This is a genomic window from Altererythrobacter sp. TH136, assembly GCF_007065885.1.
In the GTDB taxonomy this organism is placed as follows: Bacteria; Pseudomonadota; Alphaproteobacteria; order Sphingomonadales; family Sphingomonadaceae; genus Tsuneonella.
In genome coordinates this window covers 2299762-2355160 of sequence record NZ_CP041409.1, presented here as the reverse complement: position 1 = coordinate 2355160, position 55399 = coordinate 2299762, and the positions used below count along the sequence as shown (strand labels likewise).

Genomic DNA, 55399 nt, shown 5'->3' with positions numbered 1-55399 from the left:
CGGGCATCGTCATCGCCTACCAGCTCGCGGGCCTGATCGGCATCGCTTACGCGGCGACCGCGATGCTGGCGCTGGCCGGCATGGTGGTGGCACTCGACGCGTACGGCCCTGTCACCGACAACGCCGGCGGCATCGCCGAAATGGCGGGCCTCGACGACAGCGTGCGCGAGAAGACCGACCTGCTCGACGCGGTGGGCAACACCACCAAGGCAGTGACCAAGGGTTACGCGATCGGATCGGCGGGCCTCGCTGCGCTGGTCCTATTCGCCGCCTACACCGCCGACCTCGCCGAGTACTTCCCCGGCGCGGACGTCGATTTCAGCCTTGAAAACCCGTATGTGATCGTCGGGCTGCTGCTCGGCGCACTGCTGCCCTACCTGTTCGGATCGATGGGCATGACCGCCGTCGGCCGCGCGGCAGGCGACGTGGTGAAGGATGTGCGCGAACAGTTCGCGGGCGATCCGGGCATCATGGCCGGCACCTCCAAGCCCAACTACGCCCGCACGGTCGACCTCGTGACCAAGGCGGCGATCAAGGAAATGATCATCCCGTCGCTGCTCCCGGTGCTCGCACCCCTCGTAGTGTACTTCGCGATCACCGCGATCGCTGGGCAGGAGAACGGCTTTGCCGCACTGGGCGCGCTGCTACTCGGCGTGATCGTCAGCGGGCTGTTCGTGGCGCTGTCCATGACCGCCGGCGGCGGGGCGTGGGACAATGCCAAGAAGTACATCGAGGACGGCCATCACGGCGGCAAGGGCTCCGAAGCCCACAAAGCCGCGGTGACCGGCGACACCGTCGGCGATCCCTACAAGGATACCGCCGGCCCGGCGGTGAACCCGATGATCAAGATCACCAACATCGTCGCGCTGCTGTTGCTCGCGGCGCTGGCCGCCCAGGCTGGTGTCTAAGCGGGCGGGAGCCTGATCGACCACCTACACCTTAACCGGTGGCCAGAACCCCGCCCCGTTTCGATACGGGGCGGGGTTTTTGCTGCATGTGTTAAAGCTTCCATCAGGGTGATCCGCTACCGGCGCACAGGTGGAACAACCGCTCGGCCTCACCCGATCGACCCGCGGGATCGACGCCTGCTGCGCCGTGGTGCCCTGGCGTGACTTCGCCGACCGCGCCGGATGGGACGCGCTGGCCAGCGGTGCCGCCGAGCCCAACCCGTTTGCCGAACGCTGGTGCCTAGAGGCGGGACTGGCGGCGTTCGATCGCCGGGACGGGGTCCGGCTTGCCGCCGTCACCGCGGATGGCACGCTCGTCGGCGTCCTGCCGCTGGCTCGCCGCTTGTCCTACGCCGGGCGCCCTCTCCCGCACCTCGGCAACTGGATGCACGCCAACGCCTTTTGCGGAGCGCCGCTGGCGGCCGCCGGCCTTGAACACGCGTTCTGGCGTGCACTGCTGCGGTGGGCGGATCGCCACGCCGGCCGCGCGCTGTTCCTGCACCTTCAGGGCCTGCCCGCCGATGGGCCGCTGTTCGCGGCGCTGCGCGATGTCTGCGCGGTGGAGCAGCGACCGGCAGCGGTGGTTCAGCGGCTCGACCGTGCACTGCTCGCCTCCGATCTTGCGCCGCAGGACTATTACGACGCGGCGCTGAGCGGCAAGAAGCGCAAGGAACTGCGGCGCCAGCACGCCCGGCTGGCCGAACAGGGGGACCTGTCGTTTGACCGGCAGACCGGCCCGGACGGGCTGGACGCGTGGACCGACGCATTCCTCGCGCTCGAACGCGCTGGCTGGAAAGGCCGCGAGAATTCGGCGCTCGCCTGCGATCCTGCGACGGCGGCGTTCTTCCGCCAGTCGCTCGCTGGCGCCGCCGGGCGTGGCCGGCTGGAGCGGCTGACCCTCGCCCTCGACGGCGCGCCGATCGCCAAGCTGGCGAACTTCATCAGCCCGCCCGGCGCCTACAGTTTCAAGACCACGTACGACGAACGCTACGCCCGGTTCTCCCCCGGCGTGCTGCTGCAGCGCGAGAACCTCGCCCTGCTCGCGCGCCAGGACATAGCCTGGGCCGACAGCTGCGCCGCCGCCGACCACCCGATGATCGAGAGGATCTGGCGCGAAAAGCGCCCAGTCGTTCGGGTCAGCATCGCGATCGGCGGCCCGCTCCGCCGCGCTGCCGCCGCCGCCATCTTCCGCGCCGAACTACGCAGACCTGCCGAAGGATTGTAAGCCATGCATGGGCTGACCGGCTTCACCATCACCGACCGCCCTGTGTTCGGGCCGCAGGCGCGCGTGCAGTTCGCCGCAGCCTATCCCGAAACGCCCGTCATCCTGCGGCACGACCTGGCCGAACACCCCTTGTTGACGCTGGACGCGCTCGCCGCGCTGGCGGGCAAGCTGCCGGACACCGCGATCGAGTACAATCGCGGCGACCTGCCGCTGGGCGTCGATGGCAAGCCTGCCCCCACGGGCATCGGGATCGAGGACACCATCCGCCACATCGCGATCAGCGACAGTTGGGCGGTGCTCAAGAACATCGAGCAGGATCCGGCTTACGAGGCGCTGCTGTTGGCGTTGCTCGGCGAGCTGCGGGGCGAAATAGAGGCGAAGACCGGCGCGATGCTGCGGCCGCAGGGCTTCGTGTTCATCTCCAGCCCCAATGCGGTGACGCCCTATCACTTCGATCCTGAGCACAACATCCTGCTGCAACTGGCGGGCCACAAGGTGATGACCCAGTTCCCGGCCGGAGATCCCCGCTTCGCGCCCGATACGACGCACGAAAGCTATCACTCCGGCGGCCCGCGTGAGCTGGTCTGGCGCGACGAGCTGGCCGCCAGCGGCACCGCCTTCGCCATCGGCCCGGGCGCAGCGGTGATGGTGCCGGTGATGGCGCCGCATCATGTGCGCAATGGCCCGGTCAGCTCCATTTCCCTGTCGATCACCTGGCGCAGCGACTGGTCGTTCGCCGAAGCCGACGCGCGCTGCTGGAACGGCGTGCTGCGCTCGGCCGGGCTGCGACCCCGCGCGCCTGGCCGCTGGCCCCAGACCAACCGCGGCAAGGCGCTGGCCTTCCGCACCTGGCGGCGCCTTCTCAGGGCAAGTTGACGCAAGCGTAAAGCTGCCGCAAGGCACGCGGATGACCGACATGCCGAACGATAAACAACTGATCGCCGATCTTCTCGCGCTGCTCGATCCCGCGCCGCTGGGGGATGACCGTTTCGAAGGACCGCGCAAGAAGGGCGGCGTCGGCCGGGTGTTCGGCGGCCAGGTGATCGGCCAGGCGCTGATCGCGGCGGAGCGCACGGTGGATGATGACCGCGCCGCCCATTCGCTCCACGCCTATTTCCTGCGTGGGGGCAGCGAGGATCATCCGATCCAGCTCACCGTCGACCGCCAGCTCGACGGCGGCAGTTTCTCCAACCGCCGCGTCGTCGCGAGCCAGCCCGGGCCTGACGGCACGATGCAGCCGATTCTGAACCTCGCGGCCAGCTTCCAGAAGCACCAGCCCGGCCTGGAGCACGAGCGCGCGGTGCAGCCCGACGTGCCTCCGCCCGACGACCTGGAAAGCGACGAGGTGCTGCGCCTGCGGGTGGCGGAAACCATGCCCGAGCGGGTCCGTCATATCTTCACGGAAGCGCGCCCGATCGAGATCAAGGCGACGACTGCGCGCCACTGGCTGAGCGAGGGCCCGCAGGAGCCGTTGCAAAACTCGTGGTTCCGCGCGCGCGCCCCGCTGCCCGACGATCCGCGCATTCACCGCGCGGTGCTCGCTTATCTCAGCGACATGCAGCTTCTGGGCACCAGCATCATGCCGCATGGCCTGTCGTGGATGCGGGGCGAGGTGAAAAGCGCCAGCCTGGACCACGCGATCTGGTTCCATGCGCCGTTCCGGGCCGACGATTGGCTGCTGTATCACTGCGAAAGCCCATGGTCCGGCGGCAGCCGCGGGTTCAACGTCGGGCAAATCTTCCAGGATGGCCGATTGGTCGCCAGCGTGGCGCAGGAGGGCATGATCCGCCGAGTGGAGCCCCGCGCGCGCCCGGCGGCGGGGTCAAGCTAACCCGGTCTTAACCCTCAGGCGCGATTCTCCGGTTTCAATAACAGGAGAGTCGCCGGTGAAGATCGCAGCCCGTTTCGAGGGCGATGCCGCCAATCGCCGCGGCGATGGCCGCCGCATGTTGCGGCTCGGCACCACCGGCAAGTTCGCCCGCGGTGACGGCGCGGTCACGGTGCACAACGTGTCGCAAAGCGGCCTGCTGATCGAAACCCGCGAGCCACTAAGGCAAGGCGACACCTTCGCCGTTGAACTGCCCCAGGCGGGGGAACAGAGCGCCGAAGTCGTCTGGGCCGATGCGCCGATGTTCGGGTGCCGTTTTGCCGAACCGCTCGGCGCGGCGGCGCTGAGTGCGGCGCAGTTGCGCGGCGAACCGCTTGCCGCCGCTGACGCGGGAGCGGGCGCGGAGGATTTCGGCGCCCGGTTCCACCGCCTGCGCATCGCTCGCGGCCTCTCGCTGGGGGAAATCGCCAACCGGCTCGGCGTCAGCAAGCCGACCGTATGGGCGTGGGAGCACGGCAAGTCGCGCCCGGTGGAACGGCGCCTTGCGGCACTGGCGGATGTCCTGGGCGTCAGCCTTTCTGGGCTGGAACCGGCAGCCCCCGGCCCCGATCGGGAACTGGAATTGAGCCGCCGCAGGATCGCCGATGCATACGGAGTGGAACCGTCCCGCGTGCGGATCATGATCGAGCTATAGGCACTCAGCCGGGCAAAAAACCTTGCGATCAGTTGTAATTCCGGCGCATGACGAAGTTGGTTAACGAATCGCTTTTAGCTTTTATATCAGATAGTTAGTTTAGGCTAACCGGAGCGGCTAACGGTTGTTCGAAACCCCGCGGAGCAGTTTCGGCTGCTCTGAGGTCGTAGTGCGTCAGGCTCGCCTGACGTTGCAGGGGGCACGCGTGCTTCTCGCGCCGGGTGGACGCGGGGGGCGGCGGCAAGGCAGGGGCTGTGCGGTTCTATGTGGGGCACGATTTCGCCGGGCGAATGCTCGGCGCTGTACCGGCTGGTCGCGACCAGCCCGACCGACCTGGTGGTCAAGACCGATCGACGCGGGCGGATCGTTCACGCCACGGCCGGCAGTTCGCGGCTGGGCATGGCGTTCGCCGGCGATCCGGTGGGCCGGCACATCCTGGAACTGATCGACCCGTCGTTCGCCGACATCGTCATCGCCGAACACAGCGCGGCGATGGCCGGCAGCATGGGCGGCGGCTGGATCGAAGTGCTGGTGGTCGCGCAGGATGGCGCCGAGCGGTGGATGGAAATGAAGCTAGGCGCCCTGCCCGAACGCAATGGCGCCCTGTGCATGATGCGCTCGATCGAGGATCGCCGCAGTCTCGAGAACCGGCTGTTCGTGGCCGCCATGACCGATCCGCTGACCGGCCTGACGAACCGCGCCGCCTTCACCCGAATGCTGGGGCATCTGGTGGAAAGCGGCGCGCCGGGACACCTGGCGCTGTTCGATCTCGATCATTTCCGCACGATCAACCTGCGGCACGGGCACAGCGGCGGGGACCGGGTGCTGATCGCCTTCGCCCGCCTGCTGCGCACGCTATTGCGGGCCGACGACATCCTCAGCCGGATCGACGGCGGGACGTTTGGCGTGCTCCTGCCCGACGCCGACCAGCCGCGCGCGATAGCAGCCTGTCAGCGGGTCGTCGAGGCCTTGGGCGAGATGGACGGGGCCGGCCGGACGGAGCATCGCTTCACCGCCAGTGGCGGCATCGCGCCGTTCCATATTTGCGCTGACACCACTCTGCGCGAAGCCGAACTGGCGCTCCTCAGCGCCAAATCGCGCGGCCGGGCGCGGATCGAACAAGCTCGCTGCGCGTAAGGGGTTTCGGCGAGTCGGAGGGCCAAAGTTGATAAGAGTCAGCCCTCAAAATCAATCCTTTACGGAGTAGCCAGGGAACCCAAGGCGCGCTCGCACGCTTTCTTGTCGAACAAGGAGCAGCATCCACTCATGGCTACGCGCGCCACAGACTACCGGGTCCGACGAGACTCGCAATTCCTCACGGACTCGTTCCAGCGCGGTCTCGCGCACTGGAATCGCCAGCGGCTTGAGCCCGGTCTCCCACAGGATGACTGGCGCGAAACCGCCGAGCGCGATCATCGTATGCAGCGCTTGGAAGGCGCATTCATCGAAGAGCTGCGCGCGGAAGTGCGCGCCGAAGCCGCCAGCGCTCCCACCGACGCAGAAGATTTCATCGACTGGTTCGAGAACCTGAAGCAGGTAGGCCCGGGGCAAGGCGATCCGCTATTCCCCTGGCTCGCCGAGCATGCCGACAAGGATCAACTGCGCTGGTTCTTCGAGCAGGAAGCGGCCGGAGAGGCAGGGTTCGATGATCTGGTTGCTCTCACGCAGGTAAAGCTGCCGACCCGCCCCAAGCTGGAATTGGCCCGCAACTACTGGGACGAGATGGGCCACGGCACCGTCAAGGGCATGCACGGCCCGATGCTCGATGCCCTGGTCGAGACGTTGCAGGTCGACCCCACGATCGAGAACACCGTGTGGGAGAGCCTGGCGCTGGCCAACGCGATGACGGCGATGGCCGTCAACCGGCGTTACGCCTGGCTGTCGGTCGGTGCGCTGGGCGTGGTCGAACTGACCGCTCCCGGCCGTTCGGCGCTGGTGGCTAACGCGCTCAAGCGCGTGGGTCTGACGCCCAAGGAAGCGCGCTATTTCACGCTCCATGCCGTGCTCGACGTGAAGCATTCGGAAGAGTGGAACAAGGAAGCAATCCGCCCCGCAGTGGAGGAAGATCCGCGCCGTGCGACCGCTATGGCCGAAGGCGCGCTGATCCGCCTCAAGTGCGGCGAGCGGTGCTTCGATGCCTATCGCGAGCGGCTGTGGGGCTGAGCGCGGGCGCGCTCAGCCGGCGTCGAGTTTTGCCTTCAGCAGCTGATTGACCACGGCGGGGTTGCCCTTGCCCGCCATCGCTTTCATGGTCTGGCCGACGAAGAAGCCGAACAGCTTGTCCTTGCCGCCCCGGTATTCGGCGACCTTGTCGGCGTTGGCGGCGAGCACCTTGTCGATCTCCGCTTCGATGGCGCCAGTGTCGCTCTGCTGCTTGAGACCTTCGGTCTCGGCAATTTCGCCCGGATCGCGCCCGGTCTTGAGAACGATCTCGTAGATTTCCTTGGCCTGCCCGCCGCTGATTTCGCCGGCGGCCTGCATGCTAAGGATCGCTGCCTGCGCCTTGGGCGGCGCGTGCTCTTCGGCACCGGCGGCGCTGAGCACGCCCGGCGCGACCGATAAGGACCAGTTGGCCACCTGCGTCGCCACGTCGGCTCCGGTCTTTCCGATGGTGCCTGCGGTCACCGCCAGCAGCTCCTCGAACCGGCGAAACCCCTCGACCTCGGCGGTCAGTTCGCGCGCATTGTATGGGGTGAGGCCCAGTTCCTCGACATAGCGGCGCTTCTTGGCGTCGGGCAGCTCGGGCAGGCTCTCGCGGCACGCGCTGAGGAACGCATCGTCTAGTTCGATCGGCAGAAGGTCGGGATCGGGGAAGTAGCGGTAATCGTGTGCATCTTCCTTGCTGCGCATCGACCGGGTGGCGCCGGTGCCGGGATCGAACAGCCGGGTTTCCTGCACCACGGTGCCGCCATCCTCGATCAGGTCGACCTGGCGGCGCGCCTCGTGCTCGATCGTTTGCATGACGAAGCGCACCGAATTGACGTTCTTGGTCTCGGTGCGGGTGCCGAACTCGTCACCCGGCTTGCGCACCGAAACATTGACGTCGGCGCGCATCGAGCCTTCTTCCATGTTGCCGTCGCACGATCCGACATAACGCAGGATGGCGCGCAGCTTGCGCACATAAGCCCCGGCTTCGGCGGGCGAGCGCATGTCCGGACGACTGACGATCTCCATCAGCGCAACCCCGCTGCGGTTTAGATCGACGTAGGACATCGACGGGTGCTGATCGTGCATCAGCTTGCCCGCGTCCTGCTCGACGTGGATCCGCTCGATTCCGATGACCTTGTCTGCGGGAATGCCGGCCTTCTCGTCCGCCTCGATGGTGAGCGATCCTTCGCCCACGATCGGGTGGTAGAGCTGGCTGATCTGGTAGCCCTGCGGCAGATCGGCGTAGAAATAGTTCTTGCGGTCGAACCGGCTCCACCGGTTGATCTGCGCCTCGATCGCCATGCCGGTGCGGACCGCCTGGCGGATGCATTCGCGGTTGGGCACCGGAAGCATCCCCGGCATCGCCGCGTCGATCAGGCTGACCTGGCTGTTCGGCTCCGCCCCGAACGCGGTCGCCGCGCCGCTGAACAGCTTGGCGCTGGAAGTGACCTGCGCGTGGACCTCGAGCCCGATCACGACCTCCCACTCGCCCGTGGCGCCCTGGATGCGATAGCTACTCATCTTTGATCAGCTTTCCGTCTTTATCGAAGCGCGCTTCACCGTGCTGCACTCGCCGCGCGATGATCGCGGGGATGATGGACAGGACGATCACGACTGCAATGCCCGCGATGACCTCCATCGTGGCGATGCTCACCACCAGCGCTCCGGCTTGGCGTTGAACATCGCGCGCTTCTCGATCGCGAGGCCGGCGTTGAGCACGCCCTGTTCGTCGAACGCGCGGCCGATCACCTGCAGCCCCAGCGGCAGGCCGGCGGCGTTGAGCCCGCACGGCACGCTCATCGCGGGTAGGCCGGCGAGGCTGGCGGGCACGGCGAACACGTCGTTGAGGTACATCGCCAGCGGATCGTCCACCTTGTCGCCCAGCGAGAAGCTCGCGGTCGGCGTGGTCGGCGCCAGGATCACGTCGCACTGTTCGAACGCTTCGGCAAAATCGCGCGCTATTAGCGTCCGCACCCGCTGCGCCTGGTTGTAATAGGCGTCGTAGAACCCGGCGCTGAGCACATAAGTGCCGATCAGGATGCGGCGCTTGACCTCTTCCCCGAAGCCCGCGGCGCGGGTGGCGGCGTACATGTCCTGCAGCCCCGCGCCCTGCGGCAGGTCGCGCAGGCCGTATCGCACGCCGTCATAGCGCGCCAGATTGCTCGACGCTTCGGCGGGCGCGACGATGTAGTATGCCGGCAGCGCATACTTGGTGTGCGGCAGGCTGACCTCGATCACCTCGGCGCCCGCGTCTTTCAGCCACGCGACGCCCTGGTCCCAGCTGGCGAGGATTTCGGGGTCGGTCCCGTCCATCCGGTATTCGCGGGGAATGCCCACGCGCTTGCCGCGTAGGTCATCGGACAGGCCGGCTTCCCATTCGGGCACCGGCAGGTCGAGGCTAGTTGAATCTTTGGGATCGAAGCCAGCCATCGCTTCCAGCATGATCGCGCAGTCGGTCACGTCGTGCGCCATCGGGCCTGCCTGGTCGAGGCTGGAGGCGAACGCGACCACACCCCACCGGCTGCACCGGCCGTATGTCGGCTTGATGCCCGAGATGCCGACGAAAGCCGCCGGCTGGCGGATCGAGCCGCCGGTGTCGGTCCCGGTCGCCGCCGGACACAGCCGCGCCGCCACCGCCGCCGAACTGCCGCCCGAAGAGCCGCCGGGAGCAAGCGCGGCGTTGCCACCGTCGTTCGTCCGCCAGGGCGAGATGACGTTGCCGAAATAGCTGGTCTCGTTCGACGAACCCATCGCGAACTGGTCGAGGTTGAGCTTACCTAGCATCCCCGCGCCCGCCTGCCACAGGTTGGCGGAAACGGTGCTCTCGTATTCGGGCACGAAACCTTCAAGGATGTGGCTCGCAGCGGTGGTCTGCACCCCCTTGGTGGCGAACAGGTCCTTCATGCCAATCGGAACGCCGGCCAGCTTGCCGAGCGGCTCGCCCCGGCTGCGCGCCGCATCGACTGCGTCGGCTGCTTCCAGCGCCTTTTCCGGCGTGGCGACGATGAACGCGTTGAGCGCATCCTGCGCCGCGGCGACGTTGGCATTGAAGGCTTCCGCCACTTCGCGCGCGGAGAAGTCACCGCCGGCCACTCCGTCACGGATCGCCTTGACGCCCAGATCGGTCAGGTCGGTCATTATTCGATCACCTTGGGTACGCCGAAAAAGCCGTGCTCGGCGGCTGGCGCGTTCGCGAGCACCGCTTCGCGGATACCGCCACCGGTCAACGGGTCGGCATCGATCACGTCGTCGCGCAGCCGCTGGTGATTCTCGATCACCGCGGTCATCGGTTCCACCCCGCTGGTGTCGACCTCCCCCAGTTGCTCGACCCAGTCGAGGATGGCGTTGAGTTCGGGGACCATGCGATCGAGCGCCGGCTCATCCATGCGGATGCGCGCGAGGCTGGCGATCTTGGCCACGGTTTCGCGGGTGACTGACATGGCCCGCGCGTTAGCGAGGCGGGGCGGCACCTTCAAGCGGCTGTGCGGCATCGTCCAGCGGCGGGCCAACAGGCTTGCCGTTCACCATGATGTAACGGCGCTCGATCGTGCGGACCTCCACCGCGCTGTCCGGCGTCAGCGGGACGGCCGCCGGGGTCACCTCGGGCGCCTGCACCCCGCCGCCCGCCGACGGGAATTGCACCCGCTGGTAAGTGGATCCCGTCACCAGCGCGACCTCGCGTGCGCCGTTCGCCGCACGACCAAGATCGAGAGCGACACAGTAGGTGTCGCAAAGCCATTGGTTGGCGCGCAGGTACTGGATGACCTGCGCACGCAGCGCCGGGTCTTCCGGCTGCAGCCGCACGTTGATGTCGGCGGCATCGCGCACCGGCCGGCCAAAGCCGCGCCAGGTGCGCGCGGTCTGCGCGGCCGCCACTTGGGCCAGATCGGCGACCGTGGCGTTGTCGCTTTTGGCCAGCCGCGCCAGCGCGCGCCGGCCGGCATTGCCGAAGTCCCACCGCAGCGCGTCGTAGTCGAAGTTTTCCGCGCTGACTTTGCCGCTCTCCAGCCGGGCGAGTTGCTGGCGCGTGCTGATCGCGCCGAAATCGAGGATCGGCAGCGCCAGGAACAGCGCGATGGCGCTGATCACCACCGCCAGGTGAACGTTCGCGCGCCGCAGCCGCTCGCGCCAGGCGCCGCTCCGCCAACCGCGTGCCACTGCTACCAGCCAGGCAAGACCGTACGCAGTCGCGGCCGCGATCGCGATCAGGCCCCACAGGCGTTCGGGACTGAGGCCATGCTGCGCGATCCGGGTGCCGAGCGACACGGCGGCGAACGCGGTCAGCGGCAGCACCGCCAGCGCCAGCACCAGCGCGGCGCCGCGCAAGATCCGGCTGGAGCTGGTCTGGGTATCGCGGTCGCGCACGATCGCGTTCACCAGCAGCCAGGCGCCCGCCGCGCACAGCAGCAGCACCGGCGTGGCGCTGCGGGTTGCCTGCCACAGCACGTCCGGCCCGGACACGACCATCGCCACCAGGAACAGCGCAAGTCCAGCGGCCAGCGGCACTCCCAAGATGCTCATCACCACCATCACCACCCGCTGAAGGGTGCCGATGATCCGCGCTTCGTTGCGTAGCACGCCGAGCGCCGCGCCAAAGGCGGCCCCCGACCAGGTCCAGCCGAACCACCCTTCGTCCATCACGTCGCGCAGGATGTCGATCTTGAGCAGGTGGAACAGCTCGCTCAGCACCAGCAACAGGAGCCACGACGCGCCGGTGAACGCCAGTGCGCCCGCGGCAGAAATCGCATCGTCCCAAGCGTGTCCGTGCACCAGTGGATAGGACGTGGCGAAGCGGGTGCGGTGAAAACCGGATTGGAACAGCGGCAGCGCGATCGCGGTGGCGATCACTCCGGCGAGGAAGCCGTACTGCGGGCTGGCATAGCTTTCCGCGCCCGCCACGGCGCGCCACGCCAGACCGGCCATGACCGCCCCGGCCAGGGCGGCGAACGCCAGCGGCTCCTTCCACCGGCCCCGCTCAAGGGTAAAGGCGAACACGAGCGGGCCGAAGAAGCACAGCGCCACGACCGCTGCCCGCCACGGGACCCGCGTGTCAGGACCGTCCCCGCCACTGGCAAGGTAAACCAGCAGGCCTGCGCCGCCCAGCAAGGCCGCCAACAGCCATGGGCGAAGCGGCCATTCCGCCCGGTCTTCCCCGGTCAGGTCAGGTCCGGTCGGGTCAGCGCCGGTCAGGTCATCAGTTGTCGCTTCGCGCACAGGTGGCTCCTCGCATTTCGATGGAGCCACGCTAGCGCATCACATTTCGCGCGCCATGAGCGAAAGGTGAGCTTGTCGTGAAAAGCTTACTGCGGGGCGCCCGGATCGCGCGGCGCGCCCGGAGCCTGGCCGGGGGCACCCTGCTGCCCCTGTTGCTGTTCCATCATCTGCTGCAGCACCTGGAACCGGCGCTGGGCATCGGCCTCGCTCATGAAATCAACCAGCTCGACATCGAACACGAGGTCCGCATTGGGCGGGATCGGCGCGCCCGGGGGCGGCGTGGCGCCATACGCCTTGTCCGACGGGATGGTCAGGACGTACTTGCCGCCCTTCTGCATCTGCTGCAGCCCTTCGCTGAAGCCCGGGACGACGCCTGACACCTGCATCGGCATGCCTTCGGGCAGCAGTCCACCGGTCGGGAACGGCAGTTCCTTCGACTGGTCGAACACCGTGCCGTCGGTCAGCTTGCCGGTATAGCGGATGAACACCACATCGTCGGGTCCCGGACGCGGTCCGTTGCCCTCGGCCACGGTTTCCACCTGCACCCCTTGCGGCGCGGCCGCCCAGGCGAGCCCGCCGGCCAGCGCCACCGCCGCCGCGACCCCCAGCCACAGCTTGGTCAGCGATCCCCTGGTGATCGGCCGGAGCGGTACGCGGGTGATCTCGGTCATAAACTGTTCTCGCGGGTGATAAGCAAAGGGCGCGGATTTCTCCGCGCCCCGATGCCTTAGAGCTGTGTTCGGTGCAAGCGGGGCTTACTTGACCCCGTCGCGCTCCGCCCGCTTGCGCTCCATCTTGCGGGCGCGGCGGACGGCGGCAGCCTTTTCACGGGCGCGCACTTCGCTGGGCTTTTCATAGTGCCGGCGAAGCTTCATCTCGCGATACACGCCCTCGCGCTGCAGCTTCTTCTTGAGCGCGCGCAGAGCCTGGTCGACGTTGTTATCGCGAACGATGATTTGCATGTAGCCGTAAACCTCACAGCAAAAGCCCAGAGCCCGCTTCGCGGCGGGATTGCGCCATTGTTTTATAACGAAAAAGGCGAGGCATCCGAGCCGGATGTCCCGCGAACCGGAGCGCCCTTAGCGCGGCCTCCGCGATTCTGCAAGGCCGCGCATGCCTTTGCATCGCGCGAGGCACCCGCTAAGGCGCCCGGCGTGAACGCCCCTTCTCCCTTGACCGCAAGTGCCATGGTCTTCGCCGGTGGCGGAGCGGGCGCCCTGCTGCGCTATCAGGTGGGGCGTGGCCTCACCCAGGTGTTCGGCCCCTCCGCGATGATGGCATTTCCATGGGCGACGCTGGTGGTCAACGTCACCGGCAGCCTGGCGATGGGCCTGCTCGCGGGCTGGCTAGCGCGCCATGGCACGGGCGGCGAGCAGTGGCGCCTGCTGGTGGGCGTGGGCCTGCTCGGCGGGTTCACCACCTTCTCAAGCTTCAGCCTTGAACTGATGCTGCTCATCGAGCGGGGGCAGAGCGGTGCTGCGCTGGCGTACGCCGCGGTGTCGGTGCTGGCGGGACTGACCGGGCTGTATATCGGGCTTATCGTCATGCGGCTCGCGGCATGAGCGATCCCCTGCCATCGAGCGATGTGCGCCAGTTCACCGTCGCGCCGGACGATGACGACATTCGCCTCGACCGCTGGTTCAAGCGCCACCTGCCGCAAGTCGGATTCGCCACCGTCAGCCGGTGGGCGCGCACCGGGCAGATCCGGGTCGACGGCAAGCGCGCCAAGCCCGAAGATCGCCTCGCCGCTGGCCAGGTGCTGCGGGTCCCGCCCGGCGGCGACTTGCCCAATCGCAAAGCCGCTCCGGCGAAACGCGAACTGACCGACGCGCAAATCGCGGAAGCCGAAGCGATGGTGCTGGAAAAGACGCCAGCCGCCATCGTGCTCAACAAGCCGCCCGGTCTTGCGACGCAAGGCGGCACCAAGACGCACAGCCATGTCGATGGCCTGCTCGACGCCTTCGTCACCGGCGAGGAGCCGCGCCCCCGGCTGGTTCACCGGCTGGACAAGGACACCTCCGGCGTCCTGCTGATCGCCCGAACTCCCGGCAGCGCGGCGTTCTTTTCCAAGCGGTTCTCCGGCCGCTCGGCCAAGAAAGTCTACTGGGCGTTGGTCACCGGCGTGCCCGACGTGGCGCACGGCATGATCGAGGCGCCGCTCGCCAAGCAGCCCGGCACCGGCGGCGAAAAGATGCACGTCGACGAGGAGAACGGTCAGCCGGCCAAGACCCGCTATCGCGTCGTCGAACGCGCCGGCAACGCCGCGGCATGGGTGGAGCTGGAACCGCTCACCGGCCGCACGCACCAGCTGCGCGCGCACATGGCGGCGATTGGCCACCCGATCGTAGGCGACGGCAAGTATGGCGGGCAGGAGGCGTTCCTGACCGGCAGCGTCAGCCGCAAGATGCACCTTCACGCGCGCCGCCTGATCATCGATCACCCGGTCGGTAAGTCCGGGGGTGGCGGCAAGCTGGACGTCACCGCACCGCTGCCCGAGCACTTCGCCGCCAGCATGATCCAGCTGGGCTTTGATGAATCCTTGAGCGATGCGTCCCCCACCGAAGGCCCGCCGCCGCCGTCGCGCGAAGACAAGAAGCAGGCAGCGCGCCAGCATGCCAAGCAACTGCGCAAGTCCAAGCCGACCCGCCGCGGGCGCAAGGATATGCCCAAGGCGCCGCCGAAGAAGACGGGCCCGAACAAGAGTGGAGCGAAGCCCGGGCCGAAATCACCCGGCAGGGGCAAGCGCTGATGCACCCCAACCAGCTGTTCCGCAGCGACGATCGCGCGCTGCTTGAAACGCTGATCGAGGAGGTGGGCTTCGGGATGGTGTTCCAGACCACGCCCGACGGCCCCCGGGTGGCGCACACGCCCGTTCTCTCGACCGGAAACGGCGCGGTGCAGTTCCACCTCGCTCGCGGCAACGCCCTCACCCGCTGGCTGGACGGCGCCACCGCGCTGATCACGGTCAACGGCCCGGACGGCTACATCTCGCCGCGCTGGTATTCCGACCGGGCGACCGTGCCGACCTGGAACTATGTCGCGCTGGAGCTGGAAGGCCGCGTGCGGCGGATGGACAGCGACGGGCTAGAGGCTCTGCTGCACGGTCTGATCCAGCGGCATGAAGCACAGCTAGGCGGGGATCCGTGGCGCGCTGACGAAACTCCGCCCGCCATGTGGCGCCAGCTGCTGGGCGGCATCGTTGGGTTCGAGCTGGAGGTGCGCGCCTGGCGGCCGACGATCAAGCTGTCGCAGAACAAGCCGGCCGAAGACCGCGCCGCGATCGCTGCCGGACTGGATGCCGCCGGATCGCCTGCGCTGGCCGAGCTGGTCCGGCGGCTGGCGCCATGAAGCTGGCCGTGTTCGACTGCGACGGAACGCTGGTCGATGGCCAGGCGGCGGTGTGCGACGCGATGGACGCCGCGTTCGCGCAGGCCGGGCTGCCGGCACCCGACCGCGGCGATGTGCGGCGGATCGTCGGCCTCAGCCTGCCGCAAGCGGTGCGCGTGCTTGCCCCTGAAGCCGAGCCTGACCGGCAGGCCGCGGCGGTGGACGCTTACAAGGCCGCCTTCCGCGCCGCGCGTGACAGCGGATCGCTGGAGGAGCCGCTTTACCCGGATATGGCCGCCCTGCTGGCCCGCCTGCACGCATCGGGCTGGCAGCTCGCGGTCGCGACCGGCAAGTCCGACAGGGGTCTCGCCGCGTGCCTCGCCAGCCATGGGATCGACCACCTGTTCTGTTCGCTGCAGACTGCCGACCGCCATGCATCCAAGCCCGATCCCGCGATGCTCGAAGCCGCTCTCGCCGAGGCAGGCGCGGAACCGGCGCAGGCGGTGATGATTGGTGATACGAGCTTCGACATGGCGATGGCCTGCGCCGCTGGCGTGCGGGCGATCGGCGTTGCATGGGGCTATCACACAGTGAGCGAACTCGTCGCCGCAGGGGCGGACGCGGTGGCGCACACGATGGACGAACTCGAAGGATTGCTCGATCGCCAGCCGCCCGCCTGAGAACCACGGACCGGTAGACCGTTCCGCGGCAAGCGACACGCGAGCCCGCAACCGCTGGGCGGCGTTGCAGGCGGCGCGGCTTGCCGGCGTAGCGCTGGTGATCCTCGGCATCCTGATCACGCAGGGAATTTGGGGCTTTGAGCGGGACCAAGGCCGCGTGGTCGGATACGCGATCATTATTGCCGGCCTGATCGACCTCTTTGTCTTGCCCCAGGTTCTCGCTCGCAGGTGGCGCACGCCGAAATGAAGCGTTTCTGGAAAGGCGTGTCGGTCGAGCCGGAAAGCGGTGGCTGGCAAGTCACGCTCGACGGGCGCCGTGTGCGCACCCAGGGCGGCGCCGCTCAGGTGGTCCCCTCCCGCGCGCTGGCCGAACTGCTGGCCGATGAATGGCGCGCACAGGGCGAGGAGATCGATCCCGCAGCGTTCCGGGCGCGCGATCTGGCGGACTATGCCGTGGATGTGGTCACGCTCGATCCGGCCCAGGTGGTCGCCAAGATCCTGCGTTACGCTGAAACCGACACCCTCTGCTACCGCGCCGATCCTGACGAGCCGCTGCACCGGCGGCAGTGGGCGGAATGGGAGCCGGTGATCGCCGCGTTAGAAGCGCGCGAAGGGGTGACGCTGGAACGGGTCAGCGGCATCGTCCACCGCCGGCAACCGGCTGCGACCCTCGCCCGTCTGCAGCAGCGGCTGGAGTCGCTCGACCCATTCACCCTGGCCGCGCTGGAAGTGCTGGCCTCGCTTTCGGCATCGCTGACCGTCGCCCTTTCGGCGCTCGAACCCGATGCCGATCCCGCCGCCCTGTGGGCCGCGGCCGAACTGGAGGAGACCTGGCAAGTGGAACTGTGGGGCAGCGATGCGCTGGCGGAGGAACGCCGGCAGCGGCGCGCGGACGATTTCCACCACGCAGTGCAATTCGCGCGCGCGGCGGCGCACCCATGAGCACGCATGTGAAGCCAACCGTAGCGCGCACCGGAGCCAACTCAGTCCTCCGCTCTTTCCTCAAGAGCGAGGCGACCGGCGGCTTGTTGTTGATGGCCGCCGCCGCGCTGGCGATGGTGGTCGCCAACAGCCCGCTCGCCGATCCATATTTCGAGGTGCTCCATTCGTACCTCGGGCCGCTATCGGTGCATCACTGGATCAACGACGGGCTGATGGCCCTGTTCTTTCTGCTCGTGGGCCTGGAGATCAAGCGCGAGTTCGTCGACGGACGGCTGGCGACATGGGCGGATCGCATGTTGCCATTTATTGCCGCCGCGGCGGGCATGGCGATCCCGGCGCTAGTCTACCTGCTTGTGGTTGGCGGAACGCCAGGCCTGGCCCGTGGCTGGGCAATCCCCGCCGCGACCGACATCGCCTTTGCCATCGGCGTGCTCGCCCTCCTCGGCCGCCGCGCGCCGACATCGCTCAAGCTGTTCCTCACCACCGTGGCGATCGTCGATGACATGGGCGCCGTCGCGATCATCGCTCTTGCATATACGGCCGACCTCAACCTGCTCGCCCTCGGCGCCTCGGCGGTGATCCTGCTGGTGATGTTCGGACTGAACAAAGCCGGAGTGCAGCGCCTGTCCATCTACCTTGCGCTGGCTGCGGTGCTGTGGCTCGCGGTGCTCTTGTCAGGGGTCCACGCGACCCTGGCGGGGGTACTCGCCGCCTTCACCATCCCCGTCACGCGCACGCCTGGACGGCCTGACAGCCAGACATCACCGCTCCACCGGCTCGAACACGGCATCCAGCCGTGGGTCGCCTTCGCGGTAGTGCCGATCTTCGGCTTTGCGAACGCGGGCGTGCCCCTGGGCGGAATGGAGTGGAGCGAAGTGTTCGCACCGCTGCCCGTCGCGATCGCCGCAGGGCTGTTCCTGGGCAAGCAGATCGGCGTCTTCGCCGGTGTCGCCCTGACGATCGCGCTCGGACTGGCTTCGCGGCCGAGTGGTTCGACCTGGCTGCAGATTTACGGCGTATCGATCTTGTGCGGAATCGGGTTCACGATGAGCTTCTTCATCGGCGGCCTCGCATTTGCCGATCCGTTGCTGCAGTCCGAAATGAAGATCGGCGTACTGGGCGGCTCGCTGCTGTCGGCGCTGGTCGGCTTCACCATCCTGCGCTTCGCCCCGCCAAAGTGGAGCGGCATGGCGCGTCGCTGACCCAGCCGGGGCTGCGCGCGGTCAGCCGACCCAGTCGGCGACCTGGCCCGCCACGTCGTTCGCCGCCTGGTTCAGCGCGGCGCCGATCGGCGCAGCCTCGGCCGCGATGCCCGGCACAGTGGACGAAAAGCGGCGGGTCATCACTTGGGTGCCGTTCACGTCGCGCACCGCGTCGAACGTCACCACCACGCTGGCGGTGCGCGCGTCGTAACCGAAGTCGATCAGGCTGCCGCGCAGCTGGTTTGTGGGCGTCAGCGCGGCATCATCATTGTCGATCACCAGCCGGCCGGACCGCGCGCGGATGGTTTCCCCCAGCAGCCGGCGGAACAGGCGGGTGGGCCGGTCGACCCACACCGCATCCTTGACGTAAGCCACGTTGGTATCGTCGATCTGGACGGGCACGCGCGTAACCGCCAGCTTGGCGGGCGCCTCCGGTTCGACCACCGCGATCGCCTGAGTCATATCACCGTTGATGGTGGTACCCGCGGCCACTGTCCGGGCGGCCGTGAGGTTCAGCAAGCTTTCGGGTGGCTCGGCGCCAAAGCTGATGCAGCCGGCCAATAGAGCGGTGGCACCCACGGCGGCCGCGATCTTGATCTTGCTCATGGCGTCCCTCTCTGGGCCGGTGCGCGCCGGCCAACCTTACTTCGGATCGTAATCGGGCAGCTTCTGCCCACCGATCAGCCCGCCCGCACCCTGGGTTTCGATCTTCTCGGTCACCGCCCGCAGAGCGCGGCTGGTCTCACGCAGGTCGCGCAAGGTGGCCTCGGCCGCAGGCAGCGTGCTTTCGGACAATTGCCGGGTAGCAGGGCGCGCATCGTTGGCAGTGGCAGTCAATGCATCCGCCGCCGCGCCGGCCGACTTCAACGTCTCGCGCATCTGCGCGGCAAGGCTCTGCCCTTCCTGATTGAGCAGCCGGTCAGTCGATCCCAGCACCGTCTCGAACTGGTTCAAGGCGCCGCTTGCTTCGCGCAAGGTCACCTGCAGCTCGGCCAGCGTACGCTGGACTTGCGGCGTAGCCTGCGAGAGGTCGGCGGTCATCTGGTTGGTGTTGTCGAGGATGCCCGCGATCGAGGCCTGATTGCGATCGGACAGCAGCATCGTCAGCCGCTCCGTCAGCGTCGCCAGCCGCTCCAGCAGCAACGGCGCGTTGGCGAGCAGTTCGCCAAGGCCACCCGGTTTGGTCGGGATGACCGGCACGCCTTCGGGGCAAGCGGTCTTCCCCAGACCAGTGCCGGTGCAGGTTATCGCCGGCGCCCCACGGCGCGCGCCGTCGAGCAGGATCGTCGAAACGCCGGTGAACGACCCTTGGATGGTGGCGGTGGTGCCGACCAGGATCGGGGTCTGTTCATCCACCTTGATCCGCACACGGACAAAGCCGGGGTCGGTGGGCCACAGCTCGATCGTGTCGACCTGTCCGGACGGCACGCCCGCGAACGACACCTGCGAACCCTTGGCAAGACCGGCGACCGACTGCTTGAAAAAGATGTCGTATTCGTTCTGCTCGCCCTTGTTCAGGCCAGCCAGCCAGACGAAGAACAGCGCCAGCGCCGCCAGCAGCGCGAGGGTGACTGCCCCCACCCAGACATTATTGGCCCTGGTTTCCATTCGCCTTCGCCTATGCCTGCTTACCGTTGATATTGTCCAACGCTTTGACCGCGTGCGCCGCGATCGGCTGGTCCATGTGCCGCCGCAGTTCGTCCAGTGCCTGCGCCGTCAGCGCCGCCCGGCCGCGCGGACCGTTGAAATATTCCTGGATCCACGGGTGATCGAGCTTCATCAGGTTGGGTACGGTGTCGACCGCGATCACCCGCTTGTCCGCGATCACCGCCACTCGGTCGCAAATCTCGTGCAGGGTATCGAGGTCGTGAGTTATCAGGAACACCGTCAGCCCCAGCGTATCCTGCAACTCGCGCGTGAGGCGGTCGAACGCCGCCGCGCCGATCGGGTCCAGGCCCGCGGTCGGCTCGTCGAGGAACAGCAATTCGGGATCGAGCGCCAGCGCGCGCGCCAGCCCGGCGCGCTTGCGCATGCCGCCCGACAGCTCGCTCGGGAACTTGGTCGCAGCCTCAGGCGGCAGGCCGGACAGCGTCACCTTGTAACGAGCGATCTCGTGCATCAGGTCGAGCGCGATGTCGGGATAGAACTGTTTCAGCGGCACCTCGACGTTCTCGCCCACCGTCAAGGTGGAGAACAGCGCCCCACCTTGGAACAGCACGCCCCAGCGGTTGCGCACGCCGATCACGTCTTCCGGGTCGCCATCGGTGATCGAGCGACCGAACACCTCGATATTGCCGGAATCCGGCGTTTGCAGCCCGATGATCGAACGCATCAGCACCGATTTGCCGGTGCCCGACCCGCCGACGACGCCCAGGATTTCGCCGCGCCGCACCTTCAACGACAGGTTTTCATGAATGACCTGCTCGCCGAACGAGTTGGTCAGCCCTTCGACCACGATCGGATACTGACCCCGGAACCGCTCCAGCGGGCGGTTGACGTCGGGGTCGCCAAGGGCGGCGCCGTCGGTCTGGGGTTCGTCGGGCTCGTCGTCTGTCATCACGCCCAGCCCACGTTGGTGAAGAACACCGCGAAGAATGCGTCGAGCACGATCACGGTGAAGATCGCGAACACCACCGCGTTGGTGGTCTTCAGGCCGACCTGCTCCGAATTGCCTTCGACCTTGAGCCCCTGATAGCAGCCGGTCATCCCGACGATCAGCCCGAACACTGGCGCCTTCACCAGGCCGACATAGAGGTCATAGGTCGGAACCACATCCTTGATCCGGGCCAGGAACGATCCGAACGGGATGCCGAGCGACAGCTCTCCCACCACCGCGCCGCCGACGATCGCCACGCAACTGGCGTAGAATCCCAGCAGCACCATCATCACAGTGACCGCGAGCACGCGGGGAACCACCAGCGCCTCCATCGGCGAGATGCCGATCGTGCGCATGGCGTCGACCTCCTCGGTCAGTTTCATCGTGCCAAGCTGGGCGGCGAACGCGCTGCCGGAACGGCCCGCGACCATGATCGCGGTCATAAGCACGCCCAGTTCGCGCATGGTGATCCGGCCGACCAGGTTGACGGTCAGCGTCTCGGCGCCGAACTGCTGCAACTGCACCGCGCCCTGCTGCGCGATGACGATGCCAATCAGGAAACTCATCAGGCCGATGATGCCGAGCGCGTCGACCCCCACCAGCTCCATCTGACGCACGAACGCCTTGGTCCGGAAACGCCGCGGGTGGCGGATCAGCATGCCCACGGCGGCGATGAACTGGCCCACGAACGCCACCGCGCCCACCGTGCCGCGCTGGGCGGCGGCGACCCTGGCACCGGTGGCGGACGCGACGCGGGTGAACACCGGCAGGCGTTCAGGTTCCAGCGGGCCGCTGTCGTCAGTTGCGCTCAGCGCCTCGATCAACCGGGTCGCACGATCACTCGCGCCGACGATCTCGCCCCCCGTCTTGCGCGAGAGGCTGAGCGCGATCCACGCGCCGACCGTGTCGATCTCGCGCACCGCGGACAGGTCGATCTCCTGAAGCGGTTCGTCGACTGCGCGAAGATCGGTGTCGATCCGGCCAATCGTCGATACGAGGTAGTTGCCCGACAGCGCCAGCCGCCGGCCTCCATTCGCCTCGTCGATCGTGAATGCCGCCCCGTCGCTCATCGCTTGCGCGTATGCGGTGAAAAGCACGTTGCCACAAGCGCATGCTTGAACCCGTTGCGCGGGGCGGGACGCGCTGGCATGTCCCCGCGCGCCATGACCAGCGAACTAGCCAAGACTTTCGATCCCGCCGCCATCGAGGCGCGGTGGTACCAGCATTGGGAAACCAAGGGCCTGTTCCGGCCCGAACGGCCGGACGCCCAGCCGTTCACCATCGTCAACCCGCCGCCAAACGTGACCGGTTCGCTGCACATCGGCCATGCGCTCGACAATACGCTCCAGGACGTGGTCGTGCGGTACGAACGGATGCGCGGCAAGGACGCGCTGTGGGTGGTCGGGACCGACCACGCGGGCATCGCCACACAGATGGTGGTCGAGCGGCAGATGGCGCTCACCCAGGACAAGCGCACGAACTATTCGCGCGAACAGTTCGTTGACAAGGTGTGGGAGTGGAAGGCGGAAAGCGGCGGCACCATCACGGGCCAGCTGCGCCGGCTGGGCTGTTCGATGGACTGGTCGCGCGAGCAATTCACTATGGACCCTCACTTCACCCGCGCCGTGGTGAAGGTGTTCGTGGACCTTTACAACCAAGGCCTGATCTACCGCGACAAGCGACTGGTGAACTGGGACCCGGCGCTGGGCACTGCGATCAGCGACCTCGAGGTCGAGACGCACGAGATCAAGGGCGGCTTCTGGCACTTCCGCTATCCGCTGGCGGACGGGGTCACCACCGATGCCGGGGCAAATCACCTTCTGGTGGCGACCACCCGGCCCGAAACGCTGCTGGCGGACATGGCCGTCGCCGTGCACCCCGATGACGCGCGGTATGCCAGCGTGATCGGCAAGGAGATCGTCCAGCCGATCACCGGCCGCCGGTTCAAGGTCATTGCCGACGAACATGCCGATCCAGAGCTTGGTTCGGGCGTGGTGAAGATCACCCCGGGCCACGATTTCAACGACTTCGAGGTCGGCAAGCGCGCCGGCTTCGCGGCGGGTGACATGCTCAACATGCTCGATGCGAAGGCCGCGGTGGTGCAGACCGCCGACGGGTTAGTGCCGGACGAATTCATCGGTCTCGACCGCTTCGTTGCCCGATCGTTGGTGGTGACCCGGATGAAGGAACTGGGCTTCCTCATCCCCCACGTCGACAAGGACGGGGCGGAACACGACGCCGAGCCGCGCACCATCGCCACCCCCTTCGGTGACCGCGGCGGGGTGGTCATCGAACCGTGGCTGACCGACCAGTGGTACGTCGATGCCGAGAAGCTGGCGCAGGCGCCGATGCAGGCGGTGCGCGACGGCCGGATCGAGATCGTCCCCAAGACCTGGGAGAAGACCTTCTTCAACTGGATGGAGAACATCCAGCCGTGGTGCGTCAGCCGCCAATTGTGGTGGGGACACCGGATCCCGGCGTGGTATGGACCAAAGAAAGCAGATGACGGGCTGTATGTCCGCTTAGCGGAAAATGCTGAGGCCTTCGCGGCGTCAAGCCAAACACGTGCCGTTTTGGACAAACAGCCGTTTGTTGCGCAGTCCGAAGATGAGGCGATCAGACTGGCCCAAGCATACTACGGCAGCGATGTTGAAGTGGCCATCGGCGATGGATCGTTCAGTCAGAAGCGCGTCACACTTAGCCGCGACAACGACGTGCTCGACACCTGGTTCTCGTCCGCGCTGTGGCCGTTCGCCACGCTCGGCTGGCCCGAACAGAGCGACCTGGTCCAGCGCCACTACCCCAACGACCTGCTGATCTCTGGCTTCGACATCCTGTTCTTCTGGGACGCGCGGATGGCGATGCAGGGGATGCACTTCATGGACGATGTGCCGTGGAAACGGCTGTATCTCCACGGTCTCGTGCGCGCTGCTGATGGCGCCAAGATGTCGAAGTCGAAGGGCAACGTGGTCGATCCGCTTGGCCTGATCGACCGCTATGGCGCCGATGCGCTGCGCTTCTTCATGTGTGCGATGGAGAGCCAGGGCCGCGACGTGAAGATGGATGAAAGCCGGGTTGAAGGCTATCGCAACTTCGCGACCAAGCTGTGGAATGCCACCCGCTTCTGTCAGGCGAACGGCATCGGCGCGAGCGTGTCCGTGGCCCCGCCGCAAGCGACCGCAGCGGTCAACAAGTGGATCATCGGCGAAGTGGCCGACACCGTGGCCGAACTCGACAAGGCCATGGCCGAGCTGCGCTTCGACGTGGCAGCGGGCGCGATCTACCGCTTCGCGTGGGACACCTTCTGCGATTGGTATCTGGAACTCATCAAGGGTCAGATTGACGAAGAGACGAAGGCGGTCGCCGGCTGGGCGCTCGACCAGATCCTGGTCATGCTCCATCCCTTCATGCCGTTCATCACCGAGGAGTTGTGGCATGCGCAAGGATCGCGGCCGTACGAACTGATCGTGGCGCAATGGCCGCGGCCGGAGGCTGCGATCGATGCGGTCGCGACCGCCGAGGTCGAATGGCTGATCGACCTCACCCGTTCGCTTCGCACCGCCAAGAACGAACTCGGCCTCGCGCCCGGTGCCAAGCTGGAAGCGTGGCTGGCGACCCCGTCCGACACCGCTAGCCGGGTGCTGTCGGGTAACGCGTCCGCCATCGAACGGGTCGCCCGGCTGTCGGCGGTGAACGTCACTCCGGCGCCCGAAGGCCCGGCGATCCAGGTCAGCGCGGGCAGCGATGCATTGGTCATCCCGCTCGAAGGGCTGATTGACGTCGAGGCCGAGAAGGCCCGCCTGACCAAGGCGCTGGCGGCTTCTGAGAAAGAAGCAGCTTCCCTGGCCGGCCGGCTCGGCAATGCGAGCTTCGTTGAACGCGCCAAGCCCGAAGCGGTGGAAAAGGCCCGCGCCGATCACGCGCATCACAGCACCGAAGCCGATCGCCTCAAGGCGGCGCTCGAGCGGTTGGGCTGACCGCGGTGAAGCTTGATCACATGGTCGTGATGGTTCGCTCGCTCGAAGCGAGCCTTCCCTGGTACGAGACTTTGCTGAGTCTGATCGGTTTCACCAGGAGCCGGGCGCACGTGTGGGGCAACGCGGACGGCATCTATCTCGACCTCAAGCAGGCAGAGCCGGACACGCGGGACTACGAACGGCGCGGCCCGGGCCTCAACCATCTCGGGTTCACCGCGCTCACTGAGGGCGATCTCGACCGCGTCCGGGCAGGAATGACATCGGCAGGGTTTGAGGTGCCTGAGAAGCAATATATTGGCAGCGAGATCGCGACGTTCTTCCGCGATCCCGATGGGATGCGCATCGAAGTGACGGTTTATTCCTGAGAATCCCGGTGCGCTTTGAGGCAGCCCGGTGCGCACGACAATGCGCCCCGTCCATCGCAATTTCCTACCCTCGGCGACTGTGTCATGGGCGAGCGATGTGCTTCTTTCGCGCCTTCAATCGACCGGGCCACGCCGGCTTTTCGCAGGTCTGGCCGTTAAATCCGGGACAGTGGTCCAGCCGGTCCACGGTTCAGCATCAGCCGCGCGGGGCTGAGCGGTGAACCTTGTCCTCGCCACCGACGACACCGGCGGGCCGGAGATCTTCGCCTCGCTCCAGGGCGAAGGCCCATCGATCGGTGTCCCGTGCACGTTCATCCGCCTGTCGCGCTGCAATCTTGCCTGCGTGTGGTGCGACACCGGCTATACCTGGCGCTTCGAGGGGGACGAGCGGCCCCATCGCGGCGGGGTGACATACGCTCGCAAGGCCAACCAAGTGGTGCTCGATGTGGCGGAAGCCGCGCGGATCATCGCCGCCTTTCAGCCGCGCCGGCTGGTCGTGACCGGCGGCGAACCATTGCTGCAAGGGGCGGCTTTAGCGCAGCTCGCCGCGCTGCTCCCCGAACACACGATCGAGGTCGAAACCAACGGCACGGTCGAGCCGCACGCGCGCTTCGATCCTCTTGTCAGTCAGTACAACGTCAGCCCCAAACTGTCGCATAGCGGCAATCCGGCCACTCTTGCCCTGCTGCCGCCGCGGATGCGCCAATGGGCCGGCGATCCCCGCGCGTTCTTCAAGTTCGTCATCGCGGAACCCGCCGATGTGGACGAGGTTCTGTTCCTGCAACGTGCCTATGCCATCGCTCCCGACAAGATTTTCCTGATGCCCGAGGGCACCGACAGCGCAACCCTGCGCGCCCGGCAGGAATGGCTCATGCCGTTGGCTGACAGCCACGGCTTCCACACGTCCGACCGCCTGCACATCCACCTGTACGGCGACACGCGCGGCACATGAGCGATGCGGCCGCCGTGCCCGCCCTCCGCCCGGGCATGCGCGATCTCACCGCCGGGCCGGTGCTGCGGACGCTGGTGCTGTTCAGCCTGCCGACGCTGGGATCGAACCTGCTGCAATCGCTCAACGGCACGGTCAATTCGATCTGGGTCGGCCGGCTGATCGGCGAAGCCGCGCTGGCGGCGACCGCCAATGCCAACATCGTCATGTTCCTCGTCTTCTCCGCCGTGTTCGGGTTCGGCATGGCGGCGACCGTCAAGATGGGCCAGGCGTTCGGCGCGGGAGAGGTCGATGTGGCCCGCCGCACGTTCGGCAGCGCGGTCGGGCTGTGCCTGGTGCTGGCGGTGATCGTGGCGACCGCCGGGTGGGTGTTTGCGCCACCGCTGCTGACGCTGCTCGGCACGCCCGGCGAAAGCTATGCACTGGCGCTCGATTACCTGCGGATCATCTTCATCTCGATCCCCGGCGGGATGCTGACGGTGATGATCGCGATGGGTCTGCGCGGAGCAGGCGATTCGCGCACCCCGTTCCTGTTCATGGGCCTGTCCGTCGCGCTCGATGTCATCCTCAACCCGCTGCTGATCTCCGGCATCGGGCCTTTCCCGCAGATGGGTATCGCCGGTTCGGCGGCATCGACCGCTTTTGCCGGCTACGCCTCGCTCGCCGCGCTGGTGGGTTACGTCTATGCCAAGGACCTGCCGCTGCGGCTGCGGGGGACGGAGATCCGCTATCTGATCCCGCGCCGCGAGGAACTCGGCTATATCGTCGGCAAGGGTCTGCCGATGGGCGCACAGATGCTGCTGATCTCGTCCGCCGGGATTGTCATTATCGGGCTCGTCAACCGCTACGGCATCATCTCCGCCGCTGCTTACGGTGCGTCGCTTCAGCTGTGGACCTATCTCCAGATGCCGGCGATGGCGATCGGCGCGGGGGTGAGCGCTATGGCGGCGCAGGCAATTGGCGCGCGGCTGCCGGAACGGATCGATCAGATCAGCCGCGCCGGCATTCTGGTGAACCTGGCGATGACCGGATCGATGGCCGCGCTGCTGCTGTTGTTCGACCGGCCGGCGCTCGTCCTGTTCCTGGGACCGGACAGCCCCGCGGTGCCGCTTGCCAGGCACATCCAGTATCTCGCGAGCTGGAGCTTCATCCTGTTTGGGGTCACCATCGTCCTATTCGGCACCATGCGTGCAGCAGGCGTGGTGTGGGTGCCGCTGATCGCGCTTGGCGTTGCCATGTTCCCGGCCAGGCTGGGCTTCTACTATGGCCTTGAACCGTGGCTTGGGCAGGACGCGTTGTGGCTGTGCTTCCCGTTCGGCTCGGCGGTGTCGATGCTGATCGCGATCTGGTTCTACCGCCGTCCTGGCTGGCGCACCCAGGGCCGCGCCATCAGCCCGGAGCGCGCGGCCGAGGAATGCCTCACCACCGCCGACACGGCCGGCCGGTTCAAGCCGGAGCTGTGATCACTTCCCCTGGCTGCGCCAGCGTTGGACGATGCGGTGAACCCGCTCTTCCTCCCCGCCCGACTGACGCCACAGGTCGACGAAGCTGGGATCTTCGGAAGCCGGGCGCTTCTGTTCCTCAAGATTGTCGAAGCTGACCCGCATGGGAATGGCGACGCCCTCGCCGCAGATGATGCACTCGCGGTTGCGCAGCGCCGGGATGGAATCGAGAAATCCGCGCGCGCCTTCGGGCATCGCGGCTTTCACGAATGCCTGATCCCGTTCGTTGTTGAGGCGCATCGAAATGATGGTGCCGCATTGCGACAGCACGCCCTCGGCAAGGTCGGACGGGCGCTGGGTAATCAGGCCCAGGCTGATGCCGTACTTGCGGCCTTCCTTGGCGATGCGGCTGAGAATCTTGCCGACCGAAGAGCCATCGGCATTCTTCTCGTTCGGCACGTACCGGTGCGCCTCCTCGCACACCAATAGGATCGGCCGGGTACGCTCCTCGCGGCCCCAGATGGCGAAGTCGAACACCAACCGGCTGAGCACGGCGACCACGGTGCTGGTGATGTCGGACGGCACGCCCGACACGTCGATGATCGCGATCGGTTTGCCGGCGCTGGGCATGCGGAAGATCTTGGCGAGAAAGTCCGCCATCGTGTCTCCGACCAGCATGCCGGAGAACATGAACTGGTACCGCGGATCGGCCTTGAGCTCGTCGAGCTTGGTCTTGATCCGCATGTACGGCGCGGTGTTGGTCGCCTTGTCGAGCTTGCCCATCTCGTTCTGGATCTCGTTGGTGAGGTCCGACAACAGATACGGGATCGGCGAATCGACGGTGATCTTGCCCATCGTTTCGGCCAAGCGGTTCTTGCCGCGCGCGCGCAGCAGGCACTTGGCAAGGACGTCCTGATCGGTCTGCAGATCGTTGCCGCTGCTGCTCAGCAAGACTTCGCAGTGCTCTTCGAAATTCATCAGCCAGTACGGCATCTGCAGGTTGGACACGTCGAGGATCAGGCCGGTGTTGCGGAACGCCGCCGAATACTCGCCGTGCGGGTCGATCATCAGGATGTGCCCGTCTGGCGCCGCATCGCAGATCCGGTGCAGGATGAGCGCCGCGCTGGTCGACTTGCCCGTGCCGGTGGAACCAAGCAGAGCGAAGTGCTTGCCGAGCATCGCGTCGATATAGACGCCGGCGCGGATGTCCTTGGTGGGATAGACCGTGCCGATCTGGATATTCGAACGGCCGTCGCTGGCGTAGATCTGACGCAGGTCCGCGGTGGTCGCTGGGTAGATCAGCGCCCCGGGAACAGGGTAACGGGTGACACCGCGGCGGAAGCCGTGGATCCGGCCGGTCAGTTTCTCTTCGTTACCTTCGCCCAGGAAATCGATGTTGGCGACAATCCCGCCGCCGGCTCGCCGGTCCTGCTTCTGGTTGCGCACGCTGGCGAGCAGCCACGAATTGCCGACGCGGATCTTCACCTGGCTGCCGACCTGGCCCGCCAGCGCGATGGATGGATCCCCGTCGGTCATGCATTCGTTGAGCCGCTGTAGATCGAGTGCGATTTGCGACCCCGATCCGGCGATCTCCAGCACGACGCCGATTGGCTGCATCGCATTGTCGATCGACGCATCCGCTGCGCCGTCCTCCGTAGCCAGTGCCGCCGCACTGCCGGCGGAACCATGAAACGTCTGCTTACCCATGTCGTCCATGTGCGGACCTGCCCCTCGACAATCTTGAAGGGCGGCCATGACCTGAATGCGGTTAAGATCGGGTCAACGCTGTGGAGAACGCTCCCTGATCAGATCAGCGCAAACAGGCGTCCCGCGATCCAGCCCATGGCCACCGACAGGCTTACGGCGAGCAAGCCGTACAGCAACGACTGCTGCTGGGCGAACAACTCGACGAAGCGTTCGAAACCGACCTTGCGAACCTCCACTTCAGCAATGGCGGAAGCGACCACCCGGCCTCTGGTAACGGCAAACGTCTCGGCCGTGTACGTGCCCGTCTGCACGCTCGACGGTAACTGGAAGCGCGCCTGATAGAGCACCTGGCCGCTGATCTTCACCCCCGTCATCGCCTCGGCATACAGACCCTGCCGGCGCATGAGATCGACCAGTCCGGCACTGAAACGCGCCTGTTCCTGCGGGTCGATCTCCCCGATGGGCGATAACTGGATGAAGTCGGTGCCGAATTCGTAGATCGCGGCGGTCCGTTCATCGACGATATCCTTGACCGGGCGCGAAGCGGCGACGGCGAAGTACGAAGGGGCGGAACGAAAATCGGTGCTCGCGGCGTTGAGCCAGACGCCGCCCACCTTCGACTTCTCGCGCAGGCGGATCGGTTCTGTCGGCCCCTTGAGCACCACCACAACATCGTAATCCCGCGCCGCCCGCGTTCCCGCCGGGTCGAGGATCGCGCCGAACAACAGCAGCTCGGTGCCGGTAAAGCCCTGGCGCACCAGCACCTCGTGCTGGCTGACTTCGGGCACCAGGATAGGGTCCCGCGCACCGGTGAGCGCGAACAACGCGAGCAGGAGCAAGAAAAGCCGCCTCACAGCGGGGCCACCGTGTAGATTTCGTCAGGCCGCACGCCCAGCCCCCACAACATGCGCAGCGCTATCAGCAGCACCAAAGCCGCCAGGATCAGGCGCAGGGTCTCGGGCTTGGCTTTCTGGGCCAACTGGCTGCCGATCTGCGCCCCGGACACCGACCCCAGCAGCAGCAGCGCGGCCAGCACGATATCGACCGCCTTGGTGGTCAACGCGTGCATCATCGTGGTGACCATGGTCACGAACAGGATGTTGAACAGGCTGGTGCCGACCACCACCCCGGCGCTCATGCCGAGGATGTAGAGCATCGCGGGCACCATGATGAACCCGCCGCCGACGCCCATCAGCATTGTCAGAATGCCTACGCCCACCCCCAGGATCAGCGGCGCGAGCGGAGAGATGTACAGGCCCGAGCGATAGAACCGCCACCGGCCGGGCAAGGCCGCCACCAGCGGGTGGTGGCGCCGCTTGGCGGCCCGCGGACGTGCACTCCGCTTGTCCGCCCGCAGCGAAGTCCACGCTTCGCGCGCCATCAGGGTGCCAATCGACCCGAGCATCACCACGTAAAGGATCGAGATCACCGTATCGATCTGACCGATCGACTGGAAGAAGCGGAACAGCAGCGCGCCGATGCCGCTGCCGATCATCCCGCCCACGATCGTCACCGTGCCCATCCGGTAATCGACCCCGCCGCGGCGGTTGTGGGCCAGCACGCCCGATACGCTCGCTCCGGTCACCTGTGTCGAGGCAGAGGCAGCGGCCACCGTCGGCGGGACGCCGTAAAAGATCAGCAGCGGGGTCGTCAGGAACCCACCCCCCACTCCGAACAGGCCGGACAGGACACCGGTCAGCGCGCCCAGCAGGACGATCACCAGTCCGTTCACCGACAGGTTCGCGATCGGGAGGTAGACGTCCATACAAGGGGCCCTACGCCCTAGCGCCGCGCGATTGAAGGTGCCGGTGCCTAGAAACCCGTCGAAAGCGTCAAAGCGGCGCCATTGCCGGGCGTGGCATTGCCGGCGACCCTCACGCGATAGTCCAGCGAGAGCCGCACCGGCGCAAGGTCGATGGTGGCGCTTGGCCCGACATCCAGGCGCTCGGCAAACTTTTGTGCGCCGCCCCAAGCACCCACACCTATGCTTGCCCGAACCCCGCCGCCCCGGGCTATCGGGCGCATCACGCGAAGCTGGCCATCGGCGAAGGCCGTGGCGAAACGACCGCCGACCCACCCGCCCTGGGCGTAGCCTTCGGCGGAAAGACCTAGCGGCAAAGGCGTCGCCGCAAGTTCGGTGACGGCAAAGGCAGCGGGCCGGATTTGGGTCGATCCTTGGCTGTCCGTTGCCCGCACCTCTGCGAGCACACGGATAGGCACGTCAGCCAGCGGACGCACGCCGATCCCCACCGCCGCCTCGCGCTGGCGGGGTCGATCGGGCGCGTAAGTCGCCCGCACGTGCACCGCCGGGCGACGCGGTTCTGTCATCAGGTCGAACTGTCCCACAAAGCCCATCTGCGTGCCGCCATAGCCCGCCGGCCGCGCCCCAGTCGCCAGTATGGGCAGTCCGCTTCCCTGCCGCCACGAAGACCACGCTGCCAGGTGCAAGCGTGTCGCTGGCGGGCGCATGAAGGGAGGTGGCAAGGCGACGATAGCCGGAACCGGCGTATCCCGATCGGGCGCTTTCGCCGTCGTTTGTGCAGCCCCCGGGGTGATGTAGAGGTGCCGTGGCAACGGAGGCGCCGCAATCCCGGCATGATAGGGCGCGACGGGGGCCAGGGCGAACACGAACTTCCGGTCCCGGCCGGCGCTCCTCTCCCGAGTAAGCAACGCAGTCGCTGGGCCCGATTCCCGCGGTGTTGCGTGCGAAGTAGAGTTGATGAGCCGCGCGGCCTCATCGGCATCTTGCGCGGGCGTTTCCCGCACAAATGAGAAAGGCGTTTCCCACAGCGCGGCGCGCACACCCATCCATCCTGCGACAAGCAGGACAAGCGCCGCCAGCGGCTCACCGCGGCGGCGCGCGGTGGCGTGTGGTTTCACGCTGCTTCCCGGTGCGGGGCGGCGAGCGCCGGGTGAACTATGTGCTCGGTCTTGTCCCAGCGCGGATTGCGTCCTCCCAACGAGGCGACGTAGGCGACGAACGCGCGCCGCCCCGCCATGATCGAGATGACGTTGGTCACAGGAATGCGCAGGATCGCCCGCAGACCTTCCGCCGCGCCGTATTCCTTGGCGGTGAAGGCAAATCGCCACGCCGCCCGCCACGCAAAGCTCGCCAAATTGATAGCCAACAGGACGAGCAGCGCGGGCGACAAATCGGCTTCTGGGGCAAACCCGGCGAGCTGCGCGATCCATCCCGCTGACACAAGAAACAGCAGCAGATACGCGATCAATAGCACCAGCGCGGTGAGCGGACCGCGCCGATCGCGCAGCCGCATCCACAAATCGGCCGGATTGCGGCTCCAGCCGAGCCGGTACCACGATTGAAAGGCGATGCCGTGGACCCAGCGGGTCTTCTGGCGGACAGCTGCTTCCAGCTTGGCCGGGAAACAGGCGCGCGTGGCGACCAGGCGCCCGCTTGCCGTCCGGCAGCGAACGAACCGGGCATTCCCGCCCAGCGCAGAAACGCCCAAGCCCAGTTCGTAATCCTCGGTCAGGCATTCCGCCGCGAACGGCCCTTCGCCCGCACTCCTGCTGTCGAGGGTCGCCAAAGCGTGGCGGGCAATGGCGCATCCCACGCCTGCGGTTGGCAGACCCGCGCCTAAGGCATCGCGCACGACCATGCCCTTGCCGTGCTGTTCGGCGAATTCCTCGCAGTAATGGGATGCAATCCAGCGCGACTGCGGCATCGGATGAGGCAGGACCGGCAGCTGCACCAGGTCGGCAGCCCCGATGTGCCGATCCAGCAGGCTCAGCGCAGCGGGATCGACCATGTCTTCGGCATCGTGCAGCACGACCATGTGGAACGGCACGCCAGACGATCGCTCCTCATCTCGCAACGCTCCATATAGGCCGTTGAGGCAATCCGCCTTGGTCGTCGGACCCGGGTGGGACATGATCACCACCCGGAGGCGGGCATCGCCATCGGCTCCCGCATGCGCGGCGTGAGCAGTAGCGAGGTCGTTGGGATAGCAGCCGACATAGAGCCGCATGTCTGCCTGGGGCCATGCGTCAAGGGCATGCCGCACGGTCGCTTCGATGACTGCTTCCTCGCGCCAAGCCGGAATGAAAACCGCCGCCCGCCCCGATAGCGGCAGGTGTTCCTGGTCCGCCACCTGCCGCTCTGATTTTCCACGCCCGGTGATCCGCAGCCACACCCAGATCAGATCGACCGCCAGTTCATCGAGCGCGCCGAGCAGGAAGAACAATCCGGCGAAAAGCAACAGCTCATGCTCGACCAGCACAAGCCATTGCGCAGGCGTGAAGCCTTCTCCCGGCAATTGCGACCCCCTCTTGCCCGAGATCGCCGCCTACCAAGCGGCACACCCGGGCGCAACGCGCTATTCGTGAAGGCTGTTCAACAACTTGGCGGGGTTGCAACGCTGCTTACTCGCCCCTCGGGGTATCGTTCTTTGTGCCGCGCCGCGTGTGCTTAAGTCGATCAGGTCAGCATCACCAAGTGCCCGTATTCTCCATCGAGGCCCACGGCTCTTGCGGAGGCAGGCGACCGTCCTGCAGCAACTCGACCGAGATACCGTCCGGCGACTTGACGAACGCCATGTGTCCATCGCGCGGCGGGCGGTGGATAATGTGGCCTGCCTCAGCCAGCTGGGCGCACGTGTCGTAGATATTGTCGACCTGGTAGGCGAGGTGCCCGAAGTTGCGCCCCCCGTCGTATTGCTCGGTCGCGCTGCCATCGGCGGGCGGCCAGTTGTAGGTCAATTCGACCTCGGCCACCCCCTCCTGCCCCGGCGCCGCAAGGAAGATCAGGGTGAAGCGTCCCTGCTCGCTATCGAACCGGCGCACTTCTTCCAGACCCACGAGGTTGAAGAACGCGATGGTCGCATCCGGGTCCGTCACCCGGATCATCGTGTGAAGAAACTTCGCCAAGGGACACTCCGGTCAGCACTGGCCGATCGGCCCATGCCGCCGGCTGCAAGCCAGGCAACTAGCCGCTGACTTGGTGACGGATCAACCCGGCCGCTCACCATTGGTCCTGCGGGTGACTGATCACTAGCGGTCTCGGGCGATGGCCGAAGTCGGGGCCGGTGCGAAAACCGGCCCCGCAATTCGGCTCAGAAGCTTGCGCCTAAGGACACCACCACCGCGTCGTCCGTCAGCCCGTCGATCGAGGGACCTTCCACACCGACGTATGAGACACCCAGGGTGACGCTGCCAAGGACGGTGGCGCTGGCGCCCACCGACCAGTCGAACGCGCTGTCATCACCCGTGCCTGCGAGCAATGTCGGCGCCAGCGAACCATCGGTATAGCCCAGGTGCGCCGACAGCGTCAGCGGCGTGGTCGGAATGGCCGAGCTCAATTCGGTATGAAGATACAGATTGTCGTCGGCCAATCCCTTTTGATCCCACGCATAATTGACCCCGAACTTGGCCGAGACTGGTCCGAGATCGCCTGAGACCGTCGCGTAAGGCTCGAAGTACTCGGCATCGATCCCGGCCCCGTTGGATGGGTAGGCGTAATACAGCAGTCCCACATCGAGTCCGATGCCTTCGGACACGGCGCCGCTCCACCCGCCGAACAGATCGACCTCGACGTCGCCGAATACGTCGGTGCCGCCATCGTCGATCGAGGATGCCCAGGTTCCGACATAAAACCCGGTGTCACTGGTGACAGTCACGCCGCCTTGGATGGCCGGATCTCCGCCCGACAGCGATACGCCGCGAAAGCGATAGTCAGACACCAGCGTGACGCTGCCGGACACGGACAAGCCGCCGGTGGCGGCAGTGCTTTCGTCCTGCGCGAAAGCAGGCGCCGCGACGACGGATAGACCCAGAATGGTTGCGGCCCCAAGACCGCGGATGGACGTTAGCATGGCAAACTCCTCGTTTGTGCCGATCGTCCCACCTGCGCCGCGGCTGAAGCCCATCGTGCTCGCGGGCGTTTGGCAGCCAATGCGCAACTTTCTTGCCGCGAGTTGCTGCATCGCACAAGAAAAAACGGCGCGTCGCCTTCCGGAGACGTGCCGATGTGGATTCGATGCATCACAGCCATCGCCCGCAGGCATCGTTCATTGCCCGGCAGGATACCGTGGCCTATGCGACCGCGCCTGATGTTCGAACCGCTCCGCCAAATGTTCCGGCTGCGCCCCCGCGCAGCAGACCGTCCGCCTCCCGCAGTACCGCCAGGCACTCGCTGGTATGCGGTGGGTGACATTCATGGCCGCCTGGATCTGTTCGAAGCCCTCATTGCCGCGATTGAGCAGGACGACGCGTCCGCTGCTCCAGCGGAAACTACGGTTGTCCTGCTGGGCGATCTCGTTGATCGGGGGCCGGACAGCGCGGGCGTGGTAGCCCGCGCGCGCGTTTGGCAAGCCACACGTCGGGTCAAGCTGCTCGCCGGCAATCACGAGGAGATGTTCCTCGGAGGGCTCAGCGACGTGGCCGTGCTGCGCCACTTCCTGCGGCATGGCGGTCGCGAAACCGCGCTGAGTTACGGGATTTCCCGTCAAGACTACGATCGCGCGACCGTTGAAGAGGTGCAGCAGCTGTTATCGAATGCGCTGCCGGAGGAGGATCGGCAGTTTCTCAGCAGCGCCAAGGATTACCTCGTCGCCGGCGACTACCTGTTCGTGCATGCGGGCATCGCGCCCGGCGTCCCGCTGGCGGAGCAGGCGGACCATCATATGCGTTGGATCCGTGAACCGTTCCTCGACCATGCCGAGCCGCATGAACACTTTGTGATCCATGGCCACACGATCACGGACGGGCTCGACCAGCGATCTAATCGGATCGGGATCGATACCGGCGCCTATCGCTCGGGTTGCCTGACCGCTCTCGTGCTGGAGGGGACCGAACGACGAGTCATCCAGGCGGTGGAGCGTGATGGCGCGACGCACATCGAACACGGAGCACTGACGGCATGAAGATCGCGATGGTGGGCTCGGGATATGTCGGCCTGGTCTCGGGAGCCTGCTTCGCCGATTTTGGGCACGAGGTGGTCTGCATCGACAAGGATGCCGTCAAGATCGGGCGGCTCGAAGACGGCATCATGCCGATCTACGAGCCCGGTCTCGACGCACTGGTCGCGGCGAACGTCAAGGCGGGGCGGCTTTCGTTCACCACTGATCTCACCGCCGGGATCCGCGGCGCTTCGGCCATTTTCATCGCGGTGGGGACGCCCAGCCGGCGCGGAGATGGCCATGCCGACCTGTCGTTTGTCCACGCCGTCGCACAGGAGGTAGGCGAAGCGCTGGAAAACGATGCGGTGGTGGTCACCAAATCGACCGTGCCGGTCGGCACCGGCGACGAGGTCGAACGGATCATCGCCGACAGCGGCTGCCCGCATCGCGTGTCGGTGGTCTCCAACCCAGAGTTCTTGCGCGAAGGCGCGGCCATCGGCGATTTCAAGCGGCCCGACCGGATCGTCATCGGCGCCGAGGATGATTTCGGCCGCGAGGTGATGCGCGAGGTATATCGCCCGCTGTTCCTCAACGAATCCCCGATCCTCTTCGTCAGCCGGCGTTCGAGCGAACTCATCAAGTATGCCGCCAACGCATTTCTGGCGGTCAAGATCACCTTCATCAACGAGATAGCCGATCTGTGCGAAAAGGTCGGCGCCAACGTGCAGGACATCAGCCGCGGGATCGGCATGGACAACCGCATCGGCCCCAAGTTCCTCCACGCCGGTCCCGGCTATGGCGGAAGCTGCTTCCCCAAGGACACGCTGGCCCTGCTCAAGACGGCCGAGGACTACGACAGCCCGGTGCGGATCGTGGAAGCGGTGGTCAAGGTCAACGACACCCGCAAGCGGGCGATGGGCCGCAAGGTGCTGGATGCGATTGGCGGGGTGGAGGCTGCGCGCGGCAAGAAAGTTGCGCTGCTGGGCCTCACCTTCAAGCCCAACACGGACGACATGCGCGACAGCCCGGCAATCGCGGTGGCGCAGGCGCTGATCGATGCGGGCGTTTCGGTGGCCGCGTACGACCCTGAAGGCATGGAGCAAGCCCGGCCGCTGATGCCGGATGTAGAGATGTGCACCAGTCCTTACGAAGCGATCCGCGACGCCGACGCGGTGGTCATCGTCACCGAATGGGACGTGTTCCGCGCGCTCGACTTCGCGCGGATCAAGCAAATCGCCAAGGCGCCGGTGCTAGTGGACCTGCGCAATATCTACCGGCCCGAAGACGTCCGCGCTGCCGGGTTCGCATACACGAGCATCGGTCGCAGCTGAGAACGCCGCGCGGGTGAGCTGCCGGCGCGGCCGGAGCCCCGCAATCATCGGCAACGGACGCGGCCGAGAAAGCCGCGCCGTGCCGATCAGTTACTTCGCCGCCAGTTCCTTCACCAGAGCCGGCGCGGGGTAGATCTTCTCCAGTGCTTCCTGCACCGCGTCGGTCGACACCACGACCGTTCGATTGAGCGTGCCGTCGTAGCCGTACGTCCCGCCGAGCGAGTGAATGTTGCCGTCGAAGGCGGCCCCGATCACGGTGCCCGCGCGGTCGATCACCGGCGAGCCTGAATTGCCGCCGATGATGTCATTCGTCGTCACGAAGTCGTACGTGGTGCGCGGATCGATCTTCGCCTTGTTAGCGAGGAAGGCGGACGGGGCATCGAACGGCTCGCTGCCGGTTGCGCGGTCGAACGTGCCGCCAAGCGTGGTCTGGAACGGCACCTGCTTGCCGCGCTCCATCCACCCGGCGACCTTGCCGTAGCTGATGCGCAGGCTGAAGGTTGCGTCCGGGTACGCGCTGTCGCCATACGCCGCGAACCGTGCATCGGCGAGCTGGCTACCGGCGATCGCCAACGGCGCGCCATACACCGTCTCGGTCGCCCGCTGCAGTTCGCGCTGACGATCCGCCAAACGCAGCGCATAGACGATCATCGGGTCGTCGGACGCGCGGATCGCCTTTATGCCGCCATCCCACAGCGCCTTGCGGACCGCCGGATCGGCCAGCTTGGTGCCGTTGACCAACGAGGTGGCCAGGCCTTCGGGACTGGCCTTGCCGAGCAAAAGCTGCGTGTCCGGATCGTCGGCGCCGAGGTACTCGCGGGCCTTCGACAGGCTCCAGTTGAGCCGCAGTTCCTCCAGCCACGGGTAGACCGGGCGCGCGTCCAGGGTGCGCTTTTCCAGGAGGGGAAGCGCACTGTCAGTGTACCCGGGCAGCCGCTCGGCGTTGGGCTTGGCGCGTTCCTGCGCCGCGAACACCAGGGTGCGCGCGTACGAGTAGAGCTGGCTCGATGGCTGGGTGAAGCGCTGCGCCAGATAAAGCGGGCGGTAAGCGGCAACAGCGGTGTCCACTGTGGTCCACGGATCGGCTCCCCCTGCGCCCTTGGCGCGCAGGTCCGCCTCCGCAGCGGCGAGCTTCCCGGTAAACGCGGGGTCGTTCAATGCCTTAGACTGGCCGATGTAGACCTTCAGGCTGTTCTCGATCCCGTTCAGGGTATCAAGGCCTTCACGCTGGCGGTCAGGGCTTTCCTGCATGGCGCGGATGAGGCGGCCGCGCAGCTCGGACGTCGTGGCAACCGTGACGGGCAGCGCGACTTCGCGCGTGAAGGCGAGCTGGCTCGAGGTATAGAGGCGGCTGGTCGAGCCGGGGTTGCCGACCACGAAGGTCGTCTCGCCTTCCTTGGGCGGACGCGGGTTCCACTTCAGGTGATTGGGCGTGCTGACCGGCTGGCCGTTCTCGTACGCGCGCAGGAAGCTGGCATCGAGCGAGTAGCGCGGGAAATTGAAATTGTCGGGATCGCCGCCGAACGTCGCCGCGCGATCCTCGGGCGCCCATGCGAGGCGGACATCCGAGTACTTGCGATACTGGTACAACTTGTACTGGCCGCCGCCGAACAGCGTCACGACCTGGCAGCGGGTGGTGGCCGTATCGGTGCACCCGGCTTTTTCGATCTCGGCAATCTTGGCATCGCGCGCCTTGGTCAGCGCTTCGCCGGTGAGCGATCCGAACGAGGCTTTCACATCGTTGGTCACGTCCGAGATGCGGGTCACCACCTCTGCCTGCTGACCCGGGCACTTCAGCTCCAAGTCGCGGCGCGCGGCCACGAAACCGCGATCGAGGTAATCGGTCGCCGCCGTGGAGTTGTCGTAAAGGCAGCTGGCGATGCAGTGGTGGTTCGTCAGGATCAGCCCCTGCGGCGACACGAAGCTGGCCGAGCAGCCCCCCGTCAGGCGAACCGCGCCGTTCTGCACCCGGTTGAGCCAGGCCTGATCCGGCGCCCAGCCATAGTCCGCCTTCATCTTGGCGGTCGGGAAGTTGTCGAAGGTCCACATGCCTTCATCGGCGGTGGCGGGCGCGGCGGCAAAAGCGAGCGCGCAGGCCGACAGGAACAGGGCGGAACGGATCATGCAGTATGGCTCCCCAAAAGACTCGTTGACGTGCCTTGTCGCGCCGCCCGAAGATTGTCCAGCAGAGCCGATGCCAGGGGGCCTGTAAGCCGGGTTCTGTCCCGCGCACGGTACCTCGTGAGAGGACCGGCCGCGCGGGGGCAGCCATTCATCTAGGCCGACGATTGCTCGCCGGCTCGAGCAGCCAACCCGGGCGACTGGTCCGTATCCGACCTGCTGCAAGCAGCGCGCCGCCCCTATTCGGCTTTGCTCCGGGTGGGGTTTGCCATGCGAGCCCTGTTACCAACGCCCCGGTGCGCTCTTACCGCACCCTTTCAGCCTTACCTTGCGAAGCAAGGCGGTCTTCTCTCTGTGGCACTTTCCCTATGGTTGCCCACGGCGGGCGTTACCCGCCACCCTTGTTACGTGGAGCCCGGACTTTCCTCGAACAGAAATCTGCTCGCGGCTGCCCAGCCCCCTGGCCTTCCCTATCTAGCAAGCCCGCGGTCGCGGTCCAGCAGAAGCTGAAACAGGATCGCACGCACCTGGCCGTCGATCGCCCCGTCGATCCTGTCGGGCCGCCAGCGCCGCTGGAACGCCTCCACCGCCTTGTGCCCATCGGTGATGTCATATCCGAACCGTTCGAGCGCTAGGTAAAACGCGGCATCGTTGTCGAACGGATCGCCCTGTTCCAGCTTGTCGGGCCGCGGCAGGCACAGCTTGTATTCGGCAAGCCGGTCCCACGGGAACAGTTCGCCCGGATCGATCTTGCGCGCCGGCGCGACATCCGAATGGCCGATGACGTTCGCTCGCGGAATGTCGTACTCCTGCACGATCCGGGCGAGCAGCGGGACCAGCGCATCGATCTGGGCATCGGCGAAATCGCGGTAACCGAGTGCGTGACCTGGATGATCGAGCTCGATGCCGATGCTGGCCGAGTTCACGTCGGGATGGCCGCGCCAGTAGCTCTGCCCCGCGTGCCACGCGCGCTTGTCCTCGTCGACCAGCCGGATGACCTCGCCCGCTTCGCTGATCAGGTAGTGCGCGCTGACCTTGGCCTCCGGATCGATCAGCCGGGTCAGCGCGTCCTCGGCGCTGGGCATCTCGGTATAATGCAGGACGACCATCGAAATCGGCAACGCGCGCTCGTCCCAGTTGGGCGATGGTACGGCGCGGTGGACGAGCTCGTCCACGCGTCAGGCCCCCGGCAGCACCGCGCCGAGCACCAGCGCATCGTCCGACAGCATGTATTGGAGGCCCCCGCCCGCCTGCGCCGCCACCATGCTGAGCATATGCGCCGCCGCCGTCCGGCTGGTCAGTTCGCCGGGCTTCAGGCGGCCTTCTAGCGCGCGGCCGATGATCTCATCGAACGCGATCCGCGGCCCCGCGGCGCGCACGACGATCTCGCTCGCGCCGTCGCGGCTCTCGGCACCCACATCCAGCGTCCCGCCGCGCACCAGCGCGTCGAGCCCGATCTGCGCGAAATTGAGCAGCACCTTCACCGCGCCCTTGGGCAGGCGGTCGGCGCTGAGTGCCCAGTTGAGCTCTACCCGCTTGGCATCGCCGACCAGTGCCTCGGTCACGCTGCGGGCCTCATCGACCGGCACGCTTTCGCCGAACCCGCCGGCTGCGCCGAACGCGAGGCGGAAGAACTTGAGCTTGTCCGCGCTCACTTTCGCGCTCTGCTCCAGCAATTCGAAGCACCGCTGGCGCATGTCGGGATCACGCTCGTCGGCGAGCAGCTCCAGTCCGTTGGTCAGCGCACCTACCGGCGACAGCAGATCGTGGCACAGGCGCGAGCAGAGCATGCTTGCAAGGTCGAGGCTGTCGGTATCGTTCATGTAAGGGAGGCGATCCTGTAGGATGTGTCACACGTGTCACACTGTTCTGTAGAAGAAACCTCGCCCCGCCCCAACCGCTCGGTCAGCAGTCGGCAAGAGGAAGCGATGAAGTGCATGTGCAGTGCCCTACCCGCCCGCTTGCCGGTAGGAAAGTGGCTCGAAGCCCGTCGCGCTATCTCGCCACCAGCCGACCCTCCCTTCGCCGACGATCGCCCACACCCTGCCGTCGCCCGTGGCGTGCGCGCGGTCAGTGGCTGACGGGGCGGGCGGGCCGAGGGGGTGGGAATGGTAATAACCGATGACCTGCAGCCCGCCACCGCGCGCCGCCCGGTGGGCGTCGATCAGCGCTTGCGGGTCGATTGCGAAATGCCGCGCGGGATCGGGATGGACGTTGGCACACGGGCGGACCTGCTCCACCCGCTCGTGGCCGAGCAGCAGCCCGCACGCTTCCAGCGGATAGGCGTCGGCGGCTTCGGCGATCAGCCGCTCCACCACCCAGCTTGAGACTTCGATCCCCATCGCCCATCTTCCTAGCATGGGCGCCGGCATGCGAGATGGGGAAATCATCAATGGGGTTCTGCCCACGCCCGGCCGCCTGGACAAGGCGCTGGCCCATGCGAGCGGCCTGTCGCGCGAACGCATCAAGCAGCTGATCGCCGACGGGGCGGTCACGGTCGCGGGGCAAACGGCGACCAACCCGTCCGGGAAGATCCGTGGCGGCGAAGCTTTCGCGATCGCCCTGCCCCCGCCCGCCCCGCTCGACGCGCAGGCGCAGGATATCCCGCTCGATGTCGTGTTCGAGGACAATCACCTGATCGTAGTCGACAAGCCAGCCGGGCTGGTGGTGCATCCCGCGGCGGGCAATCTTGACGGCACGCTGGTCAATGCCTTGCTACACCATTGCGCGGGGCGCCTTTCGGGCATCAACGGCACCTTGCGCCCCGGCATCGTGCACCGGATCGACAAGGACACCTCGGGCCTGCTGGTCGTCGCCAAGAGCGACGCCGCGCACGAAGGGCTGGCACGGCAGTTTGCGGATCACTCGATCGAGCGAACCTATCTGGCGGTTTGCGCGGGCCATCCCAAGCCGGGGGAAGGCACCGTGACCGCGCGCCTCGGCCGGTCGGACGCCAACCGCAAGAAGATGGCGGTACTGCCCGCAGACAGTTCGCGTGGTAAGCACGCGGTGACTCATTTCCGCACTCTCCAGCGCCTGCACGACTGCACCCTGATCGAATGCAGGCTGGAAACCGGGCGCACGCACCAGGTCCGGGTTCACCTTGCGTCAATCGGTCATCCGCTAGTGGGGGATCCGGTTTATGGACACGATCCCAAGCCACTGCGGCCGCTCCTCCGGGAGCTCGGGTTTGCCCGTCAGGCGCTTCACGCCGCCAGCCTTGGGTTCCTCCATCCGGTTACTGCGGAACGGCTCGTCTTTTCAGCGAAACTGCCCGCCGACATGGCGGAACTTATCGACCGAACCGCTCATTGAGATCGATGAAAAGCACTGCCAACCGAGCATGCAACCCTCTATATACAGCAGAGCGTGCCCAGCCCGACGGATGCCCGTGCAGGGGTCCCGATAATCGAGGCGACGCAGGAAAGGTCAGGGTTTAAGTGAGTACATCCAAGAAGATCGCGGTCCCCGCGTTGAACGGCGAACAGAGCCTCAACCGTTATCTGGCCGAGATCAAGAAATTCCCCATTCTGAAGCCCGAGCAGGAATACATGCTCGCCAAGCGGTATGCCGAACATGAAGATTCGGAAGCCGCGGCGCAGCTGGTGACCAGCCACCTGCGGCTCGTGGCGAAGATCGCCATGGGCTATCGCGGCTACGGCCTGCCGGTGTCGGATCTTATATCCGAAGGCAACGTCGGCCTGATGCAGGGCGTCAAGAAGTTCGAACCCGATCGCGGCTTCCGCCTCGCGACGTACGCGATGTGGTGGATCAAGGCGTCGATCCAGGAATTCATCCTCCGCTCGTGGTCGCTCGTCAAGATGGGCACCACCGCCGCGCAGAAGAAGCTGTTCTTCAACCTGCGGCGGATGAAGAAGGAGCTGGAGGCGTTCGAGGATTCGGACCTTCACCCCGACGATGTGACCAAGATCGCAACCGACCTCGGCGTGCCCGAGCAGGAAGTGATCAACATGAACCGGCGGATGATGATGGGCGGCGACGGCTCGCTCAACGTCTCGATGCGCAACGGCGAAGAAGGCGCTGGCGAATGGCAGGACTGGTTGAAGGACGACCGTCCGCTGCAGGACGAGATCACCGCCGAGGTCGAGGAAGCGCACGTGCGTCACGAAATGCTGGTGGAGGCGATGGACAGCCTCAACGAGCGTGAGAAGCACATCCTTACCGAACGCCGACTGACCGACGATCCGCAAACGCTGGAGGAACTTAGCCAGGTTTACGACGTAAGCCGCGAACGCATCCGCCAGATCGAAGTGCGCGCGTTCGAGAAGCTGCAGAAGGCGATGCAACGCATCGCCGGCGAGCGGCTGCTGCCGGCGCCCGTGGCCGGCTGATCTTCCCGCCCAATCGAACAGAGCGCCCCCGGTCAGCCGATCGGGGGCGTTTTCTTTTGCCCGGCATCCGCTAGACGACAGGCATGTTCCGGTTCGGAAAGCTCCTCGCCAAGCTGATCGTCGGCTTCATCGCGCTCAGCCTGGTGCTGGTGATCGTGTTCCGCTTCGTGCCGGTTCCAGTTACCGCGACGATGATCATGGACGGCAACGGCATCACCAAGGACTGGGAGCCGTTGTCGAACATCGACCGCAACCTGGTTGCGGCGGCGATCGCGGGGGAGGACGGCAAGTTCTGCACCCATGCAGGTTTCGATCAGGAAGCGATCGAGGCGGCGATCAAGAAAAACATGCGGGGCGGCCGCATCCGCGGCGGCTCCACGATCAGCCAGCAGACCGCCAAGAACGTGTTCCTGTGGCAGGGCGGCGGGTATTTCCGCAAAGGGCTGGAGGCGTGGTTCACGTTCCTGATCGAGAAGCTGTGGGGCAAGCGGCGGATCATGGAAGTCTATCTCAACGTCGCCGAGACCGGCATCGGGACGTACGGCGCCGAAGCGGGCGCGCAGCGGTATTTCCGCCACTCCGCAGACCGTCTTTCCCGCACGGAGGCCGCGCGCATGGTCGCCGCGCTGCCCTTGCCCAAAGAGCGGTCGGTGGTCAGCCCGTCAGGCTTCGTGCGCCGCTATGGTAACACCATCGCCGCGCGCATCGGTGTCGTGCGGCGGGACGGCCTCGACGCCTGTATCTACGAGTAAGATGAGCGCCGCACATTCTCACGACCACGGACACGGGCACGGGCACGGGCACGGGCCGGTGAACCACGGCCCCGCGTTCGCGATCGGGGTGACGCTCAACCTGGCGTTCGTCGTGGTGGAGGCGGTGTACGGCTTCCTCGCGGGATCGATGGCGCTGTTGGCCGATGCCGGCCACAACCTGTCCGACGTGCTCAGCCTAGCACTGGCGTGGGGTGCCAGCGTGCTCGCGCGGCGCGCGCCGTCGGGGCGGTATACCTATGGGTTCAAGAGTTCGACCATCCTGGCGGCGCTGGCGAACGCGGGGCTGTTGCTGGTGGCGATCGGGGCGATTGCATTCGAGACGCTGAACCGCATGGCCGCGCCACCCGCGGTCGAGGGGCGCACGATGATCGCCGTGGCCAGCATCGGCATCCTGATCAACGGCGCCACGGCGCTGCTGTTCATGCGCGGGCGCAAGCATGATCTCAACATCCGCGGCGCCTTTCTGCACATGACCGCCGACGCGCTGGTGAGCCTCGGCGTGGTGATCGCAGGCGCGGCCATCCTGCTGACGGGAGAGCGATGGATCGACCCCGTCACCAGCCTGGTGATCGTGCTGGTGATCGCTTGGGGCACCTGGGGATTGCTCAAGGACAGCGTTAAACTGAGCCTCAACGCCGTGCCCGAGCATATCGACGAAGCCGCGGTGCGCGCGCACCTGGCAGCGCTACCCGGAGTGACGGCGGTGCACGATCTCCACATCTGGCCGATGAGCACCACCGAAGCCGCGCTGACCGCCCATCTGGTCATTCCCGCAGGCCACCCCGGCGACGCCTTCCTGCGCGACCTGGCGCATGATCTGGAGCATGAGTTCGCCATCGGCCATACCACCGTGCAGGTCGAAACTGACCGGTGCGAGGACGATTGCGCTAACCCGGATTTAATCCGCGGCACCTAACACCGGGCAGGTGGGCTGGTACCGTAACACCAACTGGTCGGACGAAATCGCCGCCGATTTCGAGCGGCGCCTGGCCCGCTCGCGCCACCAGAAGGCGCAGAACCTGTCGCTCCAGGGCTTTTACCTGATCGCGGGGCATCCCGACGTGGCGGTCGGACTGCTGGAGCGCTCCATCGCGTTCGGCGACGAGTTCGAGACGCCGCGGGCGCTGCTTTACCTTGCGACTGCCAAGGTGGCGCTGGGGGACATCGATGGAGCGCTCGGCGCGTATGAGACGGCGCTGGACCGTCCGCCCGGGTCGCGCTCGTCTGTAATCCAGCCGGTCGATTACCTGTTCCTAGTAGGCGCGTTCCGCCGCACGGAGCGTTTGCCGCGCGCAATGGCCCTGATGGATGACGTGGCGGAAGACGGCGCCTTTGGCGCCGATCCCGAAGTCTTCGTGGCCAAGGCGCTGGTGCTTGATCTTGCCGGACGCAAGAAGGAGGCAAGCCACTACGCGTCGCTGGCCCTGCCTGCGCTGAAGAACGTCCCGCACCCGGCGACTATGTCGATCGACATGAGCGAGGTTCGGGCGCGCCTGATGAGATTGGCCAACCGATTCTGACCCACGAGGGCGAGCGAGTTACACTTAGACCTGCGTTGCCGCCCATCGTTGTAGAAGCCACCCAATCAGCACTTGCGCGCCAACCAGCGTCACCACCGTGATCACGATGCCCACCACCGGATTGCCGTTCTGCGCCTCGCGCGGGACGATGAACATGATCGCGGCAATCAGTGCCAACGTGCTCATCAGGATGCCGGGGACTATCCACAGAATGACCCTGGCCGGCCCGAACGCATCGGCCCGGCCGCGCAAGTCAAAGTGTGTGGGCAGTTGCTCGAAGCGTCCGAAGCGCCGGCTGGTTCGCAACGCGAGACCGAACAGCACAGAGACCCCGGCGATCGCGATCACGATCACGATCACCGTGGCCGCCATGCTCAGGCAGCTTCTTCCTTGTCCTTCTTGGCCTCGACCACCCGGACAGGGTCCTTGCGGCCTTCGACCACATCCTTGTCGACGACGATCTCGGTTACCCCGTCCATGTCGGGCAGGTCGAACATCGTGTCGAGCAGCATGCCCTCGACAATCGAGCGCAAGCCACGCGCGCCGGTCTTACGCTGGATGGCGCGTTCGGCGATCGCGCGCAGGGCGTCATCGGTGAAGGTAAGTTCCACGTCCTCAAGTTCGAACAGCTTGGCGTACTGCTTGGCGAGCGCGTTCTTCGGCTCCGACAGGATCTGCACCAGCGCGTCGACGTCAAGGTCATTGAGCGTGGCGATCACCGGCAGGCGACCGACGAATTCGGGGATCAGCCCGAACTTCAGAAGATCCTCCGGCTCACACTTCTGGAGCAGCTCGCCCACCCGGCGCTTGTCCGGATCGGCGACGTGCGCGCCGAAACCGATCGAGCGCTTCTGCAGGCGGTCGGCGATGATCTTGTCGAGCCCGGCGAACGCACCGCCGCAAATGAACAGGATGTTGGTGGTGTCCACCTGCAGGAATTCCTGCTGCGGGTGCTTGCGCCCACCCTGCGGCGGGACTGAGGCGGTGGTGCCCTCCATCAACTTGAGCAGCGCCTGCTGCACGCCTTCGCCCGACACGTCGCGGGTGATCGAGGGGTTTTCCGCCTTGCGGGTGATCTTGTCGATCTCGTCGATGTAGACGATCCCGTGCTGCGCCTTTTCGACGTTGTAGTCGGACGCCTGCAGCAGTTTCAGAATGATGTTCTCGACATCCTCGCCCACGTAACCGGCTTCGGTCAGCGTGGTGGCGTCGGCCATGGTGAAGGGCACGTCGAATGTGCGCGCCAGCGTCTGCGCGAGCAGCGTCTTGCCGCACCCGGTCGGGCCGACGAGCAAGATGTTCGACTTGGCGAGCTCGACGTCGCCCGCCTTGCCGCCGTGCTTCAGCCGCTTGTAGTGGTTGTGCACCGCGACTGACAGAACGCGCTTGGCGCGGTCCTGCCCGATCACGTAATCGTTGAGCGTGACGAAGATATCGAGCGGGGTCGGCACATCGCCTTCCTTGCGCCCGGCAATCCCGGCCTTCGTTTCTTCACGGATGATGTCGTTGCACAGCTCGACGCATTCGTCGCAGATGAACACGGTGGGGCCCGCGATCAGCTTGCGCACTTCGTGCTGCGACTTGCCGCAGAAGCTGCAGTACAGAGTGCTTTTCGAGTCCGATCCGCTCAACTTGGTCATATCCTGAAACCTTCAAGGCCCGCGGCTTGCAGCAATGCGGGATTCGCCGACCGTAGGGCCGGATTTTCGATAATCAACCTGCAGCGCCTAGCACTGAGCGCCTTGCGCCAAGCTGAAGGGGCACGGTTGCCGAAATGCTACGGCTCACTCCGGCGCGCCGCCGCTGCCCTCGCCCTCGCCGGTGGTCTCACTCTCCGGGCGGGTTTCGAACACCTTGTCGACGATGCCGAACGCGCGGGCTTCCTCAGCCTCGAGGAAGGTGTCGCGGTCCATCGCCTTCTCGATCTCCTCCAGCGATTTACCGGTGTACTTGGCGTACAGATCGTTGAGACGAGTGCGCATGCGCAGGATCTCGCGTGCCTGGATTTCGATATCCGAAGCCATGCCACGCGCGCCACCCGAGGGCTGGTGCACCATGATCCGCGCATTGGGCAGCGCGATGCGCATGCCCGGCTCACCGGCGGCGAGCAGGAAGCTGCCCATCGACGCGGCCTGCCCGACGCAGACGGTGGAAACGCGCGGTTTGATATACTGCATGGTGTCGTGAATCGCCATGCCGGCCGTGACCACGCCGCCGGGCGAATTGATGTACATGCTGATCGGCTTGGACGGGTTTTCGCTTTCGAGGAACAACAGCTGCGCCACGATCAGCGAAGCCATGTTGTCTTCCACCTGATCGGTCACGAACACGATGCGTTCGCGCAGCAGGCGGGAAAAAATGTCGAAGCTGCGCTCGCCGCGGCTGGTCTGCTCGACCACCACCGGCACCAGTGCGCCGGTGAACGGGTCGCGAGTGAACTTGCCCTGGCTGCCGTAGGTCTCGCCGTAGCCGCCCAACACGTCGATCATGAAAACTCTGTCCTTCCGTCTCTTGTCGGCCGCCTATGTCGCGAGTGGCCGGCGCATGTTCAAGGGCGTTAACCCCGACGCCTGCAATCCCCGGTGGAATGTCGCCCGAAGCGGCAGGTGCTCTCCGCAGCATTCGCGTTGGCCAGCTTCAGCGAGGGCTCGGCCTATTCCGCCGTCGGGTCTGCCGCTCCGCCGCGGCCGTCACTCTCGTCAAGCTTAGCTCTCTGCGCACTCTTGCGTACCTCCTCAGCCGCGATCTCGCGCTGGAGGAAGAAATTGAGCAAGGTGCGAATGGCGGCGACGGCAGCAAGTTGGCCGATCTCCGACCAGGTCGGCGCGACTGCCGTGCGCAGGATGTCGGCACCGAGCAGCAGTTCCAGCGCCAGCGCCAGCCAGCGACCCAGCCGCAGCCGGATCTCTTCCTTCACGCCATGAGACACATGCCCGGGCGCCGCGCCGCTGTGGCGGGGGATGGACATGACCAGCCGCGCGACCGCTTCGGCAACCGCGAACGCGACGATCAGCGCCGCGATACCCTCCACCACCAGCGAGGTGGCGAGGGTAAATTCGCGGATCCAGTGCTCCATACGGCGTGAACCGGCTTACGTAGCAACAGGTTCCGCCGCAGCGCAGCTTACTTCTTGGCAGCAGCCTTTTTCGCCGGCGCTTTCTTGGCCGCCGACTTGTCTTCGGTCGCCTCAGCGTTCTTCTTGGCCGCGGCTTTCTTTGCCGGCTTGGCAGGCGTGGCGTCTTCCGACGAAGCCTCGCCGGCAACCGGAGCGTCCTCAGCCGGAGCATCGGCGGCTGGTTGCGCCTTGGCGGCCTTCTTCGCCGGCGCCTTTTTCTTTCCGGCCGGGCTTGCGGCAGCGGCAGGGGCAGAAGTTTCCTCCGCCTCGATCGCGGCCTGCAGTTCCTCGCGGGTCACCTCGCGGTCGGTGATATCAGCCTTGTCGAACAGGAAATCGACCACCTTGTCCTCGTACAAGGGCGCGCGCAGCTGGGCGGCGGCCATGTCGTTGGTGCGGATGAGTTCCATGAACCGGTCACGGTCTTCCGGGCGGTATTGTTGGGCTGCCTGCTGGATGAGCATGCTCATTTCCTGCTGGGTCACCTGCACCCCGTTTGCCTGGCCGATTTCGGACAGCAGCAGCCCCAGACGCACGCGGCGTTCGGCAATGGCGCGGTAATCGGCCTTTTCTGCCTCGATCTCCTTGAGCGCCGCCTCAGGGTCTTCCTCGCCAGCGGCTTCCTGCTGAAGCTGCTGCCAGATCTGTTCGAATTCGGCATCGACCATGCCCTGCGGCACCGGGAAGTCGTGACCAGAAGCGAGCGTGTCGAGCAGCTGACGCTTCATGGCGGTGCGGGTGAGGCCGTTCAGCTCCTGCTCCAGCTGGCCCTTCAGCAGGCCGCGCAGTTGCTCCAGGCTTTCGAGGCCGAGCGACTTGGCGAATTCCTCGTCCACTGCGGTTTCGTCTTCCACCTGCACCTTGTGCACGTGGATTGCGAACTGGGCATCCTTGCCGGCGAGTTCCTTGGCCGGATAGTCGGCCGGGAAAGTGACCGTGATGGTCTTGTCGTCGCCGGCCTTGGCACCGGCAAGCTGCTCCTCGAATCCGGGGATGAAGCGGTTGGCGCCGATCACCAGCGGGGTCTCTTCCGCCTTGCCGCCTTCGAATTCGACCCCGTCGATCGAGCCGGTGAAGTCGATGATCAACTGGTCGCCGTCAGCGGCCTTCCGGTTCTTCGGCGAATCCTTGAAGGTCTTCTGCTGGCTGGCGATGTTGTTCACCGCCTCGTCCACTTCGCTGTCGGCAACCGGCACCGTCAGCCGTTCCAGCTTGAGACCGTCGAGCGACGGCGCCTCGATCTCGGGCAGCACTTCGACATCGACCGTCAGGGTCGCGTCCTTGCCCTGCTCATAACCGTCTCCGAACTGGACCTGCGGCTGCATCGCGGGACGCAGTTGCTTGTCGCGCATCAGGCCGTCTACCGCGCCCTGGATCTGCTCGTTGACCACCTGGCCGTGAATCGCCTCGCCGTGCATCTTCTTGACGAGGTTGGCTGGCACCTTTCCGGGGCGGAAGCCGGGCATGCGCACCTGAGGCGCGATCTTCTTCACCTCGGCTTCGATCGCAGCGTCGATGTCCTGGGCCGGGATGGTCACGGCATAGGTGCGGCGCAGGCCTTCGTTGGTGGTCTCTTCGATCTTCATGGGACGGTCAAAAGCCTTTTCGATGCAAACGTGTCACTGCGCTCGGGCCCGGGCGGAAGGTGGTGCGGGCGAAGGGACTCGAACCCCCACATCTTGCGATACTGGTACCTAAAACCAGCGCGTCTACCAATTCCGCCACGCCCGCATCCCGAACGCAGCCGCGCGTGGGCTGTTAGGCCCCGCTGCGCGAACAGGGGTGCGCCGTTACAGCGCGCGCGGGCAAAGGGCAAGCCGCGTGGAACACCCCGCCGTATCCCCGCGTTGATGCCCGACGAAAGGAACTGCCCATGGCCTCCAATCCCGAAATCCGGCCCGACCCCGGTCCCGACCGGATCGACCCGCAAAGCCCCCCGGAAACCCAGCCCTCGCAAGCGCCGGCGGAAGAGCCGATGCAGCAGCCCGGCGAGATCGAGGCGCCTTCGCCCGATACCTTGCAACCCGGCCAGCAGCCGACCGAACTGCCGCCGCTGAACTGAGCATGGGCACTCCCGTCCCGCCGCCAGACCCGGCGACCACGCCGCTGTCAGCCGATGAACTGGGCGAAGACGACCGCGATTTTGCGGACGACGGCCCGGTGCTCGACATCGGCCCCAGCGAAATCGACATCGAGCGTCGCAACGCCGGTGTCCGCCCGGACCCGGAGCGGGCGGCGCCGCCCGAGGCTGAACTGCCGCCCGACTGACTTGCCGGTCAGGCCCGTGCCGACTAAGGGCCCGACCCATGAGCGACGAGCAGAGCCAGACACCCCCCGATCACCTCTCGGTCAATCCGCAGAGCCCGTTCTTCGATGCCGATTCGCTGCAGCGCGGCATCGGTATCCGGTTCAAGGACCGGGTGCGGACCGACGTAGAGGAGTATTGCATCTCCGAAGGCTGGATTCGGGTGCAGGCGGGCAAGACGATGGACCGCAAGGGCCAGCCGCTGACGCTGAAGCTCAACGGCCCCGTCGAAGCCTGGTTCGAAGACCTGGGCGACGAGCCGCCGGTGGCCCGCAAGTCCGACTAGCGGTCGTAACGCGCCAGTGCGGTCGCGATCGGATCGCCCGCCGCTGGCCTGCCTGCGGTTCGCGCCGGCGCCTGCGTCAGCGCTACGCGCCTGGGCGCGGGTTTTTCGATGCGCGGGCTTTCCAAAGAGGCGAAAGCCGCAGCGAACCGCTTGGTCGGTTTGGCGGAGATCGGCGGCTTCACCGCGTGCGCGCTATAGCCTGCGCTTGCCAGCACGCGCGGTCCGCCTAACGGGGCGTCCTCGTTGTCGCGCTCGTTGTAGATGAAACCCGCTACCGGCCACGCGGTCGTTCCGAGGCCGCCGATCGGATCGTACCACACGCGTACCTGGCTCCAATCATTAGCGGGCGACACGTCCACGGCCTTGACCCCGCGCTCGATCTGCCCGCGACGCCCGCCGATCGGCGACCAGTTAGCGTGATCGAGCAGCACGGTCCGGTCGTCGATCACCCGCGCCACGGCGGCGACATGGCCCAGCGTCATCGCGCCGGAGGGGCGGAATGTCATCACCGCGCCGGCCCGGGGCCGGATACCGCGCTTGTAGCGTCCGGCCGCTTGGTCCCACCAGGTTCGGGCATCTCCATAGATCTGCACGCCGGACCGTTCGCGCGCATAGGGCACGCATTGCAGATAGGGCTGCAACTCCTGGCTCTCGGCGCGCTGCCCCGGATCGAAGCTGGCCGAGGCGTCGGCCTGCGCCATGCCGGACCAGCCCAGGCCGATCGCACCGGCCACGATGATGAACCTTCCCCTCATGTCCCTTAAGCTGCCGCGCCAGGGTTAACATCGCCCTACCGACCGCTTCGCTTGCCAAGCGCGTGCCGAGCGGCCACCTGAGGCGGGCATGAAACCCGAGGTCATCATCATCGGCCGGCCCAACGTCGGCAAATCGACCCTGTTCAACCGGCTGGTCGGCAAGAAGCTCGCCCTGGTCGACGATCAGCCCGGCGTCACCCGCGACCGCCGCATGGGCGACGCGGTGCTGGCCGGGCTGGAGTTCACGATCGTGGACACCGCCGGGTGGGAAGACGAGGACGAGGAGACCCTCCCCGGCCGGATGCGCAAGCAGACCGAGGTCAGCGTCGAGGGAGCCGATGCGGCGCTATTCGTGATCGACGCTCGCGCCGGCCTGACGCCGCTAGACGAGGAGATCGCCCGCTGGCTGCGCACGCAGGAGATTCCGGTGGTGGCGGTGGCCAACAAGGCCGAGGGCAGCGCCGGTGACGCCGGACTGTTCGAGGCGTTCTCCCTTGGTTTCGGCGAACCCGTGGCGCTCAGTGCAGAGCACGGCGAAGGCGTGGCCGACCTGTTCGAAGCGCTGTGGCCCCTGATCGGCGCGGCGGAGGCCGAGCGTGCGGCCGCCGACCGCGCAGGCGAGCCCGCTGACATGGAGGAGCTTGAACTCGGGCCCCTCAAGCTGGCCATCGTCGGGCGGCCGAACGCCGGCAAATCCACTCTGATCAACCGTTTTCTGGGCGAGGATCGCCTGCTCACCGGGCCAGAGGCGGGGATCACCCGCGATTCGATCGCGGTCGACTGGCAATGGACCGATGCGGACGGCGAGGTGCGCGACGTGCGGCTGATCGACACCGCCGGGATGCGCAAGCGTGCCCAGGTGGTCGACAAGCTGGAAAAGATGTCGGTCGCCGATGCCAAGCGCGCGGTCGACTTCGCCGAAGTGGTCGTCCTGCTGCTCGACGCCACGCGCGGACTTGAACATCAGGACCTCAAGATCGCCGCGCACGTGCTGGAAGAAGGCCGCGCGCTGATGATCGCGATCAACAAATGGGACATCGCCGAGAACGCAAGCAGCCTGTTCAACGGCATCAAGGGTGCGCTTGAGGACGGCCTTTCGCAGGTGAAGGGCGTGCCGGTGTTCGCGGTGAGCGCGCGGACGGGCAAGGGGCTGGACCAGATGCTGCAGGCGGCATTCGTGTTGCGCGATGCCTGGTCGAAACGGGTGCCGACAGCAGCCCTCAACCGCTGGTTCGACGATGCGCTGGAAGCCAACCCGCCGCCGGCCCCCAAGGGCAAGCGCATCAAGCTGCGCTATATCACGCAGGCCGGCACGCGCCCGCCGCGGTTCGTGGTGTTCGGCACTCGGCTGGACATGCTGCCCGCGAGCTATGAACGGTATCTGCTGAATTCGATCCGCAGCGCGCTCGGTTTCGACGGGGTGCCGCTGCGGATCGTACTGAAAAGCCCGAAGAACCCGTTCGGGAAGGACTAGGCGCCCGTCCCGCCTTCGCCCGCCGGCTCGCTGTGGAGCTGGACATAGTTCTGCAGACCCATGCGCTCGATCATCTCGAACTGGGTCTCGAGGAAGTCGACGTGTTCTTCCTCGCTTTCGAGGATCCGCTCGAAGATTTCGCGACTGACATAGTCGCGCACCGTTTCGCAGTGCTGGATAGCGTCGCGCAGCAGCGGGATCGCTTCCATCTCCAGCGCCAAGTCGGCGCGCAGAATCTCCTCGACCGTTTCCCCCACCTTCAGCCGGTGGATCGCCTGGAAGTTGGGTAGGCCATCGAGAAACAGGACGCGCTCTGCCAGCACGTCGGCGTGTTTCATCTCGTCGATCGATTCGTGACGCTCGTATTCGGCCAGCTTGTGGATGCCCCAGTGGTGCAGCACGCGGTAGTGCAGCCAGTACTGGTTGATCGCGGTCAGTTCGTTCGTGAGCGCGCGATTGAGAAAATCGATGACCTGGGGGTCGCTCTTCACTCTGGTATCTCCTGTCGCGGCCTAGCCGTGGTTATGGCGACGCGCGGCCAAGCGAGCAAGGAAAACAGCCGGTAAACGGCGGAAATCCGCCAATTGCGAGTGCGTCGCAGCGTCAGGCAGCAATGGGGACGGAGGCGAGTGTCCGCTCTTCCTCCACGATCTCGTCGGCTTCGTCCAGGCATTGACCGCAGTTCGGTCGCTTGCCGAGCGCCGCATAGAGCGCCTCTGCATCGCCGGTGCTCCGCAGCGCCGCCCGGCGCAACTCGCATTCCTTGATGGCGTTGCAGACACAGATGTACATGACGAATCGGAAGCTAATGCGAACAAGTCGCAAGAGCAAGTGCTATCGCAGCGGGAAAATCCGACCGTAGGTGAGACAGCGCCACAGCCACTCGAGCGGGCCATACCGGAACCGTGCAAGCCATGGCTGCGACCATGCGAGCATCGCCAGCCATGCCAGCAACACCACGAGATACAGCTTCGGGCGGTCGAGCGCGCCGAACAGGTTCAGGCCCCAGCTCTGGAACACCACCAGCATGATGAGGGAGGTGCCAAGGTAATTCGAAAATGCCATCCGGCCCGCCGCCGTGACCCGGCGCCCGAGCCAGCCGGTCGCCTGCGGCGCCCACAGCGCGAGCAGCGCCGCAAGGCCAAAGATCGCGGGCAACCGGGTGAGGGTCTGGGGTCCCAGAAACGCGAACATCGTGCCCGTGTAGGTCAGCCCATCGGCGAGGGCCCCCAGCGCGAGCGCGAGCGTCATTGCCGTACCGGCGCCC

Annotated in this window: 60 protein-coding genes, 1 tRNA gene and 1 other RNA gene (2 of these 62 running past the window's edge); 29 read left to right on the top strand and 33 right to left on the bottom strand. The window is 66.3% G+C overall.

Translation table 11 applies throughout. From position 1 onward, the window contains the following. The 7 genes from C0V74_RS11455 to C0V74_RS11425 form a co-directional block, all read left to right on the top strand. Positions 1–908, top strand: partial view of a sodium-translocating pyrophosphatase gene (locus tag C0V74_RS11455; protein WP_143251853.1) — the final stretch only. 1249 nt of this gene lie to the left of the window's left edge; only the last 908 of its 2157 coding nucleotides appear in the window; the start codon falls outside the window, past its left edge; its stop codon occupies positions 906–908. Positions 909–1038: 130 nt separating this feature from the next. Beyond that, positions 1039–2172, top strand: a complete 1134-nt coding sequence (locus C0V74_RS11450; protein WP_246844871.1) for a GNAT family N-acetyltransferase — start codon at positions 1039–1041, stop codon at positions 2170–2172. Positions 2173–2175: 3 nt separating this feature from the next. After that, positions 2176–3048 carry a transcriptional regulator gene (locus C0V74_RS11445; protein ID WP_143251852.1) on the top strand — a complete coding sequence of 291 codons (873 nt, stop codon included), beginning with the start codon at positions 2176–2178 and terminating at the stop codon, positions 3046–3048. 31 nt (positions 3049–3079) lie between these two features. Further along, positions 3080–4003 carry an acyl-CoA thioesterase II gene (locus C0V74_RS11440; RefSeq protein ID WP_143251851.1) on the top strand — a complete coding sequence of 308 codons (924 nt, stop codon included), beginning with the start codon at positions 3080–3082 and terminating at the stop codon, positions 4001–4003. 55 nt (positions 4004–4058) lie between these two features. Continuing rightward, complete coding sequence (locus C0V74_RS11435; protein ID WP_143251850.1) at positions 4059–4694, top strand: helix-turn-helix transcriptional regulator; 636 nt, start codon at positions 4059–4061, stop codon at positions 4692–4694. Positions 4695–4958: 264 nt separating this feature from the next. Beyond that, positions 4959–5831, top strand: coding sequence for a sensor domain-containing diguanylate cyclase (locus C0V74_RS11430; RefSeq protein WP_143251849.1), 873 nt, complete (start codon positions 4959–4961; stop codon positions 5829–5831). 129 nt (positions 5832–5960) lie between these two features. Beyond that, entirely contained in the window at positions 5961–6857 is an 897-nt protein-coding gene (locus C0V74_RS11425) for an iron-containing redox enzyme family protein (RefSeq protein ID WP_143251848.1), read from the top strand. Positions 6858–6869: 12 nt separating this feature from the next. On the opposite strand, the gene gatB is transcribed toward C0V74_RS11425, so the two are convergent. The 7 genes from gatB to rpsU all read right to left on the bottom strand — a co-directional run bounded on the left by gatB (position 6870) and on the right by rpsU (position 13018). Next, on the bottom strand, positions 6870–8363 hold the full coding sequence (gatB, locus tag C0V74_RS11420; RefSeq protein WP_143251847.1) for an Asp-tRNA(Asn)/Glu-tRNA(Gln) amidotransferase subunit GatB: 1494 nt from the start codon (positions 8361–8363) through the stop codon (positions 6870–6872). Further along, positions 8356–8496 (bottom strand): hypothetical protein, encoded by a 141-nt coding sequence (locus C0V74_RS12945; protein ID WP_165938515.1) that lies wholly within the window; start codon positions 8494–8496, stop codon positions 8356–8358. The genes gatB and C0V74_RS12945 overlap by 8 nt, the downstream gene beginning before the upstream one ends. After that, positions 8493–9980, bottom strand: coding sequence for an Asp-tRNA(Asn)/Glu-tRNA(Gln) amidotransferase subunit GatA (gatA, locus tag C0V74_RS11415; protein WP_143251846.1), 1488 nt, complete (start codon positions 9978–9980; stop codon positions 8493–8495). The genes C0V74_RS12945 and gatA overlap by 4 nt, the downstream gene beginning before the upstream one ends. Beyond that, positions 9980–10282: an Asp-tRNA(Asn)/Glu-tRNA(Gln) amidotransferase subunit GatC gene (gene gatC / locus C0V74_RS11410; protein ID WP_143251845.1), complete on the bottom strand. Its 303-nt coding sequence runs from the start codon at positions 10280–10282 to the stop codon at positions 9980–9982. The genes gatA and gatC overlap by 1 nt, the downstream gene beginning before the upstream one ends. A gap of 10 nt (positions 10283–10292) precedes the next feature. Further along, positions 10293–12056 (bottom strand): DUF4153 domain-containing protein, encoded by a 1764-nt coding sequence (locus C0V74_RS11405; protein ID WP_143251844.1) that lies wholly within the window; start codon positions 12054–12056, stop codon positions 10293–10295. Positions 12057–12142: 86 nt separating this feature from the next. Further along, positions 12143–12727, bottom strand: coding sequence for an FKBP-type peptidyl-prolyl cis-trans isomerase (locus C0V74_RS11400; protein ID WP_143251843.1), 585 nt, complete (start codon positions 12725–12727; stop codon positions 12143–12145). 84 nt (positions 12728–12811) lie between these two features. Next, complete coding sequence (gene rpsU, locus C0V74_RS11395; protein ID WP_131624750.1) at positions 12812–13018, bottom strand: 30S ribosomal protein S21; 207 nt, start codon at positions 13016–13018, stop codon at positions 12812–12814. 192 nt (positions 13019–13210) lie between these two features. On the opposite strand from rpsU, the gene crcB reads away from it, so the two are divergent. From crcB to nhaA, 7 genes are all read left to right on the top strand, one after another. Next, positions 13211–13618 (top strand): fluoride efflux transporter CrcB, encoded by a 408-nt coding sequence (crcB, locus tag C0V74_RS11390; RefSeq protein WP_143251842.1) that lies wholly within the window; start codon positions 13211–13213, stop codon positions 13616–13618. Next, entirely contained in the window at positions 13615–14805 is a 1191-nt protein-coding gene (locus tag C0V74_RS11385) for an RluA family pseudouridine synthase (RefSeq protein WP_143251841.1), read from the top strand. The genes crcB and C0V74_RS11385 overlap by 4 nt, the downstream gene beginning before the upstream one ends. Beyond that, positions 14805–15404 carry an FMN-binding negative transcriptional regulator gene (locus C0V74_RS11380; protein ID WP_143251840.1) on the top strand — a complete coding sequence of 200 codons (600 nt, stop codon included), beginning with the start codon at positions 14805–14807 and terminating at the stop codon, positions 15402–15404. The genes C0V74_RS11385 and C0V74_RS11380 overlap by 1 nt, the downstream gene beginning before the upstream one ends. Continuing rightward, on the top strand, positions 15401–16063 hold the full coding sequence (locus tag C0V74_RS11375) for an HAD-IA family hydrolase (RefSeq protein ID WP_143251839.1): 663 nt from the start codon (positions 15401–15403) through the stop codon (positions 16061–16063). The genes C0V74_RS11380 and C0V74_RS11375 overlap by 4 nt, the downstream gene beginning before the upstream one ends. Before the next feature lie 97 nt (positions 16064–16160). After that, on the top strand, positions 16161–16310 hold the full coding sequence (locus C0V74_RS11370; RefSeq protein WP_246844868.1) for a hypothetical protein: 150 nt from the start codon (positions 16161–16163) through the stop codon (positions 16308–16310). Continuing rightward, a complete protein-coding gene (locus tag C0V74_RS11365) occupies positions 16307–17005 on the top strand; it encodes an ATP12 family protein (RefSeq protein WP_143251838.1) in 699 nt (232 codons plus the stop codon). The genes C0V74_RS11370 and C0V74_RS11365 overlap by 4 nt, the downstream gene beginning before the upstream one ends. Continuing rightward, on the top strand, positions 17002–18207 hold the full coding sequence (nhaA, locus tag C0V74_RS11360) for a Na+/H+ antiporter NhaA (protein ID WP_143251837.1): 1206 nt from the start codon (positions 17002–17004) through the stop codon (positions 18205–18207). Before C0V74_RS11365 ends, nhaA begins: the two co-directional genes overlap by 4 nt. Before the next feature lie 21 nt (positions 18208–18228). Here nhaA and C0V74_RS11355 read toward each other — a convergent pair whose 3' ends face one another. The 4 genes from C0V74_RS11355 to C0V74_RS11340 are packed head-to-tail and all read right to left on the bottom strand — an operon-like array spanning position 18229 to position 21873. Further along, positions 18229–18813, bottom strand: coding sequence for an ABC-type transport auxiliary lipoprotein family protein (locus tag C0V74_RS11355; protein WP_143251836.1), 585 nt, complete (start codon positions 18811–18813; stop codon positions 18229–18231). 36 nt (positions 18814–18849) lie between these two features. After that, entirely contained in the window at positions 18850–19815 is a 966-nt protein-coding gene (locus tag C0V74_RS11350) for an MlaD family protein (RefSeq protein ID WP_131624743.1), read from the bottom strand. A gap of 10 nt (positions 19816–19825) precedes the next feature. Further along, the gene (locus tag C0V74_RS11345; protein ID WP_143251835.1) at positions 19826–20764 is read right to left on the bottom strand and encodes an ABC transporter ATP-binding protein; all 939 of its coding nucleotides are present in this window, start codon (positions 20762–20764) and stop codon (positions 19826–19828) included. Continuing rightward, positions 20764–21873: an ABC transporter permease gene (locus C0V74_RS11340; RefSeq protein WP_143251834.1), complete on the bottom strand. Its 1110-nt coding sequence runs from the start codon at positions 21871–21873 to the stop codon at positions 20764–20766. Before C0V74_RS11340 ends, C0V74_RS11345 begins: the two co-directional genes overlap by 1 nt. 93 nt (positions 21874–21966) lie before the next feature. Here C0V74_RS11340 and C0V74_RS11335 point away from each other — a divergent pair, with 93 nt between their 5' ends. From C0V74_RS11335 to C0V74_RS11320, 4 genes are all read left to right on the top strand, one after another. Next, a complete protein-coding gene (locus C0V74_RS11335; protein ID WP_246844866.1) occupies positions 21967–24780 on the top strand; it encodes a valine--tRNA ligase in 2814 nt (937 codons plus the stop codon). A 5-nt stretch (positions 24781–24785) separates the two neighbouring features. Then, on the top strand, positions 24786–25145 hold the full coding sequence (locus C0V74_RS11330) for a VOC family protein (protein WP_143251832.1): 360 nt from the start codon (positions 24786–24788) through the stop codon (positions 25143–25145). 217 nt (positions 25146–25362) lie between these two features. Next, positions 25363–26097: a 7-carboxy-7-deazaguanine synthase QueE gene (locus C0V74_RS11325; protein WP_143251831.1), complete on the top strand. Its 735-nt coding sequence runs from the start codon at positions 25363–25365 to the stop codon at positions 26095–26097. Continuing rightward, on the top strand, positions 26094–27557 hold the full coding sequence (locus C0V74_RS11320; protein WP_143251830.1) for an MATE family efflux transporter: 1464 nt from the start codon (positions 26094–26096) through the stop codon (positions 27555–27557). The genes C0V74_RS11325 and C0V74_RS11320 overlap by 4 nt, the downstream gene beginning before the upstream one ends. Here the strand turns inward: C0V74_RS11320 and C0V74_RS11315 are convergent, their stop codons facing one another. The 7 genes from C0V74_RS11315 to C0V74_RS11285 all read right to left on the bottom strand — a co-directional run bounded on the left by C0V74_RS11315 (position 27558) and on the right by C0V74_RS11285 (position 35074). Continuing rightward, complete coding sequence (locus tag C0V74_RS11315; protein WP_246844864.1) at positions 27558–29252, bottom strand: ATP-binding protein; 1695 nt, start codon at positions 29250–29252, stop codon at positions 27558–27560. It abuts the gene before it with no gap. Positions 29253–29341: 89 nt separating this feature from the next. Continuing rightward, a complete protein-coding gene (locus tag C0V74_RS11310) occupies positions 29342–30097 on the bottom strand; it encodes a TIGR02186 family protein (RefSeq protein ID WP_131624738.1) in 756 nt (251 codons plus the stop codon). Beyond that, positions 30094–31008 carry a sulfite exporter TauE/SafE family protein gene (locus C0V74_RS11305; RefSeq protein ID WP_143251829.1) on the bottom strand — a complete coding sequence of 305 codons (915 nt, stop codon included), beginning with the start codon at positions 31006–31008 and terminating at the stop codon, positions 30094–30096. Before C0V74_RS11305 ends, C0V74_RS11310 begins: the two co-directional genes overlap by 4 nt. A 47-nt stretch (positions 31009–31055) precedes the next feature. Continuing rightward, positions 31056–32051 carry a hypothetical protein gene (locus tag C0V74_RS11300; RefSeq protein WP_143251828.1) on the bottom strand — a complete coding sequence of 332 codons (996 nt, stop codon included), beginning with the start codon at positions 32049–32051 and terminating at the stop codon, positions 31056–31058. Positions 32052–32119: 68 nt separating this feature from the next. Further along, positions 32120–33484: a glycosyl transferase family protein gene (locus tag C0V74_RS11295; RefSeq protein ID WP_246844860.1), complete on the bottom strand. Its 1365-nt coding sequence runs from the start codon at positions 33482–33484 to the stop codon at positions 32120–32122. A 208-nt stretch (positions 33485–33692) separates the two neighbouring features. After that, positions 33693–34130: a VOC family protein gene (locus C0V74_RS11290; RefSeq protein WP_143251826.1), complete on the bottom strand. Its 438-nt coding sequence runs from the start codon at positions 34128–34130 to the stop codon at positions 33693–33695. Between the two features lie 185 nt (positions 34131–34315). Next, the gene (locus tag C0V74_RS11285; protein WP_143251825.1) at positions 34316–35074 is read right to left on the bottom strand and encodes a TorF family putative porin; all 759 of its coding nucleotides are present in this window, start codon (positions 35072–35074) and stop codon (positions 34316–34318) included. 330 nt (positions 35075–35404) lie between these two features. Between C0V74_RS11285 and C0V74_RS11280 the strand changes: the two genes are divergently transcribed. Both C0V74_RS11280 and C0V74_RS11275 read left to right on the top strand, forming a co-directional pair. Continuing rightward, positions 35405–36124: a metallophosphoesterase family protein gene (locus C0V74_RS11280; protein ID WP_349236010.1), complete on the top strand. Its 720-nt coding sequence runs from the start codon at positions 35405–35407 to the stop codon at positions 36122–36124. Next, positions 36121–37431, top strand: a complete 1311-nt coding sequence (locus tag C0V74_RS11275) for a UDP-glucose/GDP-mannose dehydrogenase family protein (RefSeq protein ID WP_143251823.1) — start codon at positions 36121–36123, stop codon at positions 37429–37431. Before C0V74_RS11280 ends, C0V74_RS11275 begins: the two co-directional genes overlap by 4 nt. 90 nt (positions 37432–37521) lie before the next feature. Here C0V74_RS11275 and C0V74_RS11270 read toward each other — a convergent pair whose 3' ends face one another. The 5 genes from C0V74_RS11270 to C0V74_RS11250 all read right to left on the bottom strand — a co-directional run bounded on the left by C0V74_RS11270 (position 37522) and on the right by C0V74_RS11250 (position 41894). Beyond that, positions 37522–39555 carry a S46 family peptidase gene (locus C0V74_RS11270; protein WP_143251822.1) on the bottom strand — a complete coding sequence of 678 codons (2034 nt, stop codon included), beginning with the start codon at positions 39553–39555 and terminating at the stop codon, positions 37522–37524. A gap of 69 nt (positions 39556–39624) precedes the next feature. Continuing rightward, positions 39625–40016: RNase P RNA component class A (gene rnpB / locus C0V74_RS11265), an RNA gene on the bottom strand. A gap of 6 nt (positions 40017–40022) precedes the next feature. Then, positions 40023–40661: an N-acetylmuramoyl-L-alanine amidase gene (locus C0V74_RS11260; RefSeq protein WP_131621980.1), complete on the bottom strand. Its 639-nt coding sequence runs from the start codon at positions 40659–40661 to the stop codon at positions 40023–40025. A 69-nt stretch (positions 40662–40730) separates the two neighbouring features. Further along, positions 40731–41375 (bottom strand): histidine phosphotransferase family protein, encoded by a 645-nt coding sequence (locus C0V74_RS11255; protein WP_131621927.1) that lies wholly within the window; start codon positions 41373–41375, stop codon positions 40731–40733. Positions 41376–41501: 126 nt separating this feature from the next. After that, complete coding sequence (locus C0V74_RS11250; protein ID WP_143251821.1) at positions 41502–41894, bottom strand: M67 family metallopeptidase; 393 nt, start codon at positions 41892–41894, stop codon at positions 41502–41504. A gap of 16 nt (positions 41895–41910) precedes the next feature. Here C0V74_RS11250 and C0V74_RS11245 point away from each other — a divergent pair, with 16 nt between their 5' ends. The 5 genes from C0V74_RS11245 (at position 41911) to C0V74_RS11225 (ending at position 46197) form a co-directional block, all read left to right on the top strand. After that, positions 41911–42867: an RluA family pseudouridine synthase gene (locus C0V74_RS11245; protein WP_143251820.1), complete on the top strand. Its 957-nt coding sequence runs from the start codon at positions 41911–41913 to the stop codon at positions 42865–42867. Between the two features lie 125 nt (positions 42868–42992). Next, a complete protein-coding gene (gene rpoH / locus C0V74_RS11240; protein ID WP_210413413.1) occupies positions 42993–43904 on the top strand; it encodes an RNA polymerase sigma factor RpoH in 912 nt (303 codons plus the stop codon). 83 nt (positions 43905–43987) lie between these two features. Then, positions 43988–44656: a monofunctional biosynthetic peptidoglycan transglycosylase gene (gene mtgA, locus C0V74_RS11235; protein WP_143251819.1), complete on the top strand. Its 669-nt coding sequence runs from the start codon at positions 43988–43990 to the stop codon at positions 44654–44656. A 1-nt stretch (position 44657) separates the two neighbouring features. Further along, the gene (locus tag C0V74_RS11230; RefSeq protein ID WP_143251818.1) at positions 44658–45593 is read left to right on the top strand and encodes a cation diffusion facilitator family transporter; all 936 of its coding nucleotides are present in this window, start codon (positions 44658–44660) and stop codon (positions 45591–45593) included. 10 nt (positions 45594–45603) lie between these two features. Beyond that, positions 45604–46197: a hypothetical protein gene (locus tag C0V74_RS11225; RefSeq protein ID WP_143251817.1), complete on the top strand. Its 594-nt coding sequence runs from the start codon at positions 45604–45606 to the stop codon at positions 46195–46197. Positions 46198–46221: 24 nt separating this feature from the next. Here C0V74_RS11225 and C0V74_RS11220 read toward each other — a convergent pair whose 3' ends face one another. The 6 genes from C0V74_RS11220 to C0V74_RS11195 form a co-directional block, all read right to left on the bottom strand. Beyond that, positions 46222–46569, bottom strand: a complete 348-nt coding sequence (locus C0V74_RS11220) for a hypothetical protein (RefSeq protein WP_143251816.1) — start codon at positions 46567–46569, stop codon at positions 46222–46224. Between the two features lie 2 nt (positions 46570–46571). Next, positions 46572–47837, bottom strand: coding sequence for an ATP-dependent Clp protease ATP-binding subunit ClpX (gene clpX, locus C0V74_RS11215; RefSeq protein ID WP_131621913.1), 1266 nt, complete (start codon positions 47835–47837; stop codon positions 46572–46574). A 144-nt stretch (positions 47838–47981) separates the two neighbouring features. After that, positions 47982–48686, bottom strand: coding sequence for an ATP-dependent Clp protease proteolytic subunit (locus C0V74_RS11210; RefSeq protein ID WP_131621911.1), 705 nt, complete (start codon positions 48684–48686; stop codon positions 47982–47984). 164 nt (positions 48687–48850) lie between these two features. After that, entirely contained in the window at positions 48851–49273 is a 423-nt protein-coding gene (locus C0V74_RS11205; RefSeq protein WP_143251815.1) for a DUF1622 domain-containing protein, read from the bottom strand. A 47-nt stretch (positions 49274–49320) separates the two neighbouring features. Further along, a complete protein-coding gene (gene tig, locus C0V74_RS11200; protein ID WP_143251814.1) occupies positions 49321–50898 on the bottom strand; it encodes a trigger factor in 1578 nt (525 codons plus the stop codon). Positions 50899–50958: 60 nt separating this feature from the next. After that, positions 50959–51043 (bottom strand) — tRNA-Leu (locus C0V74_RS11195). Positions 51044–51185: 142 nt separating this feature from the next. On the opposite strand from C0V74_RS11195, the gene C0V74_RS11190 reads away from it, so the two are divergent. From C0V74_RS11190 to C0V74_RS11180, 3 genes are read left to right on the top strand one after another with little or no spacing between them, the layout of a single operon-like run. Beyond that, positions 51186–51374 carry a hypothetical protein gene (locus tag C0V74_RS11190; RefSeq protein WP_131621905.1) on the top strand — a complete coding sequence of 63 codons (189 nt, stop codon included), beginning with the start codon at positions 51186–51188 and terminating at the stop codon, positions 51372–51374. 2 nt (positions 51375–51376) lie between these two features. Further along, entirely contained in the window at positions 51377–51580 is a 204-nt protein-coding gene (locus tag C0V74_RS11185; protein WP_143251813.1) for a hypothetical protein, read from the top strand. A 38-nt stretch (positions 51581–51618) separates the two neighbouring features. After that, positions 51619–51903 (top strand): DUF3297 family protein, encoded by a 285-nt coding sequence (locus tag C0V74_RS11180; protein WP_143251812.1) that lies wholly within the window; start codon positions 51619–51621, stop codon positions 51901–51903. On the opposite strand, the gene C0V74_RS11175 is transcribed toward C0V74_RS11180, so the two are convergent. Next, the gene (locus C0V74_RS11175) at positions 51900–52604 is read right to left on the bottom strand and encodes a CHAP domain-containing protein (RefSeq protein WP_143252287.1); all 705 of its coding nucleotides are present in this window, start codon (positions 52602–52604) and stop codon (positions 51900–51902) included. The two genes, C0V74_RS11180 and C0V74_RS11175, sit on opposite strands and share 4 nt — an antisense overlap. Before the next feature lie 142 nt (positions 52605–52746). On the opposite strand from C0V74_RS11175, the gene der reads away from it, so the two are divergent. Next, a complete protein-coding gene (der, locus tag C0V74_RS11170) occupies positions 52747–54132 on the top strand; it encodes a ribosome biogenesis GTPase Der (protein ID WP_143251811.1) in 1386 nt (461 codons plus the stop codon). Here der and bfr read toward each other — a convergent pair. The 3 genes from bfr to C0V74_RS11155 form a co-directional block, all read right to left on the bottom strand. Beyond that, the gene (bfr, locus tag C0V74_RS11165) at positions 54129–54623 is read right to left on the bottom strand and encodes a bacterioferritin (RefSeq protein WP_143251810.1); all 495 of its coding nucleotides are present in this window, start codon (positions 54621–54623) and stop codon (positions 54129–54131) included. The two genes, der and bfr, sit on opposite strands and share 4 nt — an antisense overlap. Before the next feature lie 112 nt (positions 54624–54735). After that, on the bottom strand, positions 54736–54924 hold the full coding sequence (locus C0V74_RS11160; RefSeq protein WP_131621896.1) for a (2Fe-2S)-binding protein: 189 nt from the start codon (positions 54922–54924) through the stop codon (positions 54736–54738). A 42-nt stretch (positions 54925–54966) separates the two neighbouring features. Next, positions 54967–55399, bottom strand: the final stretch of a protein-coding gene (locus tag C0V74_RS11155; RefSeq protein WP_246844858.1) for a DUF418 domain-containing protein. 821 nt of this gene lie beyond the right edge of the window; only the last 433 of its 1254 coding nucleotides appear in the window; the start codon falls outside the window, past its right edge; it ends in the stop codon at positions 54967–54969.

What these genes read in the sequence shown, in the direction of transcription:
- C0V74_RS11445 (WP_143251852.1), top strand. Translation starts at nt 2,176, where the DNA reads ATGCATGGGCTGACCGGCTTCACCATCACCGACCGCCCTGTGTTCGGG.
- C0V74_RS11440 (WP_143251851.1), top strand. Translation starts at nt 3,080, where the DNA reads ATGACCGACATGCCGAACGATAAACAACTGATCGCCGATCTTCTCGCG.
- C0V74_RS11430 (WP_143251849.1), top strand. Translation starts at nt 4,959, where the DNA reads ATGTGGGGCACGATTTCGCCGGGCGAATGCTCGGCGCTGTACCGGCTG.
- C0V74_RS11425 (WP_143251848.1), top strand. Translation starts at nt 5,961, where the DNA reads ATGGCTACGCGCGCCACAGACTACCGGGTCCGACGAGACTCGCAATTC.
- gatB (WP_143251847.1), bottom strand. Translation starts at nt 8,363, where the DNA reads ATGAGTAGCTATCGCATCCAGGGCGCCACGGGCGAGTGGGAGGTCGTG.
- gatA (WP_143251846.1), bottom strand. Translation starts at nt 9,980, where the DNA reads ATGACCGACCTGACCGATCTGGGCGTCAAGGCGATCCGTGACGGAGTG.
- gatC (WP_143251845.1), bottom strand. Translation starts at nt 10,282, where the DNA reads ATGTCAGTCACCCGCGAAACCGTGGCCAAGATCGCCAGCCTCGCGCGC.
- C0V74_RS11400 (WP_143251843.1), bottom strand. Translation starts at nt 12,727, where the DNA reads ATGACCGAGATCACCCGCGTACCGCTCCGGCCGATCACCAGGGGATCG.
- rpsU (WP_131624750.1), bottom strand. Translation starts at nt 13,018, where the DNA reads ATGCAAATCATCGTTCGCGATAACAACGTCGACCAGGCTCTGCGCGCG.
- C0V74_RS11385 (WP_143251841.1), top strand. Translation starts at nt 13,615, where the DNA reads ATGAGCGATCCCCTGCCATCGAGCGATGTGCGCCAGTTCACCGTCGCG.
- C0V74_RS11380 (WP_143251840.1), top strand. Translation starts at nt 14,805, where the DNA reads ATGCACCCCAACCAGCTGTTCCGCAGCGACGATCGCGCGCTGCTTGAA.
- C0V74_RS11375 (WP_143251839.1), top strand. Translation starts at nt 15,401, where the DNA reads ATGAAGCTGGCCGTGTTCGACTGCGACGGAACGCTGGTCGATGGCCAG.
- C0V74_RS11365 (WP_143251838.1), top strand. Translation starts at nt 16,307, where the DNA reads ATGAAGCGTTTCTGGAAAGGCGTGTCGGTCGAGCCGGAAAGCGGTGGC.
- nhaA (WP_143251837.1), top strand. Translation starts at nt 17,002, where the DNA reads ATGAGCACGCATGTGAAGCCAACCGTAGCGCGCACCGGAGCCAACTCA.
- C0V74_RS11355 (WP_143251836.1), bottom strand. Translation starts at nt 18,813, where the DNA reads ATGAGCAAGATCAAGATCGCGGCCGCCGTGGGTGCCACCGCTCTATTG.
- C0V74_RS11350 (WP_131624743.1), bottom strand. Translation starts at nt 19,815, where the DNA reads ATGGAAACCAGGGCCAATAATGTCTGGGTGGGGGCAGTCACCCTCGCG.
- C0V74_RS11345 (WP_143251835.1), bottom strand. Translation starts at nt 20,764, where the DNA reads ATGACAGACGACGAGCCCGACGAACCCCAGACCGACGGCGCCGCCCTT.
- C0V74_RS11340 (WP_143251834.1), bottom strand. Translation starts at nt 21,873, where the DNA reads ATGAGCGACGGGGCGGCATTCACGATCGACGAGGCGAATGGAGGCCGG.
- C0V74_RS11335 (WP_246844866.1), top strand. Translation starts at nt 21,967, where the DNA reads ATGACCAGCGAACTAGCCAAGACTTTCGATCCCGCCGCCATCGAGGCG.
- C0V74_RS11320 (WP_143251830.1), top strand. Translation starts at nt 26,094, where the DNA reads ATGAGCGATGCGGCCGCCGTGCCCGCCCTCCGCCCGGGCATGCGCGAT.
- C0V74_RS11315 (WP_246844864.1), bottom strand. Translation starts at nt 29,252, where the DNA reads ATGGACGACATGGGTAAGCAGACGTTTCATGGTTCCGCCGGCAGTGCG.
- C0V74_RS11305 (WP_143251829.1), bottom strand. Translation starts at nt 31,008, where the DNA reads ATGGACGTCTACCTCCCGATCGCGAACCTGTCGGTGAACGGACTGGTG.
- C0V74_RS11300 (WP_143251828.1), bottom strand. Translation starts at nt 32,051, where the DNA reads ATGGGTGTGCGCGCCGCGCTGTGGGAAACGCCTTTCTCATTTGTGCGG.
- C0V74_RS11285 (WP_143251825.1), bottom strand. Translation starts at nt 35,074, where the DNA reads ATGCTAACGTCCATCCGCGGTCTTGGGGCCGCAACCATTCTGGGTCTA.
- C0V74_RS11275 (WP_143251823.1), top strand. Translation starts at nt 36,121, where the DNA reads ATGAAGATCGCGATGGTGGGCTCGGGATATGTCGGCCTGGTCTCGGGA.
- C0V74_RS11270 (WP_143251822.1), bottom strand. Translation starts at nt 39,555, where the DNA reads ATGATCCGTTCCGCCCTGTTCCTGTCGGCCTGCGCGCTCGCTTTTGCC.
- C0V74_RS11260 (WP_131621980.1), bottom strand. Translation starts at nt 40,661, where the DNA reads ATGGTCGTCCTGCATTATACCGAGATGCCCAGCGCCGAGGACGCGCTG.
- C0V74_RS11255 (WP_131621927.1), bottom strand. Translation starts at nt 41,375, where the DNA reads ATGAACGATACCGACAGCCTCGACCTTGCAAGCATGCTCTGCTCGCGC.
- C0V74_RS11250 (WP_143251821.1), bottom strand. Translation starts at nt 41,894, where the DNA reads ATGGGGATCGAAGTCTCAAGCTGGGTGGTGGAGCGGCTGATCGCCGAA.
- C0V74_RS11245 (WP_143251820.1), top strand. Translation starts at nt 41,911, where the DNA reads ATGGGCGCCGGCATGCGAGATGGGGAAATCATCAATGGGGTTCTGCCC.
- mtgA (WP_143251819.1), top strand. Translation starts at nt 43,988, where the DNA reads ATGTTCCGGTTCGGAAAGCTCCTCGCCAAGCTGATCGTCGGCTTCATC.
- C0V74_RS11230 (WP_143251818.1), top strand. Translation starts at nt 44,658, where the DNA reads ATGAGCGCCGCACATTCTCACGACCACGGACACGGGCACGGGCACGGG.
- C0V74_RS11220 (WP_143251816.1), bottom strand. Translation starts at nt 46,569, where the DNA reads ATGGCGGCCACGGTGATCGTGATCGTGATCGCGATCGCCGGGGTCTCT.
- clpX (WP_131621913.1), bottom strand. Translation starts at nt 47,837, where the DNA reads ATGACCAAGTTGAGCGGATCGGACTCGAAAAGCACTCTGTACTGCAGC.
- C0V74_RS11210 (WP_131621911.1), bottom strand. Translation starts at nt 48,686, where the DNA reads ATGATCGACGTGTTGGGCGGCTACGGCGAGACCTACGGCAGCCAGGGC.
- C0V74_RS11205 (WP_143251815.1), bottom strand. Translation starts at nt 49,273, where the DNA reads ATGGAGCACTGGATCCGCGAATTTACCCTCGCCACCTCGCTGGTGGTG.
- tig (WP_143251814.1), bottom strand. Translation starts at nt 50,898, where the DNA reads ATGAAGATCGAAGAGACCACCAACGAAGGCCTGCGCCGCACCTATGCC.
- C0V74_RS11190 (WP_131621905.1), top strand. Translation starts at nt 51,186, where the DNA reads ATGGCCTCCAATCCCGAAATCCGGCCCGACCCCGGTCCCGACCGGATC.
- C0V74_RS11185 (WP_143251813.1), top strand. Translation starts at nt 51,377, where the DNA reads ATGGGCACTCCCGTCCCGCCGCCAGACCCGGCGACCACGCCGCTGTCA.
- C0V74_RS11180 (WP_143251812.1), top strand. Translation starts at nt 51,619, where the DNA reads ATGAGCGACGAGCAGAGCCAGACACCCCCCGATCACCTCTCGGTCAAT.
- C0V74_RS11175 (WP_143252287.1), bottom strand. Translation starts at nt 52,604, where the DNA reads ATGGCGCAGGCCGACGCCTCGGCCAGCTTCGATCCGGGGCAGCGCGCC.
- der (WP_143251811.1), top strand. Translation starts at nt 52,747, where the DNA reads ATGAAACCCGAGGTCATCATCATCGGCCGGCCCAACGTCGGCAAATCG.
- C0V74_RS11160 (WP_131621896.1), bottom strand. Translation starts at nt 54,924, where the DNA reads ATGTACATCTGTGTCTGCAACGCCATCAAGGAATGCGAGTTGCGCCGG.